This is a genomic window from Tissierella praeacuta DSM 18095 (assembly GCF_900128955.1).
Lineage (GTDB): Bacteria > Bacillota > Clostridia > Tissierellales > Tissierellaceae > Tissierella > Tissierella praeacuta.
On record NZ_FQTY01000001.1, the window covers coordinates 346,029 to 403,699 of the forward strand.

Here is a 57,671-nt window from a genome sequence, read left to right on the forward strand (position 1 = left end):
TATTGTAAATCCATTTTTAGATAAAATATCCTTTATCATCATTCTCATAAAAGACGCATCATCTACTAATAAAATTCCATTTGCCATTTGAATAAACCTCCTATTAAAAAATATTAGATAATTTTTCTACTTGAACTTTCAATTTCTGTTACCCTAACACCAAAGTTGTCATCTATAACTACAACTTCCCCCTTAGCAATATATCTACCGTTAGCATAGATATTCAAAGCCTCGCCTACAAGCTTATCTAATTCTACAACAGTTCCTTGCCCAAATTCTAGTATTTCACTAATCTTTTTATGGGTTCTACCTAATTCTACTGTTATTTCAACTGGAATATCTCCTACTAAGTCTATTGAACCACTATGTGAAGAAGTAAAAGATGTGTCAAAACTTTGGAATTCTGGCTTCTTAACAACAATCTTATCCTCTTTTATATTGCTAATATCATTATAATTCATATTCTCAGTTCTAGCAATATCATTTGCTGGTGTTTGGGGTATATTGTAAACCTCTTCTTTTATTTTATTTACTGGTGTTTCAATATATTGTTCTATAACATTATTTGGTTCAACAGAAACTCTACTGTTTACAGGTGTTTCTTCTTGAGTATCAGGTGAACCCATTAATTTTTCAACCATAGATTTTCCAAATTCTAATGGAACTAATTGCATAATATTACTATCGATTAAATCCCCTATTACCATTTTAAATGATATTTTAATAATGGGAGAAGAGGAGTTTAATAAATCAATTTTGTTTTTTCCTTCAGCAAAAGTTATTTCCAAAGATTTTGGAGGTTCAATATCTATTTTCCTCATAAGCATCTCAGATAAAGAGGTTGAAGATGAACCCATCATCTGATTCATTGCCTCACTAACTGCACTTAAATCAAGCTCTGTTAATTCCCTATCTGTATCAAAACTGTCTTTCCCCATCATAAGATCAGTAATTATCTTAGCATCATCTGTATTAAGTATTAAAATATTTGAACCTTCTAAACCTTCCTTATAGCTAACATCAATTGCTACAAGAGGTAATTTATAATCATCTGCTAATTCATCAACAGTAGTTAATTTTACTCTAGGAGTAGTAATATTTACTTTTCTATTTAATAATGTAGATAAAGTTGTAGCAGCTGTCCCCATGCTTATATTTCCAATTTCCCCTAAAGCATCTATTTCAATATCTGACAATAATTCTTCATTATCATCTTCAAAAAAATCATGTGTAACTTTGTCGGCTGAACTCCCTGATAATAGAGCATCTATTTCCTCTTGAGATAACATATCACTTGTCATTTATTATTTCACCTTCCTTTAGAACTTCAACTATCTTAATAGCCATTTTTTTATTGATTACGCCTATTTCACCTTTAAATTTTACATTGCTTCCAATCCTAATTGGAGCCATATTACTTTCACTATTCTCTAATTTAATCACATCTCCAACTTGTAAATTCAATATATCCCTTATGGAAACTTTTGTAGTTCCTAACTCCGCTACTAAAGGAACTATAGTTTGTAACATTCGCTCCTTTATGGCTTTTAGTTCCTCATTAGAATGTTCTTTTGTAGATGTTGTAAACCAAAATTTTGTATTTAATTTATCTAATATTGGTTCTAACAATATATATGGAATACAAACATTCATCATTCCCTCAATAGGTCCTATTTCTATATTCATAGTTATTAAGGCAATAGTTTCGTTAGGTGGAACTATTTGTGCAAATTGAGGATTGGTTTCAATTTTTTCCAATGTTGGCTTTAACTCAATAACATTACTCCATGCCTCTTTGATGTCTCCCGCTATTTTTTGCATCATATTTTTTAAAAGAGATAGTTCAATTTCTGTAAAGGCTCTTATTTCCTGCTTATCATTTCCATCTCCACCTAATAATCTATCTATTATTGTATAAATAATATTTGGAGAAATATCTATTAGTATTTGTCCATTTAGTGGATTAAAGTCTATAATAGTCAAAAAAGCAGGATTAGATAATGCATTACTAAATTCACTATAAGCAAATTGATCTACCGTCAGTATATTTATTTTAGCCGGTGCCCTAAGATATCCGGTTAAAAAAGTTTGCATATGTCTTGCAAAGTTTTCATGTATAACTTCTAGTGTTCTTAACTGTTCTTTAGAAATTTTTTGGGGATTTCTAAAATCATATTTCTTTATTTTCTTGGAATTATCAACTTCCTGAATTTCCTCGACATCCACCTCACCAGAACTAAGCGCATTGAGAAGGGCATCAATTTCAGATTGTGACATTACTTCAGACAATAGAACCCCTCCTCTACTGAATTATAAAATCATTAAAATATATATTTATAATACTTTGATCATTAAATAATTCTACCATATTAGTTTTTATTTGATTTTGTAAATTGACTTGCCCTTCCTTTCCTCGCAACTCATCTTCTGTTAAATTTGCTATTATTTTATTAACTTCATCTCTAATTAAAAATTGTTTTTCTGTTAATTTAGTAAGACTTCTTTCATTGGTTGTTTCCAATGTAACTCTTATTTTTAAAATTCTCTTGCTTTCTTTAATATTGCAATAAAGGTCTTCTAATGTTATTGAATAAGTTTGAATTTCCTTTTCTCTTTTTTCTCCAGAACTATTTGAAAAGAAAAATATGCCTACAGCTATACCTGCGACTAATGCTAATAACAAAATAATGACTATTATTAAAGTGTTTTTTTTAGACATATTATCACTCCATTCTATTTTACTATGGCTCTAATTCTTCATAGGAATCTTTTAATATAACAATATCTACTCTTCTATTTTTTGCTTTGTTTTCAGGACTATCATTAGGTAATATTGGTCTATAGTAACTATATCCCGAAGAAGATACCCTATTCCCTTCTATGTTTTCAACTTCTACTAAATATCGTAATACATTAGTAGCTCTAGCAGAAGATAATTCCCAATTTGTTGGGAACTTCGACGATCTTATTATCTGATCCGAATCCGTATGACCTTCTACTTTAATTTGTCTATTTGAAAATTCTTCTCTATTGAGCATCTCTGCTACGGATTTTAAAATATCAAGGGATCCAGGTTTAATCTCTGCACTTCCAGAATCAAATAATACATTATCCATAAATCTAATAACTATTCCTCTCTCCTCAGGTTTTATCTCTAACCTCTCTCCTAATCCTAAAGTTTCAGCATATTCATCTAAATGTTCAATAAGACTTTTTAGGTCTGCCTCTATATCCATATAATCCTCTATAGTATTTATAGGGATATCAAGGGAGGTTCCTCCTTCTAAAACTCCTGATCCCCCTTGGAAACTAGCCATTATACTTCGAAATTTTTCAGCATCTACATTTGAAAAAGAAAATAAAAGAATAAAAAAGCACAGTAATAATGTAACTAAATCGCTATAAGTGGTTAACCATCCAGGTGAGCCTCCACCTGACTCTTCTTGTCTCCTACGCCTAGCCACTATGCTTCCTCCTTCCCAAATTCTTTTTTAATAGAAACTCTCATTTCCGGTGGAATAAAGGTCTTTAGCTTTTCTTCAATTATCCTAGGATTTTCTCCTGCTTGAATGGATAATAACCCTTCTATCATCAATTCTTTAACTAATACCTCTGACTTACTTCTAACTTTTAGTTTCTGAGCTAAAGGCAAAAATATAATATTAGCCAATGCAGAACCATAAAAAGTAGTTATCAAAGCTACAGACATATTTGGACCTATTGCCTTTGGATCATCCATTTTTTGAAGCATATTTATTAATCCTATTAAAGTACCTAACATACCAAAGGCTGGTGCAAATGCCCCCATAGCTTCTAAAGTCCCTTGTCCTTGCCCATGTCTTTCTTCCAAAAACATAAGCTCAGTTTCTAAAATGTTTCTAACAAGATCCGGGTCTGTCCCATCTACAATTAACATAATTCCTTTTTTTAAAAAGTCATCTTCTAGCTTAGAAGCATATTCCTCTAAAGAAAGTAACCCTTCTTTTCTAGCTACATTTGCCAGATTTATTATGTTTTCAATTATTTCATTAGGAGATGTGGACTTATGAGTAAATGCCTTTTGAAGAACCTTTCCTATTTTAGATATCTCCTTTAGGGGATATGCTAAAAAAGTAGCGGCTACTGTCCCTCCTAGTACAATAATAACTGATGGAAAGTCCCAATAATCTGACAAACTTCCTGATTGCAAAATTCCCCAGATTGTAAAACCTATTCCGAGAAATAAACCTAAAATTGTTGCAATATCCAATCCTTACACCTCGTTTCCATTATATCTTCTTTCGAACATATGTATTTTAGCTTTGTATTTTATTACTTTATCTATTATTTCATCAACAGAATCTGAAACTACAATTTTTTGTCCATTCGTTAGTGTAATAACAGTGTCTGGAGTGGCTTCTATGTAAAGTATAAGTTCACTATTTACTACAAATTCTTTATCATTTAACCTCTTTACCTTTATCATAATTATCCCACCTTTTTTTATTAAATAGGGTAGATAAATCTACCCTATTTAAATAGATTATCTCTTCATATTAACTAATTCTTGTAGCATTTCATCTGAAGTTGTTATAATTCTTGAATTCGCTTGAAACCCTCTTTGAGTAGTTATCATCTCAGTAAACTCAAGAGATATATCTACGTTGGACATTTCAAGATTTCCAGAACTTATAGCTCCAAATCCACTGGTACTTGCCTTGCCAAGTTGGGGTTCTCCAGAGTTTCTCGTATCCACAAAGAAATTTCCACCAAGTTTTTGAAGACCCATTGGATTGTCAAATTTAGCAACCATGATTTGCCCTAAAGCCTTTCTCTCACCATTAGTAAATACTCCTACAACAGTCCCTGTAGCATCTACAGAGAACCCTTCTAAGGTGCCAGAAGTATTACCATTTCGCTTATATGGTTTGATATCCATTTCATTTGCATATTGATGTATATTATTAATAGTCTCTGAGTCATCTGGGTCAAATAAAGTTATTTCACTAAATGTTCCAGAAGGTTTTATTTTCTGGGGAAGAGCAACCTTATCTTTATTTGTATCAAACTCAATCTTACTTAAATCCAATTTTGCTCCCTTAATTGTATTTCCAGTATCACCGATTGTAATTAATTTACCTTTATCATCAAACTCCAGTTTTAGTAAATTATTTGCAGCATCTATTGGATTATTGAAAGTTTCAGTATAGTTTCCTGTTGCTTGATCCGTTACTCTCTTTAAACTCATTTCCCATTTATGAACAGGAGGAGTAGCGGTAGTTACCTCTTTCTTCGTCATTTCAAATGTTATTTTATATGAGTTTCCAAGTGAATCAGTTACTACTGTATCTATAGAATGTCCTTTATCTATTTCAGTATTTGCATCTAAATTACCTTTAAAATAAATTTCTCGAGTTGCAGTAGGTGCTTTAGTTTCTGACTTGTTAATTTTTATATTAGTTACATCTGACATTATATTTCCATCAGGATCTGCCGCATATCCTAATACTTTAAACCCATCAGCAGTAACTAAATTTCCATCTCTATCTAAAGAAAAGTTTCCTGCTCTTGTATAATATCTATTATTAAAACTTGTATCATCTGATACTACAAAAAAGCCTTCCCCATCTATCATTAAATCAGTAGGATTATCTGTTCTTTGACCTGGTCCCTTAGTGTGAATTGTATTTATTGAACCTACTGCTGCACCCATACCTATTTGTTGGGGGTTTGTACCTCCCTTTCCACCTGTTGGTGCAGAAGCTCCTCTTGTCACTTGGCTAAATACTTCCTGAAAAGTAACTTGTCCTTTTTTAAACCCTACTGTATTTACATTGGCTATATTATTACCAATTGTATCCATCTTACCTTGATGTATTCTCAGACCTGATACGGCTGAGTACATTGATCTCATCATATTTCATTCCTCCATTTTCCTGGGCAGTCATAGACCATCTATCAGTCAGGTCTATATAACTTCCTACAAGGTCCAGTTATATTATTACTGCTCCATCAATATTAGTGAATATATTTTCTTTTAACTGCTCTTTATTAACAGTTGTAATTATTGTTTTTTTGTTAATATTAGCTATGAAAGCCTTATCATCCATTAAAATTAAAGCATCTTTTACTCCTTTGCTTTCTGCTTTACAAAAAGCTGATTTTAGCCTGTTAATTTCATCCATAGTTAAATTCATTTCTCTACTATTTAATCTTTCAGTTGCATGCTTTGAAAACTTAATTTCTTCATCTTTATTTTGAATTTTTTCCAATATTTGTCCAAAATCTTTGTTTAAATTTATTTGTTTTCTTCCTGTGGATTTAGATGAATTAATTAATTGATTTTCAAGTTGCCTAATATCTATTTTATTCATAAAAACAACTCCATGCTAATCTTTTATTGTATTTTTTTCTTTTCTATCTCATCTGTTTTTTCTTTTGATGATTCTTGTTCCTTATAAGTTTCCATTGCCTTTTTTATATTTATCATTTCCTTTAATATCTCAACATTTGCATCTATCTGATTTTGATTCATTAATTTTAACATTTCTTTTGTTTCGTTAGATTTATCAACAAATGTTTTATTTAAGTTCTGCATTTGTTCTAAGGAACTAAACTGAGCCAACTGTGCAATAAATTCTCTATCCTCTATTGGATTAAGAGGGTCTTGATTAGCTAATTGTGTAGTTAGTAATCTTAGAAAAGCATCCTTGTCTAAATCATTAGTTTTTTTATCTTCTGTCTTTTTATTTTTTTGGTCTTCAAATTTATAAATATATTCTTTATATTCCTTATCTACTTTCATTTGAGTCCTCCTCTCTAAGCAAATAAATTCAGTCCTTCTTCCAAAGTATTAATATTTGTCATGTTTTCTACAGTTTGTTCATCATATCCTGATACTGCTTTTCTATCTTGAGATTTTACTTTTATTCTTTTATTATTTTGTTTTAGATTAAATTGTCCAGAGTTATGCTTATCAAAATCACTATTGTTTCCTACGAAAACTTCAACGGTTTTAATTTCAAGTCCTGTATCCTTTATACCTTCCTTAAGTTGTATTAAATTTCCTTCAATAATCTCTTTAGCTCTTTGATTATCCACCATAATCTTAGCTATAACTGTTCCTTTGACTACTTCAATATTCATAGTCATTTCACCTAATATCTCTGGTTTTAACTTAATCCTCATCTCATTCTTATTATCTGATAAATTAAATTTGGCTTTTTCAACTATCTGCTGAATTACATCTTTATCTCTTACTGTATCTAAATCATCTAACTTAATCAGATTGTCCTTTTCGAATCTAATCTCATTTTTATTCATGGAAATAAAAGATTCTATACCTAATTCAGTATCTTTATCGGTTTCTTTTGTTTCATTAATATCAAGACTTTCCTTAGGTGATGATACCTCATGATTATTTTTTTGATCTAAATTAAATTCCATTTTCTCATCTAACTCTTTTATGTTCATTAAATCATTTTGATTCACCATGGTCATATCTACAATACTTTCTTCTTTACCTTCTTTTGAAAACAATTTAAAATTTGGTTCTATTTCATTCTTAGATAGTTTATTTTCCTCAATAATATTATTATTTACTGCATTTTCTTTATAGGGCAGTTGAAATTTATTAATTTCATCCATTTCCATATCTTCTTTTATTATAATATCTGAAACCTGATTTTCCATAATTACTTCTTCATTTTCAATTAAATTGTTTTCTAAGGTTTCTTCCAATTTAATCGGTTCTATATCCATTGGAGTTTCCAATTCTATTGCTTCATTGTTTATAGACTCATCTACTGTATTTATTAAATTACTGAAGAAAAAAGGTATATTTCCATATGCTAAAGAGTAATTTTCTTTATCGTCTTCTTCTATTTCCACATTTTGATTTACATCTTTATTATGTTCAGATATATCCTTATCCTTAGATGCAGTATTTTTACTTTCTTTAGACCTTGACATATTGTCAGAAGAAATTTTACTATTTGTTTTATTATTTACACTTTCTAAAGTAGATGAAAAATTTTTATTTTCTGAGGTTTCTTTTTTAATGTTTTGCTCAGTACTTGTCTTTAATGAATTTTTGAAATCAAAAACTATAGCTTCCACTTTGCTCACCTCCTTAATTAATATTTTTAGGCTTAGCTAAAAGCCTTGTAATTTGCGAAGCCTTATCTGGCTCCATAAAATCTAAAACCTTTGATAAGGTTTGATTTTTCATTTTGGACAATACATCAATTATAATAATCCTATCAGATAATTCATAAGTTTCTTCTGAATTAAGCTCAATTAGCGTTATAGTCTCATTATTTTTTATCATTTGTTCAGCAATCTTAGCTACTTTTTCTGGAGACATTTTTTCATATACAATAACTAAATTTTTTATCTTACTTCCATACTCATTTATAAACTCCATAGCCTTGCTTATATCGCCAGTAATATTAGTATCAGATTTCGTCAATTCTTCTTCACGCATTATTGACGCAAATAATTCTTCTATAAAAGCCTCATCCTTTATATTTGACAATATCTCTGCTGATTTTATAACAGATAAATTCTTATATATAATCCCTAATTTATATAATGTATAATTATCAGTATTTCCTATTGCATTTATTGTAATATCTATTGGCTTTGTTTCAAATACCTTAGCTACATCTATTAAAGTATTCACTTCATTTGTTTTTTCATAAATAATTCCTTCTACTAAGGTTTTTTTATCTTCTTTAAAAGTATCTAATATATAGTTTCTTATATCATTATCTACATAATAAAGTATTTCTCCTAATTTATCTTTATTTATTTGAGATATTATTTTCAAAAATTCTCGATCTGAAAACTTTTTTTCTATTTCCAATAAAGATTTTAAAACATCTTGCTTCTCAAACCTAGCTACTTCTGATAATAGCCTTTCTTGTTCCTCTTTTTGTGCATCATCATATATAGAAAATAATAAATCCTTCCTTAGTTCCATATTTCGAATTTTAAGTACTATTTCCTCTGTTTTAGGTACGGAAATTGAATTCATACCTCTAACAATATCTATATAAAGTTTTTCATCATCTTTCTTTATTATATACATTTTATCAGCAGCTATATTTGGATCAAGATTTATAAAATAATTTGATAAATAACTTATCTTTTGATTTTTTTCTACTTCTGTAGGATAATGTTTAAAATGTTCTCCTATAAAACCAGGCATTTTTGATAATAGTTTATTAGTATTGTTTTTAAATTGCTTATTACTATTATAAATAATACTAACAATAAACAAAGGAACTACAACTAAACTAATAAAAACTATACCTATTATCCTAAATCTCTTATTTTTTTTATCCTTTTGTATTATATTTTTCTCATTTTGTACTGTAGTTGTTTCCATAGATCTGCCCCCTATTTTTGGGTAGTACTATTAAATGTAACTATTCCATCAATAATTTTTTCCTCATTTTTTTTAGCTTCACAAAGAAATTCATTATAATCATTTTCTTTTAACTTCTCAAATACCTTTTTTTCTCTTACTGCAAAAAGCAATTCTTCTTTTGTTTTTTCAAGTTCTTCTTTAATATCAGAAATTACATTTTCTTGTTTTTTTATGTTAAAAGATATGTCTTGTAAATAATTGTTATATAATTTTAAATTTCCGATACTAGTATTTCTGGTGGATTCATTTTTTTTAATAAGTAAGTTTTCTTTATGGATATGATAATTCAGTAACTTTTCTTCTTCTTGATTAAGTCTTCTATTAACATCTCCATATTCAGCTTTTTTTAAATTTTCCACATTTTCTTTGTAATTTAAAACCTTTTCCAGCCTAAAACTATAACCCATCAATTAAAATTACCCCCATTGTTACTTATTTTATTTCACTGATAATTTCATTCATAGCATATAAAGTTTCCTCAAAAGTTGAAACCTTATATGTTTCTTGTTTTAAAAATCCTTCTATATCCTCCATTAAATCAATGGCAGTATCAATCTTTTTATTTGATCCTCTTTTATAAGCACCAATATTTATTAAATCTTCTGCCTCCTTATATACTGCCATAATATCTTTTATAGTATTGGCAGCCTTTAAATGTTCTTTACTTGATATATTGGGCATGACTCTACTAATACTAGCAAGAACATCTATGGCTGGATAATGATTAGCATTTGCTAGCTTTCTAGATAAAACAATATGTCCATCTAATATACCTCTTACAGTATCAGTTACAGGTTCAGTTAAATCATCTCCATCTACTAATACAGTATAAAGCCCTGTAATAGTTCCCTTATCGGATGCCCCTGTCCTCTCTAATAGTCTTGGCATAGTTGCAAAAACAGAAGGTGTATATCCTCTAGTTACAGGAGGCTCTCCTATAGCTAGTCCAATTTCACGTTGTGCCATAGCAAACCTTGTTAAGGAGTCCATTAACAGCATTACGTTTAACCCCTTATCTCTAAAATATTCAGCAATAGCCGTAGTCACCATAGCTCCTTTAACTCTTATTAAAGCAGGTTGATCTGAAGTTACAACAACTAATACTGATTTTTTTAATCCTTCTTCTCCTAAATCATTTTGGATAAATTCATTAACCTCTCTTCCACGTTCTCCTATTAATCCTATAACATTTATATCAGCTGTACTATTTCGTGAAATCATACCCATTAAAGTACTTTTCCCTACTCCTGATCCTGCAAATATACCAACCCTTTGTCCTTTACCACATGTTAACAAACCATCAATAGCTCTTACACCTATAGATAAAGGGTCTTTTATTACTTTTCTGTCCAATGGACTTGGGGGAGTATTGGATACAGGATAATATTTATTTGACTTAATTGGTCCTAAGCCATCAATAGGATTTCCTAATCCATCTAGAACCCTTCCTACTAATTCTTCACCTACATTTACTCTAAGACTTTTACCACTTCCCACAACTACACTTCCACTTGCAATCCCCTCCATTTCTCCAAGGGGCATAAGAAGTATCTTATCCTCCTTAAATCCAACGACTTCTGATAAAATCGGATTATTACTTCCATAGGGATATATATAACATAATTCACCAATAGTAGCCATAGGTCCATTAGATTCAATAGTTAGACCAGTAACTTCAGTTATTTTACCAGTATACTTCATAAACCTTTTTTCTTTTACAGCAGAAATATATTTTTTTATATTAATTGTATTTTCCATATAATCACTCATTATTCAATATAGTTGTCAATAGTTCCCTAACTTCAGCTAGCTGATTTTTAAGACTTACATCAATATTTCCCTTTGAAGTTTCCAAAATACAATCACCTTTTTCTAAAGAAATATCATATTTAATATCTAACTCGGAAATCATACTAGCTTTTGCCAATATTTCATTTCTAGCCATTTCCAATATGTTGAAATCTTCTTTAGAAGTGATAATAGTTAATTTATCTGTTAAGTCTAAATTATTAATTCCATTTAAAACCAAAGAAATCATCAGCTCACTATCTTCTTCATTTTTTTTGTTTATTAATTTTTCATAAATACTTATGACTAACTCTATAATATCTTCCTCTAACTCTTTTAATAGACTTTCTTTCTTATATATATACCCATTTTTTATCTCAACTGCTTCATTTATTAAAGCATCGGACTTGACTTTTCCTTCATTATAACCTGTTTCATAGCCTTCCCTATATCCTAGTTCATATCCTTCATTATAACCTGTTTTTTTGGCTTCTTCTAATATCTCCTCTGTTCTAGCATAGGCCATATCTATCATGGTTTCTTTTTGTTCTTCAGCATCTTCTATGATTTTTAAAGATTTCTTTTTAGCATCTTCTATGATTTTTTCATATTCATTTTGTCCCTTAATCTTTGCTTCTTCAATAATTGATTCTATAATACTTTCATCCACATATGTTTTTTCATCATCTAAGTCATTTGTTGGCTCTATAATTTCTGTTTCTATTACTCTAAAGGATTTTATAACATTAGACAATTATTTCATCTCCTCCTCTAGGAGTGATTATTTCTCCATCTTCCTCTAGTTTTCTAATAATATTAACTATATTTTGTTGTGCATCCTCTATATCTCTTATACGAACAGGTCCCATAAATTCTATATCTTCTTTTATCATTTCAACTAATCGTTTTGACATATTGGTAAATATAAGATTCTTAACTTCTTCACTAGCACTCTTAAGAGCAATAGCCCATTGAGAATTATCAATTTCTCTAATAATTCTTTGAATACTTCTATTATCTAGTGTAATAATATCTTCAAATACAAACATACGTCTTCTAATCTCTTCACTTAATTCTACATCTCTAACATCTAAATCTTCCATTATATGCTTTTCTGTACCTCTATCAACAGAATTAAGAATATCAACAACTGCTTGAATTCCGCCAGTAGTTGTATAATCTTGAGCTAAAATATTTGAGAATTTGCTCTCTAATATAGCTTCTATTTCTCTTACTACTTCTGGAGACGTCCTATCCATTATTGCTATTCTTCTCATTACGTCTGCTTGCTTATCTTCTGATAAAGATGATAATATCTGACCTGCCTGTGTAGGCCCTAAGTAAGATAGTATCAATGCAATGGTTTGCGGGTGTTCATTTTGTATATAGTTTAAAAGCTGATTGGGATCAGCCTTCCTTACAAACTCAAATGGTCTTACATGTAAAGAAGATGTTAATTTATTAATTATATCAAGAGCTTTATCAGAACCTAATGCTCTTTCTAGGACATCCTTAGCATAATTAATTCCACCTTCTGAAATATATTCCTGAGCTAAGCATATTTGATAAAATTCTTCAATAACCATTTGTTTTTCTTCTGGAGAAACCATCCTCATATTTGCAATTTGTAAAGTTAATTCCTCTATCTCCTCTTCATTTAAATGTTTAAATATCTCAGCAGATTTTTGAGGACCTAATGCTATAAGTAATATTGCTACTTTTTCTTTTCCACTGAATTGCCTTTTAGACATATTAACTCGCTCCTATTCATTTAACCAATTTCTAAGTAGTTGAGCAACTGATTCTGGCTTCTTTTCAATAAATTTATCAATCTGAGCCTTCATTTTTGATTCTTCTGCTTCAAAGTCAAGGTCTGCAACTTCCAATTCTATTGCAGATTTTTCTTCTAAGATTCTTTCTAATTCATCAGCCGCAGATTTCTTATTCTTTGTTCTGATATAAATAATTGTAATTATACCTATTATTATTAATATTAATAAACCCATACCTACATATAACCATTTATTCGGTGTACTTTGAGCTGCATTACTATCTACAACTTGTTTATTAAATCCTACAGCTTTTACTTGAACTTGCTTTGTATCTAAACCAGTTGCTGCAAATATCAAATCTGAAAATTCTTTTTCCCTTTCAGGAGTCATTTCACCATCTACTAAAGCATCTTTATTTATAAGTACTGCTACAGTAACGCTTTCCACTTGACCTGGCATTTTTTTAATTTCTTTATTTATTTCATTTAACTCATTATTTATTATTCGACTTACTTTATCATATCTACTTGACCCATTATCTATTGTAGCATAATCTTCTACATTGGTATCAGTTCCTGGAACTCCACCTACTCCCCCACCTACCATATGTTCCTCTACTTCCTCTAAAGAACGAATTAATCCTTCTTCATTTCCTTCAATAGGAGGAGCAAACTCTACAATAGTTGTATTTTCTATATCCATATTAATCTTAACACTTGACATTACATCAACATTTTCTGGTCCCACTATATTTTCTAAAAACTTTTTTATACTCTCATTTATCTTACTTTCCAGATCATGTTTCACTGCAAATTGATCAATAGAAAAAACATCCTCTTGATTTCCTTCTTCTAAAAGTTTACCTTCTTCGTCAACTAATTTAACATTTTCTGGAGACATATTAATAGAACCTGCTACCAAATGTTTTATTGCTTTTATCTTTTCATCTGATAATGGTCTACCGTCAGATTTTTCTATAAAAACAGAAGCTGTTGTCTTATTATCATCATCATTATTTAGTACAAAATTAGTAGTTTCCTTTTCATCTATATATACTTGAGCACCACGTATACCATCAATTTCAGATATGGTAGATGCCAGTTCACTTTGTAAAGCCATTTTCATCCTTTGCTTTTTATCATAGTCTGTCATAGTCCAACTACTATCATTAAAAGCATCCATATATGTATATCCATCTTTAGGAAGACCATATGTAGCTAATTCAATTTTAATACGATTTTTATTTTCCTGTGGAACTAAAATACTTTTTTGATCTTCTCCAGTTTTCCAAGGCACAGCCATCTCATCTAATTTAGATGTTATTTGTCCCATATCTTTTAAACTTAGATTCCCATATAAAACATCATATTTTGTACGTGTTAATGTAAGAATAAGTGCAATTACAGCAAAAATAACAAATAAACTAATAAGCACCAGTCCGATTTTTTTCTTCTTATCTATTCCCTTCCAATATTCAGTTAGTTGTAATCTTACCTTATGTATTGATTCCTGCACAGTCGCACCTCTTCCCTATGAATTACTAAATTTGAATTCTCATGATTTCTCTATAAGCCTCTACGACTTTATTTCTTATGCTCATAGTAATTTGCAAAGCAACATTTGCCTTTTCAGTAGCTATTGACACATCGTGGAGATTATCAACTTGTCCAAGCACCAACATCTGTTTATACTCATCACTTTCCAATTGCAATTGATTTACTTGATTCAGAGCTTTTGTTAATAAGTCTCCAAAATTATTTTTATCATTACTTTCTACAATTTTAGTAGAATTCTTATCAAAATTTAATACCTTTTCATAACCATTAATTTTATTTATATTCATGATTTTTACCTCCTACCAATTTCTAACGCCTTCATAAGCATTGACTTAGATGCATTCATAGCAGTTATATTAGCATCATATGATCGGTGAGCACTAATTAAATCAACCATCTCTTTTATTGTATCAACATTTGGCATTTTTACATAACCATTTTCATCAGCATCTGGATGACCTGGCTCATATACAAGTCTAAATGGTGAATCATCTTCAACTATTTTACTAATCTTAACACCTTTTTCTTCTGTTTTATTCATATGTTTATTTAAGTATTTTGAAAAAGAATCAGATTTATTCTCTTCAAAAACAACCATTTGTCTTCTATATGGCATTCCTCCTGTACTCCTAGTAGTATTTACATTAGCCATATTCTTAGTAATTATATCAATTCTAGTTTTCTCTGCTGTTAATGCAGTAGCCGATGTATTTATTGAATTAAAAATACTCATTATTACTTACTCCCTTCAGTGATAACATTTTTTATTTTTTCAAATTCTCCAATTACTTGCTTAGTTAAAGCATCATACATAATAGTATTTTTAGCTAAATCTGCTGTTTCAGTATCAATATTTACATTATTACCATCTAATCTATAGGATGTAGATTTGTCTTCCATAACAATAGGACTAAAACTACTTGTCCTATGATTAATATGATTTACATGAGTCTTGGTTAAACTAATCCTATTGTTCTCAATTGATTGTTTTAATTGATCTTCAAATGTGACAAACTTTCTCTTATAATTAGGAGTGTTATCATTTGCAATATTATTGTTTATTGCCTTATGTCTTTCCCAAGTTCCATCTAAAGCCTTTTTATAAAAATCAATATTATCATAAATACGATTTATCATTAAATCACTCCTCGTTTCTCTTTATATTAATATAGTATTTGAAAATATATTTATTAATACATTTTACTACATAAACCATTAAAATATCTAATAACCTGATAAAACTCTTCTACTTTATATTACATATTTTAACATCCTAATGCAAGTATAAATTCCCATCTATTACTTAATTCGCCCTAAAGTCCTATAAAAAAAAGAATAGTATAATACTATTCTTTTAATTCTTTTAATTTTAAGACTATTCTTTTGGTTTTAGAAGTTCTTCTGTTAACTTATCATTTAAAATTCTAATATGGGTTCCTTTCATTCCCAAAGATCTAGATTCTATAACACCTGCACTCTCAAATTTTCTAAGTGCATTTACTATAACGGATCTTGTTATACCGACCCTATCTGCAATTTTACTTGCAACAAGCAAACCTTCATTGCCATCTAATTCACTGAAAATATGCTCCATTGCTTCTAATTCAGAATAAGAAAGAGTGCCTATAGCCATTTGAACAATAGATTTTTTTCTTGCCTCTTCTTCTATTTCCTCAGACTTAGCTCTAAGTATCTCCATGCCAACTATAGTTGCACTATATTCTGCTAGTACAAGGTCTTCCTCTGTAAATTCCTTCCCAAAACGAGCCAACACCAAGGTTCCTAATCTTCTTCCACCACTATTTATCGGTATAATAGTTGCAATCTTGTCTGGGTAAGGGCATTCTGAAACTTGATCAAAAACACAGTCTGTAATTTCTCTTAAATTTTCATTTGTTTCACTATATCTTAATAATTCCTCGTTATATTTTTTTGGAAATCTCTTTTCCTTAACTATTTCGGCTTGAATTATATCACAATCAAATCCAGTAGATAATTCATATCCTAATACTTTCCCACTGGTGCTGGCTATATAAACATTTGCTTCCAGCATATCACTTAATATTTCACTTAAATCCGAAAAAGAAACGGGCTTTGACCCATATCCTTGTAATGTTTTATTTAATTTTCTAGTTCTTTGCAATAAACTTTCCATAACTATTTCCTCCTTATTTGAATAAATTCAATTTATTATCTATAAGATTTTAAATCGATTATTTTTACATTTAACTACATATACAATTTTACTACAAAAAAATAATATTGTACAGAAAATTTTAATTATTTATACTTTTTTGACATTCGTATACCCACATTCTTTATCCATACATTTAACTATGATTTCTTTCTTATTTCTCTTTTCTACCATTATGCCTCCACATTGAGGACATTTCTCCTCTACTGGTTCATCCCATGAAACAAAATTGCATTCAGGATAATTGCTACATCCATAAAAAACTCTACCTTTTTTCGATTTCCTTTTTACAATATTCCCATTACATTGAGGACATTTAACATTTAATTCATCTACAATAGCCTTAGTATTTTTACACTCTGGGTATCCTGGACAAGCTAAAAATTTTCCAAATCTTCCATGTTTAATTACCATGTTTCTTCCACATTTTTCACAAATTTCATCTGAAACTTCATCTTTTATTTCAATTTCTTTAATCTCTTCTTCAGCTTTTTTTAGAAATAGCTCAAAATCCTTATAGAAATTCTCAACAACCTTAACCCAATGTAACTCTCCCTCTGCAATCTCATCTAAACTTTCTTCCAATTCAGCAGTAAATTCTTCATTTACAATATCCTTAAAATATTCTATCAATAAGTCATTAACTAAAACTCCTAATTCAGTAGGCATAAATGACTTTTTATCAAGGACAACATATTCCCTTGCTAGTATAGTTGAAATCGTAGGTGAAAATGTACTTGGTCTTCCAATTCCCAATTCCTCTAAGGTTTTTATTAAAGATGCCTCTGTATACCTAGGAGGAGGTTGAGTAAAATGCTGATTTGGAATAATATCATTTAGAATTAATTTATCATCTATATTTAATAAGGGAATCCCTATATCTTTTTCTTCTTCATCAATAGTAGTATAAACTTTTAAGAAACCATCAAAAATTAATTTTGAGCCACTAGATTTAAATAAAATATTATTACTTTCTATTGTTACAGAGATAGTGTTATAAATAGCAGGAGTCATTTGAGAACCTACAAATCTTTCCCAAATCATCTTATATAACTTAAATTGATCTTGGGTTAAAGAATCCTTAATCAAATTTGGGATTTTGGTAATACTAGTAGGTCTAATACCTTCATGAGCATCTTGGGAATCCTTTTTAGATTTATTATTATAATCTCTTCCTCCGTCTGTATATTTTTCTCCATAATTATCTTTAATAAATAAATTAGCCATTTCAATAGCTTCTTTGGAAATTCTTGTAGAGTCAGTTCTCATATAGGTAATTAAACCTACTGAGCCTTCTCCCTTAATATCAATACCTTCATACAATTGTTGAGCTATAATCATTGTTTTTTTAGTTGTAAAACCCAATTTTTTTGAAGCATCTTGTTGTAGTGTACTTGTAGTATATGGGGGATAAGGGTTTCTCTTTTTTGTTCCTTTTTTAACATTCTTTACAACAAAATTATCCTTATTAATTTTACCCAATATATTGTCCACATCTAATTTATTTTTTAATTCAACCTTTTTTTCTTTTCCATTTATATTTTCCCCATAGAAACTAGCTTCAAATTTTTCTTTATCTTTCTCTAAATTTACCTTTATACTCCAATATTCTGCTGGTATGAATTTTTGAATTTCATTTTCTCTATCACAAATTAATTTAACAACAACAGATTGTACCCTACCAGCACTTAAACCTTTTCTTATTTTTCTCCATAATAATGGACTGATTTTATAGCCAACAAGTCTATCTAATATTCTCCTAGCTTGCTGTGCATCAACTAAATTTAAGTCTATAGCCCTAGGCTTTTTAATAGCACTGGTTATGGATTCTTTAGTTATTTCATTAAACTCAACTCTTACTTTTTGATTTTCTTCTATTCCTAAAATGTGAGCTAGATGCCAAGAAATTGCCTCCCCTTCTCTATCGGGGTCAGTAGCAAGAAATATTTTATTTGACTTTTTTGCTTCATCTTTCAAATCCTTAATAACTGGTCCTTTACCCCTTATTGTAATATATTTAGGTTCAAATTGTTTCTCAATATCAATTCCTAAACTACTCTTTGGCAAATCTCTTATATGTCCTATAGAAGCTACAACTTTATAATTTCTTCCTAAAAATCTTTCAATAGTTTTTGCTTTAGCTGGGGACTCAACTATTACCAAATTTTTTTGCAATATTTACACCTCCACTAAATAAATCTAACAAATGGTAAATATTCTACCAGATAATTCTTTAATAGAACCTTTTAACTCCAATATGGTTAATACACTATTTAAAGTAATTATATCTATATTAGTCTTATATGCAATAACATCTGAATGCAAAGGTTCTTGTTCTAAAAGTTTAATTATTTTAATTTCTGTTTCACTATAATTTGAATAGTCCATACTTTTTCTTTTATTTAACATTATTCCTTCCTTTAGTTCATAAACTTCTTCAATTATATCATCAATTTCTAAAAGCGGCTTTGCTCCATCTTTTATTAGTTTATTTGTTCCAGCACTAAATATACTATTGATATTACCAGGTAAAGCAAAAATATCTTTACCTTGCTCTAAAGCATAATGAGCAGTAATTAATGAACCCGACTTTTCTTGGGCTTCAATTACTATAACTCCTTTAGATAATCCTGATATTATCCTATTTCTCTGTGGAAAGTTAAAAGCTAAGGGAGGGGTACCCAAAGGAAATTCTGAAATTATAGCACCATTTTCTTCTACTTCCTTATATAGTTGTAGATTTTTCTTTGGATAAATAGTATCAATTCCATTACCCAAAACTCCTATAGTTCTCCCACCATTTTCTAAAGCAGTTTTATGTGCAATTGTATCTATACCAGAGGCTAATCCACTAATAATTGTTACTCCTAAATCTACTAGGTCCTTGGCGAATTTTTCACAAGCCCATTTTCCATATGTGGTTGCCTTTCTGGAGCCAACTATAGCTATTGCAATACTATCTTCCTCTTGTAAACTTCCCTTCATATAAAGTACTTTTGGACTATTTTCAATATATTTCAATCCATTAGGATAATTTTCATCATATACGGTTATAACACAAGAATTCTCTTTTTTTATCTTAGTAAATAATTTATTTATATATTCTTCATTTCGATTTAATATAAGTTTTTCTTTTACTGAACCATTTAAAGTTTTTATGGATTTAATTTGGCTACTATGGCATTGCCATAATTTTTTTAAATCATGAAAATACTCATTGATTTTTTCTATATTACTATTTCCTATTCCCAGACTACTTAACCAAATTAGAATATCTCTTTCAGTAATATCCAATTTTATCTCCCCCAATACTTACTATCTAAAGTCCTGTATCTAATGGATTCTAAAATATGTTTATCCTGAATAATTTCTTCTCCATCTAAATCTGCAATGGTTCTTGATACTTTTAGTAGTTTATTATAAGTTCTACCACTAAATTTATATTTCTCAAAAGCCTGGTTCATAATTTTTTCAGAACCAGCTGTAAGTTTACAATATTTTTTTATATCTCTATTTGATATTTGTGAATTAGTAAATATTTTTTGACTTTTATAACGATTAAGTTGAATATTCCTTGCATTTTTTACCCTTTCCCTAATAACGGAAGATTTTTCCTCATCATTATTCCCTTTCAAATCATTATATTCTACAGGTAACACTTCAATATGAATATCTATTCTATCCAATAAGGGATTACTTATTTTGCCTAAATATCTATCAATATTCCCCTGTGTACAAGTACACTCATGTAATGGATCACCATAAAATCCACATGGACAAGGGTTCATACTAGCTATTAACATAAACTTTGCTGGATAAGATAAACTTGCATTCGCCCTAGCAATAGTAACGATTCCATCTTCCAATGGTTGTCTCAATACTTCCAACACATTTTTAGAGAATTCAGGAAGCTCATCTAGAAATAGAACACCATTATTAGCTAAAGAAATTTCTCCTGGTTTTGGAACACTGCCTCCACCAATTAAAGATGTAGCTGATGCTGTATGATGCGGTGACCTAAATGGGCGTTCCTTTATCAGAGAATTAGTTTTTAGCAATCCTGAAATACTATAAATTTTAGTAACTTCTATAGCCTCCTCAAAGGATAGTTTTGGTAGTATAGTAGGTAATCTCATTGCAGCCATGGTTTTTCCAGCCCCAGGAGGCCCTATAATAAGGATGTTATGAGAACCTGCTGCTGCTACCTCTAAGGCTCTTTTAAGGCTAGCTTGCCCTTTTATATCTGCAAAATCTAAATCATATTCATACTCATTATCAGCTGTATTTATATCCCCTATATATGGATCTATATCTAATTGACCATTTAAAAAATCAACTACATCTTTTAAGCTTCTTACAGGTATTATTTCCATATCTTCTATAACAGAACACTCATCTTTATTGTCATATGGAACTATACATCTTGAAACATTTAGTTCTCTCATGGAAATGACCATTGGCAATGCTCCTTGAATAGGATTTATCTTGCCTTCTAAGGAAAGTTCTCCAATAAAAATTGTATCCTTAATGTTTTTTTCTAATAAAATACCAGATGACTTTAAAATACCTATGGCAATTGCCAAGTCCATCTGAGAACCTTCTTTTTTTAAGTTAGCTGGTGCTAAATTTACAGTAATTCTACTAAGAGGAAATTCATATCCACTGTTTTTAATTGCTGCTCTTACTCTCTCTTTTGATTCTTTTATAGAAGTCCCAGCAAGTCCAACTATATTAAATACCGGCAATCCCCTAGATAAATCAGTTTCAACTTCAATAATATTTCCATTTAACCCCTCTAATACACAAGTATTAATTCTTGAGTACATAATAGACCTCTTTTCTATATATGATTTACCTTCACCCTTTATTAATCCTTTACCCTATTACCTGGGTAATAGTGAAGATTCCCAATTTTCCAATCATTATCAACAAAAAGAATTTTCTATATGGTTTATTTTAATATCTGGTGTCAAATACACTTCTATTATGTCGTATCTTATTTGATAATCTATTAAATTCTTTTGCATTATATATAATTTTGAACAGGAGATAATTTTCTGTTGTTTCTTTCTATTAACTGCCTCATAGGCATATCCAAAATTCATACTTGTCCTTGTTTTAACTTCATTGAAAACCAATATATTCTTATCTATGGCAATTATATCTATTTCTCCAATCTTATTTCTATAATTTAGGTCTAAAATCCTATACCCTTTTGAAATAAGATATTCTTTGGCAAGTATCTCACCTTTCCTACCTTTTTGTATATTAGTCGCCATAACTTTTTCCTCTTTCTTTATCCAAATTATAGATATAAAAAATTATTTCTGCAACTGCACTATATAGTTCCTCAGGTATTTGTTCATTAATCTCTAATCCCATAAGATTTTCTACCAACTCTTCATCCTTATATACAACAATATCTTCTTCTAATCCTTTTTCCACTATTTTATCTGCAATAACTCCTTTTCCCTTTGCTACAACCTTGGGAGCTATCTCTTTAGTATCATAAGATAAAGCCACAGCTTTATTTATATTCTTTTTAAATAATCCTTTTTCTTTTTCCATTATTACACCTTCAAATCTAAAATATAAATTGGATTTGGATTAGAAACTATGGTATCTATTATCCGAATACTATTATCTAATATAAAATCAATTCTGTCTAGACTATAACCTATTAATGAAATTTTTTCAATCAATTGTTTTTCTGTTGATTTAAATAATTCTAAATCTTCATTTCTTATATTCATTTTTATTTGTAAAACATTAGATGAAAGTTGACAGGAAACTTTTATGTTTCCAAGATTATATGTTTCCACATTTATATAAATATTAGTTTTTCCATTATAATTTTTCTTTTTTCTATCTTCTTTTATTAAAGTTAATACTCCATCAAGTTCTTTTTCCATATGTTTAATTGGAAAAAAAACAAATGATAAGTTTTTATTCATATCTTTTAAAAAATCTATTTTATTGGTGAAATTTTTAACATCTTCTGCCAACTTTAAATCCTTTGTATTTTCAAAGTTAGAAATATTCTTTTGTAATTCAAGGATTTTAGTATCTTTATCAGATATTATATATTTTGTTTCATTATTTTCTAATTGAATTCCATTTATGCTCTTTGGACTATCTTTATTTATCCTTTTATCTATTAATTTTAAATCCTTTACAAATTCAATAGGATTTTCATTAAGCTCACGTAAATTTTTTATATTATTAAGTGAAGGTTTAATATTATGCTTTAAAAAAAAACTAATTATCTTAATATCTTCTTCAAAATCAACATTGTCTCCATTTACTACAAATTCTTCAATTAAAGAAGCTATATTTTCATGCTCTTTATCATCAGCTTTGCTAATAACTAGTAAAGACTTTATGTCCACTTTATCTGGAGAGGTATTATCCTCAACTATATTTTCTTCAGTTATTAATTCTCTATTGGGGTTTGAATCTATTTTAATAGGTGTTTTTTCCTGAATATTCTCTATTTTCTCTAATATTAAATCTTTCTTCATAGGAGATGAATTATTTATTAAAACAACTTTATCTTCATTTGTCAAATTAGATAGTTGGAATAATTTTTCTAAAGTCTTTATTCCATCTGTAATATTTTCCTCAGTTATGGGTGCATTATATCTCATTAAATTTTCTACAAGTTTCATTGATATCTTATTCTCTTTTATATTCATATTTTTAAGCAAATTGGAAATAGGGTTATTTTCCTTAGGAATGGATAATTGAAGTTTTTCTTTAATTATTGGCTTTAAAACAATCTCATTATCATCAACAGATTTCACTAGAAAGGAGATCTCATCGTCAATATTCATTTTCATATCGGTTTCTAACTTGGCCTGTATGGTTCTTTTTCCATCAATTTCAATAAAGATTAAATCATCAATTAATTCTAAAACTTTCCCTTTAAAAGTATATCCTTCTGAAAGTATATCTTCCTTATTATTTAATATAAAATTATTTAATAAAAGATTTTCAATTCTCAATGAGCTCACCCTTTATTTATTTTAATATTTTTTTTAAAAATGACCTTCTATGTATAGATGATGGGCCTAATGTTTTTATATTTTCTATATGTTCTTTTGTTCCATATCCTTTATGCTTTTTTAAATTATATCCCTCAAATTCTCTATCCCATTCTAAGCATAATCTATCTCTAAATACCTTAGCAATAATAGATGCACATCCTATACCGTAAGATCTATCGTCCCCCTTTATAATAGATTCTTGTGGTATTTCTAAATCTATGTTCTCTGCATCAACTAATAAAAAATCAGGATAAACTTTGTTCCCATCTCCGTCTTGTAGATTTTCTACTGCTATTTTCATAGCTAACCTAGTAGCTTCTTTAATATTAATTTTATCTATAATACTAGAACTCACTCTACCTATGCCATATGCTATGCAATGAGATAATATTTGATCATACAATATTTCTCGTTTTTTCTCTGATAGCTTTTTTGAATCTCTTACCCCTTCAACTAATGAAGTTTTAGGCATTATTATTGCACAAGCAACTACATCTCCTGCTAGACATCCTCTGCCAACTTCATCTATACAGGCAATATTATTAAACCCTGATTTCCAAATACTATTTTCAATTTCTAACACAATAACATCTCCTATTCATTGGGAAATTCAAGGGTTATTTTCCCGATTACTCCTTTTCTAAATTCATCTAAAATAATATTACTAACTTTAGTATAATCTATTTCTCCACCTTTAAGTATGCATCCTCTTCTCTTAGCAATTTCCTCCATTATATTTAAATATGATTTACCCTCTATTTCTATATTATAACGATTATTTAAAAAATTTGGAAAATAATTTGCAAGTTTCTCTATTAATTTAAGAGCTAGAGTTTCTATATCTAATATTTCATCTTTTATAGCTCCTGTAAAAGCGAGATTCAATCCAACTTCTGGGTCTTCAAACTTTGGCCATAAAATACCAGGTGTATCTAATAATTCTAAATTTCCTTTTGTTTTAATCCATTGATTAGATTTTGTAACACCTGGTTTATTTCCAGTTTTAGCACCCTTTCTTCCAGAAAGAGAATTAATCAAGGTAGATTTACCTACATTAGGTATTCCTAAAATCATAGCTCTAATAGGTCTGTTTATTACGCCACGCTTTTCGTAGGCTTTTCTTTTTTCATCTGTAAGAGCATAAGAAATATCTAATAATTTATCTATACCCTTTCCAGTTAATGCTTCTAAAGAAATGGAAGAAATGTTTTTTTTCAAAAAATACTCCTGCCATATTTTGTTCCCATTACTACTTGCTAAATCTGATTTATTTAGGATAATTACCCTCGGTTTATCTCCTACTATTAAATCTATAACAGGATTTTGACTGCTAATAGGTATTCTAGCATCAATTAGCTCAAAAACAATATCGACCATCTTTAATGATTTCTGTATAGATTCTTTTGTCTTCTTCATATGCCCTGGATACCAGTTGATATTCATACTTTCACCACCTAAACAAAATTGGGACTATAAAGTCCCAATAAATTAGTAAAATCTCTTCTCTTTAACTTTAGCAGCTTTACCTTGTCTATCTCTTAGATAATAAAGTTTAGCTCTTCTTACTTTACCCTTTCTAGTAACAACTAATTTCTCAATTCTTGGAGAATGAATAGGGAAAGTTCTTTCTACACCTACACCATAAGATAATCTTCTTACTGTAAATGTTTCTCTAGCTCCGCCACCTTGAATTTTAATTACTGTACCTTCATATACTTGTATTCTTTCACGAGTTCCTTCAACAACTTTGTAATGAACTTGAACAGTATCTCCTACATTAAACTTTGGCAAATCATTTCTTAATTGTTCATCTTCTAACATTTTAATTATATCCATTTGTATAGACCTCCCTTCTCCTTAGATGTTCTTACCTTAGTGGCAGAGGACCATCCCTAATTCCATACGCTAGGTATTATAGCATATGTATAATTCAATTACAACTAGTTTATAATTGTAAATTATCTTTTATTTTTGACAGAATAATCAATTCTTCTTCTGATAGAGTTTTCTGTTTAAGTAAATCAGGTCTTTTTAGCAAAGTAGCTTTTAAAGACTCTTCTTTTCTCCAAGTTTCTATTTTACCATGGTTACCAGATAATAATATATCAGGTACTGAATAGCCATTAAATTCCCTTGGTCTCGTATATTGAGGATATTCCAATAATCCATTATAATGGGATTCATCTGTAAAAGACTCATCAGAACGAAGTACACCTGGTAATAGTCTTACAATAGCATCAATAATTATCATTGCGGGTATTTCTCCACCTGTTAGTACAAAATCACCAATGGATATTTCTTCGTCTATATAATGTTCGATGATTCTATTATCTATCCCTTCATAATGCCCACATAATAAAATTAGATGTTCTTCCTTAGATAATTCATTTGCCAACTCTTGATTAAACTTCTTTCCTTGAGGTGATAAATAAATTACTCTAGAATTTTTATCTCTCACACTTTTGATAGCACGGAAGATTGGTTCTGGTTTCATAACCATGCCCCTTCCTCCTCCAAAAGGATAGTCATCTACCTTCTTATGCTTATTCTGGGAAAATTCTCTAATATTTATACTATTTATTGACACTTTATTTTCTTCACAAGCTCTTCCTATTATGCTCCAGCTAAGTAATGGTGAAAAAAACTCTGGAAATAATGACAGAATATCTATTTTCATTCTATCATCCCTTCAATAGGGTCAATAACTATTCTCTTCTCAGAAATATTAACATCTATAACAAATTGTTTTACAGCTGGAATAAGATACTCCTTACCTTTCCCCATGTCTTTAACTACATAGATATCATTGCTAGGTCCTTGTAAAACATCTGATATGATACCAATTAACTTATATTTAGTATCAAAAACTTGAGAGCCTAGTAAATCATAAATAAAAAAATGGTTTTCAGGTAAAACAACCTTCCCCTCTTCATCAACATAAATAAAGGTATCCTTGAAATGAATTATTTGATTTATATCATTAAACTCTTTAAACTTTAATATAGCTAAACTCTTATGATATTTAACTTTTTCTAATTCTACTTTGATTTTATTATCACCGATATATGCGGTTTTTAAATAATCAAATCGTTCAAGGTTATCAGTCATTGGATAAACCTTTACTTCTCCCTTAATTCCATGGGTACTAATTATCTTTCCAATTATTGTATAGTCCATTTTTCCACCTATCTTTATTATTTAAAGGGATTAGGTCCTCTAATCCCTTACTGAATAATTTCAACAACAACTCTTTTATTATCCTTAATAGCTGCTGCTTTAACTACAGTTCTTATGGCCTTTGCAATTCTACCTTGCTTTCCTATTACTTTACCCATATCATCAGGGTGAACCTTAAGTTCAATAATAATAGACTGACTTCCCTCTATCTCATTTACTACTACATCATCTGGATTCTCTACAAGAGATTTTGCAATAAATTCTACTAACTCTCCCATTTCTAGCACCTCCTAGATACTCCCTAAGAATTATTCTGTTTCCTTCTCATATAGACCATTTTGTTTAAATAATCTATCTACAGTATCAGTTGGTTTTGCTCCATTCTTCATCCAGTTAATTGCTTTTTCATTATCTATTTTAACTGTTTTTGGTTCAGTTAATGGATTATAATAGCCAATTTCCTCGATAAATCTTCCATCTCTTGAATTACGAGAATCAGCAACAACTATTCTATAGAAAGGACTTTTTTTAGCTCCCATTCTTCTTAATCTAATTTTAACAGCCACTATTTTCACCTCCTTACAAATATAACTATCTATTTAGAAAAAGGGGAATCCAAATTTCCCTTTTTTCTTCATTGTCTTTTCCATATCTGTAAATTTTTTCATCATTTTTTTAGTTTCTTTAAACTGTTTTAATATCTTATTTACATCTTGGACTGTAGTCCCACTGCCTTGAGCAATTCTTTTTCTTCTACTACTATCTATTATATCAGGATTATCTTTTTCTTTTTTAGTCATAGATTGTATTATAGCTTTAATTTTATTAATATCTTTTTCACTTACATCTAAACCTTTTAAAGCCTTAGAATTCATCCCAGGTATCATTCCCAGTAATTCATCAATTGGACCTAAATTCTTCATTTGATCTAATTGATCTAAAAAGTCATCAAAAGTAAACTGAGCTGTTCTAATCTTTTTTTCTAATTCCAATGCCTTTTCTGCATCTATACTAGATTGAGCTTTCTCAATTAAACTTAAGACATCTCCCATACCTAAAATTCTTGAAGCCATTCTATCTGGATGAAAGGGCTCTAATTGATCTAATTTTTCGCCCATTCCCACAAATTTTATAGGTTTATCTGTTACAGCCCTTATGGATAAGGCTGCACCACCTCTAGCATCTCCATCTAACTTTGTCAATACAACTCCAGATATTCCCAATCTCTCATCAAATGATGATGCCACATTAACTGCATCTTGTCCTGTCATAGCATCTAATACCAGTAACACTTCATTGGGGTTAACTGCCTCATGTATGTCTTCAATTTCTTGCATCAAATCTTCATCTATATGCAATCTTCCAGCTGTATCTACGATTATTACATCATTTCCATGTTTTTTTCCATGTTCCACTGCCGCCTTAGCAATATCTACTGGATTATGTTTATTTCCCATGGAAAATACGGGAACATCAGCTTTTGCCCCTACTACTTCTAGCTGTTTAATAGCTGCAGGTCTATATATATCACAAGCAACTAATAGAGGTCTTTTATTTTGCTTTTTAAGATTAAAAGCTAGTTTACCAGTAGTAGTAGTCTTACCAGCACCTTGTAATCCACACATAAGTATTATAGTGGGTGGGGATGAAGCAAAATTTATCTTAGTCTCTCTATCTCCCATTAATTTAGTCAATTCTTCATTAACTATCTTAATTACCTGTTGTCCTGGAGTTAAACTTTGCATAACTTCATTGCCAACAGCTCTCTCTTTAACATTCTTTATAAAATCTTTGACAACTTTAAAGTTTACATCTGCCTCTAAAAGTGCAAGCCTTACCTCTCTCATGGCTAAATCTACATCTTTTTCTGAAAGCTTTCCCTTGCCTTTTAACTTTCCCAAAGCATTTTGAAGTTTTTCAGATAAACTCTCAAACACCATCAGTCTATTACCTCCTCCCAACTATCTTTTAATATCTCTAAACTTATATTCTCAATTAATTCTGCTTTTTCTATAACTTCATCATATCCATTCTCTATACTCAACTTCTTTATATCTTTTGAACACTTCAATATATTCTTGATAATCTTATGGTTTTCATTAAATTTTGCTACCAATCCAAGGGTGTCTTCATACCTATAGAGATTTTCTTCTGCCCTCTTTAGGGTATCATAAACGCCCTGTCTAGTGATGTTTAATTCTTCACCTATTTCACCTAAAGATAGGTCTTGAAGATAAAACAATTCAATAATATTATACTGTCTCTTACTAAGTAACTTTCCATAGAAATCAAATAGAATACCTATTTGAACTAATTTCTCAACCATTATATCACCAACCCAATAATACTGTCAAGCTTTTTCCTTGATAGCATTATATTATATCATTATATTGAATTTGTCAACGGGTAAATCTATATACGTTGGCTGGCCTTCCCTTTCCAAATGAGGATTCTTTACCTGTTACTTCCAATATACCAACTTCAAATAGATCTTTAAGTATTCTTCTAGTATTTCTTGGAGTTACATCTAATTCTTTTGCTACTTGATCAGCAGTAAAATAATCCCAATCATTGATTTGAATCAGAGCTTTAAGTTTTTGATAAGTACCTATACTGACATTAGCTTTACTTAATAAACTATTAAGCTCATCATCATTCTCGTATAAATTATATAAAAGTTCAGATTCATATCCCAGATTCTCTACTATTTGTCCTTTTTCATCTATTAATACTATTTTATTTCTATTATCCGAATAACTTAAAGCTTTAATAGCATTGTTCTGAGACATATATACAGTAGTACCTATACCTATGCCAACTACTGTCTTAGAATTTATCTTTACAGATATCTTATCTACAATATTTTTTAACTCATCTATTCTTTTTTTGACTATACCTATAGATGCAAATATCTCATATCTTCCCTTACCCTTATTCACCATATATCCACCAATACTTTTACAATATTGTAAGATATCCATACTTATACTCAGTTCCATTGCAATATCATCATATATATTACTATCTTGTTTAGGCCTAGACTCCAAGATATCTATAATAATCATGGCTATTTGTTTGTCTTTATAATAATTTTTCTTATATTGCTCTATTAAATAGTCAATAGCCGATTTAATCTCTGTCTTAGTAGCCTTTACACCTACAGTTGGAATATTCATCTCTTTTAACCTATTGTAGACATATGGCAAAGTTGTTATTATAAATTTAGCTCCGCTATTATAGTTCTCTATATGAAAATCTAATATATTATCTTCATCTACTGGAATGTCATAAATATTTTTAATAAATATATCATCAGAATAGCCAACCTCATTTATAATGACATCTAGATCTCCTGCAAATTTAATATAGTCTATACTAATTTTACTATCCTTATACTTTAATTCATTTATGAGGGATAGTATAGCTATAGCTATGCCTGCCTCTGATGTTTCAATAAATGTAACATTATCCCTTTCTCCAAGATAATATATTGCTACTGAATAGGGCAGAGGACCTGACAGTAACCAATAGTCACAGAATTTATATCTCGCCTCTAATATGCCCCCTATTTCTTCTAATCGGTTAAATGTATAATGTTCAAATACTAGATACTCTATATTTACTTTATCAATGGCTTCTTTAATCCTATCTGTACTCCATTTAGGAGCAATAACCCCTATTCTATTCATAGTTTCACCTCATAATAATTATACACTATATGGAGATACTAGCAATAATAATATCTCAAGTGGCTCAATAGAAAACTACTAAAACATATTATATGTTTTAGTAGTTTGTTTGAACTTTAATTATATTATATTTTCCCCAATGCTCTCAATATAAATTCTGCCATTAAAGCTGAGCCTACAAGTGTACCTGTTAATACTAATAAACTGACCACTATTCCCTTCCAACCAATTTTTTTAAATGCTTCCCAGTCTTTACCTACAGCAATACCTGCAAATGCCAATGATGGCGTTGCTGTAGCTATAAAAGGTATATCTTCCACGCTTTTTAAAATCATATTATTAATAGGCAAAAAATCTGGTATTGACAATACTATCCCAATAATAGCAACCCAACCTACTGCTGGAAATTTTATAGGAATAACCTTCGCCAATATATATCCTACAACAGATATTGCCGTCAATATTAAAACTCCCTTAAATAATATAATGATGTTAGTCTTGTATCCAATGTTTATTCCTACTACCATTATGAATCCTACTAAAAGGAGTACGGCAAATGTCTTTATCATTTCTCTACTAAATATACTCATCTAGTTTACCTCCCCATTTTTAGAGTCTACAAACTTATATAACCTTTCTGTTATAGGCAGTAATACAAGAATTGACATTAGTAATCCTGTAGCTGTTGTCAAAACTTGGCTAGCTCCAGCATAGGCTATTATATCATTGGCTCTTTCAGGGAAAACATTGGCTAAAGCTCCACTGGCAGCTGCCATCATACTTCCACTACCTACCCCACATGCCATTGCCCATGACTCAACATGTATAAATGGAATCAAAGTAAATATAGGCATAACTAATCCATAAAACAAAGTACCTAACAACGTTCCTACAACATATATAGTCATAACTCCCCTTCCTTCTGGTGAATCAATTCCAAATTTTTCTGCCACTAGAGAAACATTTGCCTCTCTCCCAATAGAATGTGTCAGTCCCACTAACTCCCTTTTCATTCCCAATTTATATCCTACTGGCAAGGCAATTAAAATTGATCCTATATGCCCTAGCTCCTGTAAAGCTAATGCTAATCCCATACTTAAAACTTCTGACAGAGATGGTCCTATCATGGTACCTAATTTTGCTATTAGAGGAAGAATTGCAATGACAATTAAATTTCCCGCTTCTTCAGATTGTTTTTGATCAGTTATTTTAACAAAATAACTGATCATACCTAATATCATGCTAAACAGCATAGGAAATAATGCTATTACAATCTTTGAACTTAATGCGATATTTTTTACTCCTATTAATTCACTAATTACAGTTATTATAAAGCCTATTATCATTAACTTAAAATCAATAAACCTTACTTTTGTATTGCGACTTTCCTTTTCCATATCTTCACCCCTAATTATTTATTAAAGAATCATACATGGATGCATAAAACCAAGTAGCATTAATTAGAACCTTTTCATCAAAATCAAATGTTGTACTATGATGCCCACCATCCACATTAGTTCCATGCACTACATAAATAGATTTGCCCCCTCTTTTCTTTACATCATTAGCCATAATTACAAAATCTTCAGATGCATTCATTTTTAACTTTGACTTGATATTCTTAATGCCTTTTACTTCTTTGACTGCTTCTATACCTTTTTCTATTAAATACTCATCATTTTCCCCTCCCTCCACATTTGTAACTATCTTATAATTAAATTTCAAATCATACATCTTTGCAGCTCCATATATGATATCCTCAGCTCTATTCTGTAAATATCTATTGATCTCTTTAGTTTCTGCTCTAGTTTCTAGATAAAATTTACAGTAATCAGGAATTGTATTATAACCTGTACCTCCTAATATCTTTCCTACATTTATTCTCGTTGAACCTTTGCCATGTCTAGCAATGGCATTTAGATGAGTAATAGCAGCACAGGCACCTAAAATTGCATTTTTACCTTGTTCCGGTCTACCAGTAGAATGTGTAGCCACTCCATAATATTCAACTTCGCCTCTTGTAACAGCTAATATATTCTCTACATCAAAGGCAATACTGCCCAATTCAAAAAGATTTGCCCCAATATGACCTCCAATTAAAAAATCTACATCCTCTAGGATTCCTTTTGCTACCATAGCTTCTGCTCCAGATAGTTTTTCTTCATCTGGCTGGAATATTAATTTAATCTTGCCTTTTATCTTTTTTCTATTCTCCGAAAAATATTTTCCCAACAATAGACCTATAGCAGTATGAGCATCGTGTCCACATGCATGGGAATATCCTTCAAATTTAGAATAGTATTCTTCTCTTACAGCCTTTCTATCTTCACTCAAATCTTCATTTATTTCTAGGGCATCTATATCGAATCTGTAAGCAATAGTTGGACCTGGTATATCACCCTCTATAACTCCAACTACTCCAGTAAGACCTCCTTTGCTCTTTATAATATATCTTTCATCAATTCCATTTTCTATTGCCAAATTATAATTATAATCTAATATTTCCCTGTCAGGTAAAAACAGCCTTCTTTCAGGATCTATTACATCTTCTCCTTGATATATCTTATATCCTAATGCTTCAAGTTCCATTGCTATTTTCCCTGTTGAATAAAATTCACTCCAACTTGACTGTGGATGTCTATGAAAATCTCTTCTCCACATTTTTACAAGTTCGTAGTTCCCTTCATCTTCAAAATAATTTTTCATATACTTTCCCCCTTTATGGTAGTGTTTAGGAATTATTCCTTATATATTAACATAAAATTCTCAAAATATCAATTTCTTTTTGAAATTTATATGATATAAGTTTTTGTACGATTATTTATTGCATAACAAAAAAAGTTGGATAAATTATATCCAACTTAAACAACTTTTTTTATATTATATTACTGTATAATTGCATCTATAAAATCATCTGGATTAAAAGGTTGAAGATCATTGATGCCCTCTCCTACTCCAACTAATTTTACAGGCAATCCCAACTCAGCTTGCAAAGCTATAACAACTCCACCTTTTGCTGTTCCATCTAGTTTAGTAAGGGCTACTCCAGTTATATTGGCAACTTCTTTAAATACCTTTGCCTGATTTATAGCATTTTGACCTGTAGTAGCATCTAATACTAATAATACCTCCTTAGTAGCATCACCATATTCTCTTTCTACAATTCTAAATATTTTATTTAATTCATTCATCAAATTAGATTTATTATGAAGCCTACCAGCAGTATCACATATTAATATATCTGTTTTTCTAGCCTTAGCTGCATGTATACCATCATAAATAACTGCTGCAGGATCTGCACCTTCAATATGAGATATAACTTCAACTCCTGCTCTATTACCCCATTCTTCTAATTGCTCAATAGCAGCAGCTCTAAAAGTATCACCAGCAGCTATTAAAATCTTTTTTCCTTGATTTTTAAAATTATTAGATAATTTTCCTATTGTAGTAGTCTTACCAACTCCATTTACACCTACTACTAATATCAATGCAGGAGAAGGCTCTACCTTCAACTCATTATCTGATACAGACTCTAGCATAAGTTTTTTGATTTCATCCTTAAGAAGTTCCTTTACCTTTTCTGGTTCTGATACTTTTTCTTCTTTAACCCTATCTCTCAATCTATCTATTAACTTCATAGTAGTATTTACCCCTACATCAGCAGTAACTAATACTTCTTCTAGATCATCAAAAAGCTCCTCATCTATTTTCTTATATGATTTTAAAATTCCATCAATTTTATTAGAAATATCGTTTCTAGTCTTAGTTAATCCCCCCATAAGTTTCTCGAAGAAGTTAGGTTTCTTTTTAGTTCTCTCTTCTTCTATCTTTGTTTCTTCAACTAAGGCGCCTTCATTTTTCTCTATTCCCTTATTTAAAGATAATTCTTCTACTTCTTTTTCAACTTCTTCAGTTTCTTCAGTCTCTAACTCTTCTTCCATTAACTCAGTTTCTAGATTATCTAATTCTTCTTGAGTTTCCTCTACCTTTTCTTGAACTTCTTCTACTTGATCTTCTTTTTCCAACTCAACTATTTGTTCTTCGACTTCATCTTCAATTAATTTCTCAATTTGATTTTCAGTTAATTCTTCCTTATTTTCTATAATCTTTTCTTCTTGAACTTCTTTTTCATTTTTTTTACCGAATTTTTTAAACCATTTTAACATTTCTTTCCTCCTAACTTGCTATTTCATCAATATTATCTTTTAATTTAACCGATATTAGCTTAGATATTCCTTCCTCCTCCATTGAAACCCCATATAAAACATCTGCTATTTCCATAGTTGTTTTTCTATGGGTAATAAGAACAAACTGAGTATTATCAGATATTGTTTTTAAATAGTTAGTATATCTACTAATATTGGCTTCATCAAGAGCTGCATCAATTTCATCTAATATACAAAATGGTGATGGTTTCAATTTTAATATTGCAAATAATAGAGCTACAGCTGTTAGTGACTTTTCACCACCTGATAACAAGGTCAAACTTTGAAGTTTCTTTCCTGGTGGCTGAGCTTTAATTTCAATTCCAGAATTTAAAATATCCTCATTATTCTCTATGACTAACTCTGCTTGTCCTCCATCAAATAGAATCTTAAAGATTTCCTTAAAATTATCATTTATATTTTTAAAATTTAAAAGAAATTGACTTTCCATTGTGTCCTCTATATCCTTAATAACTTCTTTTAGGTTCTCTTTTGCATTTATTAAATCTTTTTGTTGTTTTAAAATAAAATCTAATCTTTCTTTTAAATTCTTATGTTCCTCTATAGAGCTTAAATTAACTGTACCTAGTTCCTTTATCTCCACTTTTAACTTTCTCGCTTCAACTATTGCTTCTTGAATATTTTTTATTTCTATTTCATATTTTAGCGCATCCTCGTAACTTAATTCATAATCATCAGCTAACTTTTTATGATAATTTTCAAGTTGAACAGAAACTCTAGCTAACTTAACCTCATTAGAATTTATATCTCTTTCAATATCCATAATTAATTTATTAATTTCTTTTAATTGTTCTTGTTCAGAATAAAAGCTTTCCATAAATTTATTTTTATCAGATATTAACTTATCTAATTGATTTTTGGTATCGCTTTCCGTAATATTTAAAGCTTTTATTTCCTCATCTAAAATAGCTTTAGTATTTATTATTTCTTCTATCTTATTTTCATTGAATAGTATTAATTCATCTTTTTCCTTAAGCAAATTATTAATTTCTTCAATCTCCATTTGATTTTTAGCTAGATTTTCATGAAAATTATTTATCTTACTATCAATTGAATTAAGATTTATTTTTATATCCGTAAGAATTTTTACTTTATTTTCTCTAATTAATTTTTCTTCATTATATTTAGATGTTAGATTTTTAATTTTTTCTTTCTGATTTATACTATCTTCATCTAATTTTGATAATATCTCTATCAATTCTTTCTTTTTATCTTCATAGTTATTTATTTCAATATCTAAGCTACTTATTTCTTTCTTTGATTTTTTTATTAATTCTTCTAACCTAGTTGCTTCATTCATATATTTTTCTTTCTGGTTATTTGTATTTATTATTGAATATTCCGTATCCTTAATTGTTTTCTCTAATTCAACCATCCTTACTCTAATATCTTTTTGATCATCTAAAAGTATATTTCTCTCTTCTTCTAATCTTTCATATATTTCATTTAATTTCTTTATATCTTCTGTCAATCTCTCTATTTTACTTTTTCTGCTGATTATACTTATACCACTGGTATTATAACTTCCTCCAGTCATAGAACCACCTGGGTTTAATACTTCTCCTTCTAAAGTAACAATTCTATAGGCATGATTATATTTGGTTGCAAACTTAATACCATAATCAATATTCTCAATTACTATAGTTCTTCCAAGTAAAAATTTAAAAATATTTTCATATTTCTTATTAAATTCAATTAACTCAAACCCTAGACCATGAATTTTAAACTCTTTTCTATCTTGAAGATTTATGTTTAATGTATTGCCTTTTATAACATTAAGTGGTAAAAACGTTACTCTTCCAAGCTTATTACGTTTTAAATATTCTATTATATTTTTAGCATCTTCCTCTGTTCTAGTAACTATATTTTGGGAATTAGAACCTAAACTAATATCAATAGCCCTTTCAAATTTTTCATCTACATTTATAAGCTCTGCTACTACGCCCATAAGCCCTTCTTGTAGTTTCACTTCTCCTTTAGCTGCTTTTAATAAAGACTTGACTCCTTTATAATATCCTTCATAATCTTCTTCCATATTTTTAAGTATTCTAAAACTAGATAATTTAGATTGAATTTCCATATTGCTAGTATTTATTTTTTTATTAATTATATCCAAGGCATTCATATTATCAGATTCCATTTTCTTTGTTTTCTCTAGTTTGTTTTCTAAATCCAATAATCTTTGTTTTAATTGATTTTCTACATTAAATAATTCATCATACTTATCTTTATTTATTTTCTTTTCAATATCCATAGTACCTATTTCTTTATTTAACTGAGATATTCTCTTTTCAATATTTTCATTAAAAGAAATAATGCTATTTAACTCTGACCTTTTATCTGATGATTTATTATAAATTTTAATTATATTATTTTTTTCGTCTTCAATATATCTTTCTCTCTCTTCTAATACTTCAAGTTCTTTTGTTAATTCCAATGTTTTTTCATTATATTCCTCTAACAATTTGTTGTATTCTTCTTGATATATTTCCTTATCTTTTGCTAAATTAATATTAGCTATTTGAATATCTTTTAATCTTGAATTTAAATTGTTTTTTTCTTCTTTTAATCTTTCTAAATCCTTATTATAAAATTTATTTTTTTCACCAATTATGGAAAGTTGATTTTGATTTTTATCTAATTCATTTACTATTTCTAAATTCTTATTTCTACATATTTCAATTTTTGATTCTAAAGTATCTATACTTTCTTTAAGCAAATTAAATTTATCTTCAATTAACTGCCTTTTATCTGTTTTTTTAAGAAATTCATCTTTTAAAATAGAGTTTTTTGTATTTATCTCTTCTATTTGAATATTGATTTTCTTTATATCTTTTATAAATATATTAACTTCCAATTCTTTTAATCGATTATATAATTCAGTAAAACAATTGGCTTTATAAGCTTGAGCTTCTAAGGTTTCTAATTGATTAGATAATTCAAATATTAAATCCTTAATCCTTATTATATTGGCTTCTGTTTTTTCTAGTTTTCTTTCAGCTTCTTCTTTTTTTGATTTATATTTTACTATTCCTGCAGCTTCTTCAAAAATACTTCTTCTATCTTCAGGTCTATTACTCAATATTTCCTCTATACGACCTTGTCCAATAATTGAATAACCATCTTTGCCTACTCCTGTATCCATAAATAGTTCTCTAACATCCTTCAATCTACAAGAGTTTTTATTTATATAATATTCTGATTCCCCAGATCTAAACATTCTTCTTGTAACTGCTACTTCAGTATAATCAAGTGGTATCTCACCATTCTTATTATCAAATGTAATTGTAACTTCAGAGTAACCTAATGCCTTTCTCTTACTGGTTCCAGCAAATATTACATCTTCCATCTTGCTGCCCCTAAGATTTTTTACACTTTGTTCTCCTAAAACCCATCTTATGGCATCAGAAATATTGCTTTTACCACTGCCATTTGGACCTACAATGGCTATAATACCATCTTTAATTTCAATTTCTGTCTTATCAGCAAAAGATTTAAACCCTTGTATTTCCACTTTCTTCAATCGCAAGTAAAACACCTCTTCTTATAATTAAAGGTTTCCAATCATAAGGAAACCTTTTATTAATCTAAATAATTGAATTATCCTTTAAATAGGATATCATTAATAATTTCATATTTATTTTATCATAAAATTCATCAATTGTAATGCCTATATGATTTATATCTATTTCTTTTGTATATATTTTTATCCTATTAAATCCATATCTATCAATAAAATATTTAATATTACTTGACTTCTGACCAGAAATAGGAGATATATTTTTGCTATTTGAATCTATAATTAAATTCTTATTATTAGTATCCATATTATTTATATTAAAATAATATTCCAGCAACAGTCTAAATATATTTGACTCTACAATCTGTCTAAATGCCGGATGAAAAGGTCCTGCAACTACATCTTTACCTAATTGTATATTCTCAGTAGGTTGTAACCCAATTCTAATAACATCAATATTATTTATACTATATAACATAAGAAGTATAGAACATAAAGCTATCGATTCCTCAAATGTTATTGGAAAATAATCACCAGTTAAAAACTGTTTTTCTAAATAAGTATCTTTTATTACCAAAGTTGGATATATTCTTACACAATATGGAGATAACCGAATAAATTTTTTACATGTATCTATTGCTTTCTCCCCAGTATCTCCTGGAAGACCTATCATCATTTGTAACCCAAGATTAAATCCAAATTCCTTTATTAGCTCTGCAGCCTTATATACATCCTCTGATGTATGACCTCTGCCACTTTTATATAAAACAAAATCATCTAAAGATTGTACTCCTAATTCAATAGTATCTACTGAATAATCTTTTAGATTTTTTAATATATTTTCATCTATAGAATCAGGTCTAGTTGATAACCTAATACCATCTATTCTTCCACTTATCTTATACTCATGAGGAATAGCTAAAAGTTCTTTCTGAATATTTATATCTATTGCAGTAAAACTTCCGCCATAAAATGCAACTTCTATAGTAGAATCTGATTTAAAAGTCATTAGATGCTCTTCAATAATATTTTTTACATCAATTGATGTTACATTGGTAGATAATCCAGTAATTTTCTTCTGATTACAAAAAACGCAATCGTGAGGACAGCCATAATGAGGAACAAATATTGGAATTATATAATGTCTACTCATGATGCTCATCCATTATAAGCAAAGCCTCTTTGGCAGCCATTTGTTCTGCTTCTTTTTTATTTCGTCCCGTACCTGTTCCAACGATTTTATCATCAATCATTACATCCATATAAAATATTTTATTATGATCTGGTCCTTCTTCCTTTATGACTCTATACTCTATTTTAGCTCTAGTTATTTTTTGAAGACTTTCTTGCAATTCCGTTTTATAATCAATAAATAAAGCCCCTTTAGCTACAGCATATACTATATCTGCCTCAAAGTTCTCAAGTAATAGTTTATTTACAACTTGAAAGTCACTATCCATATAAAGAGCACCCACTAAAGCTTCAATGGCATCAGCTAAAATAGAATCCCTATCTCTCCCTCCAGTAGCTTCCTCACCTTTTCCTAATAATAGATAATCACCTAAATTAATTTTTCTGGCGGCAAAGGCCAAGGAAGATTCACAGACTACCTTTGCTCTAATTTTAGTTAATTCTCCTTCAGGATAATATGGATACTTTTTATATAAATATTGACTTACTATTAAGCTTAGAATAGTATCACCTAAAAACTCAAGCCTTTCATTATTATCAGTAATTTTCATTTTGTTTTCATTTGCATAAGAGCTATGAGTTAATGCGGTTTTCAATAATTTTATATCTTTGAATTTGTAATTTAAATTTTCTTCTAAAGGTTCTAGCCACTTAAATTCTTTAGTCTTTCCTTTCATAATAATACCTCCATCAATAACAACTAGGGCATTTATGCCCTACCTGTTATTCTTCTAATGCATTTGTAATATATTCAACAGCATCTCCAACAGTTTTTATACTATCCATGTCTTCATCTTCCATTTCAAGTCCAAATTCATCTTCTAATGCCATTATTAGTTCCACTAAATCTAAGGAATCCGCATTTAGAGTATCCTTAAAGGAAGTATCCTTAGTGATTTCATCCTCATCAATGTTAAATTGTGTTGCAATTATTGTTTTTATTTTTTTATAAATCATCATTATCTCCTCCAAAAATTAATTATTTATTATCTAGTACATGCATATTATCTTCAATTATTTTTATTACATCTTTTTCTATGAATTTTATTAATTGGTTTATTGCATTTTTTATAGCAAAAGCATCAGAGCTACCATGTGCCTTTACCATAGGTTTTCTTATTCCTAATAAAGGTGCACCGCCCTGCTCTCTATAATCCATCATAGCCTTTATATTTCTCAACTCAGGTTTAAGTAAGGCTGCACCAACCTTAGTCCTAGAATTTTTTATGAATTCTTCCTTTAATATTGAAAAAATAGAAATTGCCATCCCCTCTGTTAATTTCAAAGCTACATTGCCAACGAATCCATCAGATACAATAATATCTACTGTACCACTAGGTAATTCTCTAGCCTCTATATTACCTTTAAAATTTAACTGGGATTTTTTAAGTATTTCATAGGTTTCCTTAGATAGTAAATTTCCCTTTCCTTCCTCTGAACCTATATTTATAAGTCCTATAGTGGGAGATTTGACACCCATAGCTTTTTCCATATAAACAGAAGCCATTAAAGCAAATTGATATAAATACTCAGGCTTACAATCCACATTAGCACCTGCATCTAAAAGTAATGAAAAGCCCTTTATAGTAGGGTATATAACTGTTAATGCTGCTCTATCTATCCCCTCTATCCTTTTAACAATAAAAATTCCAGATGCTAATAAAGCCCCTGTACTGCCAGCTGATATAAATCCATCACCTATGCCATCTGATAAAGCTTTGGCACCAACTACCATAGAGGAATCTTTCTTTCTTCTAATTGCCATAGCTGGATCATCCTCATTGGTTATTATATCATTAGCAACTAAGATTTCAACCTTATCCTTCGGATAGCTATATTTTTTTAATTCATTTTGTATTATGTCCTCTTTTCCCACCAATATAACATTAACACCATATTCATTTACGGCATCAATAGTTCCTTTAACCATTTCAATAGGTCCTTTATCTCCACCCATAGCATCAATAATAATCTTCATAATTACCCTCCAATGCCGTGTATTTTAAGACTACTGATATTTAATATATATTAGACTAAAATAAAATGCAATATTAAATTAAAAAAAGATAGTGAGTATCACTATCTTTTTTTATTATTCTACTGCAATAACTTCCCTGTTTTTGTAATATCCACATGATCTACAAACTCTATGTGGTTGTTTTGGCTCATGACATTGTGGACACTCAACAACTGTAGCTTTGTTTAGTCTGTAAGAAGAAGCTCTTCTCTTATCTCTTCTAGCTTTAGAAGTTTTTCGTTTTGGTACAGCCATTTAAAACACCTCCTTAATTCTTCGGAAAAAAATTCTTTAGTTTTTCAAATCTTGGATCAATATTTTCTTGAATACAATTGCATTTTGTATTATTTAAATCTACTCCACATGTAAGACATAACCCTTTGCAATCATCGCTACATAAGGATTTCATAGGTAAAGAAAGAATTACCTGGCTTAAAATATGCTCTCTAATATCTAAATTACCATCCTCATAGTAGAACAATTCATCATAACCTTCATCTTCCTTATTAATTTCTTCCTTACCCTTTACAAGTTTTCCAGATAAAATAGTTTTTACTTTATTAGTAGTAGATTTCAAGCATCTATGACAGTTTTCTATATAGGTATAAAATATTCTAATATCTACTGTCTTCTCCCCATCTACTTTAAATATCTCACCTTCATATCTTACAGGCTCAACTATTTTAATGTCTCTTCCACTTAAATCCAAACTATCTATTTTTAGTTCCCCTTCAAAATGTAAAGATTCATTACTTCCATCAAGAAAACTTGATAAGTCAATTATCATATTTTTCACCTCTTAGACTAACAAAGATAATTATATAAAGGAGGCATCAATTTGTCAAGAATAATATTATTTAGACACTAATTCTAATGTATCTCTAGCTATCATTAATTCTTCATTTGTAGGAATAACAAGTATATTAACTGAATTTGAATCTTTATTAAGTTTAGCTTCTTCGCCTCTTACATTATTTAACTCTGTATCAATATTGATTCCTAAACATTCTAATCCTTCACAAACCTTTTCTCTAATAGAACCTGAGTTTTCACCAATACCTGCTGTAAATACTAAAGCATCTACTCTACACATAGTAGCAACATAAGCTCCTACATATTTTTTAACTCTGTTAACAAAAACATCTAAAGCAAGCTTTGCTCTTTCGTTACCTTCATTCGCTGCTATTTCTAAATCTCTAAAATCACTACTTATTCCTGAAATACCTAATACACCTGATTGTTTATTTAACATATTATTTACTTCTTCAAAGCTCATATTTTCCTTATCCATAATAAATGGAATTATAGCTGGATCTATATCTCCTGATCTAGTTCCCATTGCTAATCCCTCTAATGGAGTAAAGCCCATACTTGTATCCACAGATTTTCCACCTTGTACTGCACATACACTAGAACCATTTCCTAGGTGACAAGTAACAATATTTAAGTCTTTAATATCCTTACCTAATATTTCAGCTGCTCTTAAAGATACGTATTTATGGGAAGTACCATGGAATCCGTATCTTCTAATTTTATATTTTTCATAATACTCATAAGGTATAGGATAAATATAATTATCAGCTTCCATTGTTTGGTGGAAAGCAGTGTCAAATACTGCAACCATTGGTGTATTTGGCATTAATTCTTTACAAGCTTCTATTCCAGTAATGTTTGGCGGATTATGTAAAGGTGCCAACTCTATACATTCATCAAGAACTTTCATAACCTCATCATCTATTATAACAGATGAAGCAAATGTTTCTCCACCATGTACAACTCTATGTCCTACTGCTCCAATTTCATCCATGGACTTTATTGCTCCATGATTTTCATCAATTAAAGCATTAAGAACTAGACCTAATGCAACTTTATGATTAGCCATAGGCTCTTCAATTATTACTCTCTCTTTACCTGTAGTATCATGTTTTATTTTAGAACCTTCGATTCCTATTCTCTCTACAAGTCCTTTACACAGAACTTCTTCTCCATTCATATCTATTAACTGATATTTTAGAGAAGAACTTCCACAGTTAATTACAAGAATTTTCATATTTTATTCCTCCTAATTAATTAATTGTTCTTTTGTCTATAATTCATAATATTACATTTGTGTTAAAAAATCAACATGATATAATTAAAGAAAATATATTTTGGAGGTTACTATGACAGTTGTTGGGTTTATTACTGAATATAATCCATTTCATTATGGACATAAATATCATTTAGAGCAATCTATGAAAAAATCTAAGGGAGATTATTCTATTGCTATAATGAGTGGTTCATTTTTACAGAGAGGTGAACCATCTTTTATAGATAAGTGGTCAAAGGCTAAAATGGCAATAGATAATGGTGTAGATTTAGTATTAGAACTACCCTTTATATTTGCATCCCAATCTGCAGAATTATTTGCTTATGGAGGAGTAAAGTTAATGGATAGTCTAAACATTGTAGACTTCCTAGCATTTGGGACTGAAATAGGAGAATTAGAACCCTTAGAAAGAATATCATCTATACTATCAGAAGAACCTAATTTCTACAAAGAAAAATTAAAATATTATTTGTCTTTGGGACTATCCTATTCCATATCACGAAGCAACGCAATTAGAGAATATATTAATATTATTTTGCCAAATAATCAATATGACTATGAAAAAATACTTGCTCAATCTAATAATATATTAGGAATAGAGTATTTAAAAGCATTAAATAAAATTAAATCTAAAATAACCCCTATTGCCATAAAGCGTTCTGGCAGCCATTACAATGATTTACATTTATCCAATGGTTTTGCTAGTGCAACGGCAATAAGGAATTTAATTAAAAATAAAGACTTAAATCATATTAAAGATTTAGTTCCTATTGAAACATATTATTGTCTAGAAGAATATCTTAATAAATATAAGGACTTTAACTATATAGAAAATTATAATCAAATTTTTTTGTATTTAATTCGAACAATAGAGAAAAACAAGTTACAATCTTTAATAGATATTGAAAATGGTCTTGAAAATAGGATGATTGCTCAAGGCTCTAAAAATAATAATATTAAAAAAATAATAGATAACATTATAACAAAAAGATATCCAAGAACACGCATACAAAGACTATTTATTCATCTATTAAATCAACTTGATAAAAACACTTTCAAAGAACTTTATAATTGTTACCCTTCATATATTAGAGTCTTAGGTTCTAATAAAAAAGGTTTAATTTTATTAAATAAAATCAAGGAAAACTCTTCTTTACCTATTATAACAAAATTTGCTGATTATAAACATTTTAAATCTGAAGCCTTAGAAAAAATTCTTATATTTGATAAAAGAGCTACAGATATATTCTTTCTTGGATTAAATTCATCCAATGCTTTGGCAAATATGGATTATTATAATTCTCCTTATATTAAATAATACATCATATTGTCCTCCTATAATTCATAAAATTGTTTATAGGGGGTGCAAATATGATAAAGAAAAAAAAGAATAAAAAATTTAATATGAATTTAATATTTTTAGTAATAATTATTATGGCATTAACAGGAATAATAGCTAATCCTAAACTTTCTCTAAACAGTGCTATTGCTGGTATAAATACATGGTTTAATATAATACTTCCTTCTCTACTACCTTTTTTTATTATATCTGAGATCCTTATAGGGTTGGGATTTGTTGATTTCATAGGAAAACTATTGGAACCATTAATGAAACCATTGTTTAACATACCAGGTGAAGGTGCATTTCCTCTAACTATGTCTTTATTATCTGGTTACCCCGTTGGTACTAAGATAACATCTAGATTAAGAGAAGAAAAATTAATAACAAAGAATGAAGGTAATAGACTAATATGCTTTACAAGTACATCTGGACCTCTTTTTATGTTAGGTGCAGTCAGTATAGGAATGTTAAACGACTCTAAAATTTCACCATTAATTATTATTCCCCATTACTTATCTGTATTAGTATTGGGATTGTTTTTTAGATTTTATAATTCAAGTAATACTCCATTAATCAAAAGACAAAAAAGAAATATATTTCAAGAAATACAAGACTCCTATATTACATGGTCAAAAACAAAAAAATCCATAGGTTCTTTAATAGCAAAATCTGTTAAAGAAAGTATGGATACTATAATACTAATAGGAGGTTTAATAATATTCTACTCCGTATTAGTTGAAGTATTGTTTAGTATGAAGTTTTTCAATACAATTCTATATTATATAAGCAACTTATTAAATTTAGATTCACAGCTAATTAAGGGTACCATTATAGGATTTTTTGAAATGACTATAGGTTGTAAAAACATTTCTCTTTCAAATATAAGTTTTATTAATAAAATACTAGTAATTAACTTTTTAATTGGATGGGGTGGACTTTCAGTTCATAGTCAAGCCCTTAGTTTTATTAATAGCACAGACTTAAATAGCAAATTATATATTATATCAAAATTTTTTCATGGAATATTATCTTCTATCTTTGGATATATAATATATTTACTAAAGTATCAAGACTATGTACAAACAACCTTTTATAATTCAATACCTTTTAATATTCAATACAGCTTTTCTAATTGGGTTTTCCTATTAACTAGCTCTACTAGACTTGCTTTAACTTTGAGTATATATGTTTTTTTTCTATCAATATTAGTTTCTATTATATATGAAATATTTAAAAGGCTCAATTTGAGCCTCTAAGTTCTTTTCTATTTTCATTTAATAATTGAATTAATTCTTTCAAGTTTTCTTGGGTTTCCTCTAATAAGCTATCAGCATATTCCATGGCACCAATTCTAATTTCCTTAGCATTGGACTGAGCTTTATTAATTATTTCTTCTGCCCTAGCATTTGCCTTTTTAGTAATTTCCTCTTGATCAACTAATTCTTCTAATCTATATTCAGCCTCTTTTAAAACTGTATCTGCATCTTTCTGAGCTTCTGCTAAAATCCTCTGTCTTTCGTCTTTAATCCAAGCCGCTTGCTTGATTTCATCTGGTAATTTAATTCTAATTTCTTTTAATATTTCTAAAACTTCAAATTTGTCTATCATAACTTTCCCTGAGAATGGTAAACTTGTCCCTGCTTCTACAATATCCTCTATTTCATCAATTAATCTTAAAACTTCCATATGTACTATATTCCTCCTTTAAATTTATTCTTTAAAGCTTGTTCAACAACTTTGGGAACAAAACAAGAAATATTTCCACCAAACATAGCTACTTCTTTAACAATGCTTGAACTTAAATATGCATATTTGCTACTAGATACCATAAAAAGTGTTTCAATTTCAGTATTTATTTTTTTATTAACTAAAGCCATCTGCATTTCATATTCAAAATCTGAAACAGCTCTAAGTCCCCTAATCATAGTTGTACAATTTCTTTTTATTGCATAATCAGTGAGAAGTCCAGAAAAAAAATCTATTTCCACATTAGGAAATTCTTTTGTAACCCCTTTTAATAATTCAATTCTTTCTTCTAAAGAAAAAACACTTTTCTTAGATGGGTTATTTAATACAGCTACTATTAGATGTTCCACCTTTTTAGAAGTTCTTTCTATAATATCTAAATGACCATATGTAACTGGATCAAAGCTCCCTGGATATATTGCTCTCATAAAATTTCCTCCTTAAGTCTTTCTCTTATAAAACGATAAGGATTTACTGCCATATCTTCTAAAATCCGATTTAATAAATCCAAATAAATTATCTTCTAAATCTAATTCCTTTTCATGTTCAACCACTATAATACCGTCTTTAGTCAAAATATCTCCTATATCTATGGCTTTTAGAAGTTCATTAATTAATCCTTCTTGACGAAAAGGAGGATCTAAATAGATATAATTAAATGCTAATTTTTTTGCACTAAATTTTCTCATGGCTACTAAAATATCCGATTTAATTACAATACCTTGTTCTAAAAATCTTGTATGCTCTAAATTTTCATTTATAATATTTATGCTCTCTATAGAATTATCTATAAAATAGCAGGTTTTAGCTCCTCTACTTAAAAATTCTATGCCTATAGAGCCAGAACCTCCAAATGCATCTAATATAATGCTGTTTTCATCTATATGATTTAATATATTAAATAAGGCTTCCTTGGTTCTGTCCTCAGTTGGTCTAACTTTCATTCCTTTAGGCACCTTTAATTTATGTCCTTTTCTAGAACCTGATATAACTCTCAAGTATTTACCTCCTCACTTACACAATTATTTTATCATATATTAAGGATTTTGAAACAAAAATTAATTAAAAGTTAAATATTCTTCAGAATTTGAGAACATTTTTTGTATCTGATTTTTTAATTCTCTATATTTTTCCTTTGATAAATTAGGGTCTTGATTTATAATATTTATACCTTCCTTTTGAGCCAGCTTTAAAATCTCCATATCTGTAAACAAATTAGCTACCTTCAACTCAGGTAATCCATGTTGTCTAGTTCCAAAAAATTCTCCTGGCCCTCTTAATTCCAAATCTTTTTCTGAAATCTTAAACCCATCAGTAGAATTTTGTAATATTCTCATTCTCTCCCTAGCTATTTTACTATTACTTTCATTTATCAATATACAATAAGACTGATGCTCTCCTCTTCCTACTCTTCCTCTTAATTGATGTAATTGAGCTAACCCAAACCTTTCTGCATTATAAATAACCATAATATTAGAATTTGGTACATTTACACCTACTTCTATAACTGTAGTTGAAACTAATATATCAATTTTATGCTCCTTAAATTCTTCCATAACTAAATCCTTTTCTTTAGGTTTCATTTTACCGTGTAATAGCCCAAGCTTAAAATCCTTAAATATATTATCTTTGAAATTTATATATAACTCTTCCGCCGCATTTAATGTTAAGTTTTCATTTTCCTCTATTAAAGGGCATACTATATATGCCTGTCTCCCTTCTAAAATTTGTTTACTAATAAATTTATTAACTCTTTCTATCATTTCAGGTCCAACAGCATATGTTTCGATTTCCTTTCTGCCTGGCGGAAGTTCATCAATAATAGAAATATCTAAATCTCCATATAAAATAAGAGCCAAGGTTCTAGGAATAGGAGTTGCAGTCATTACAATAATATCAGGATTATTTCCTTTTTGAGATAAAATAGCCCTCTGTTTTACACCAAATCTATGTTGTTCGTCTGTAATAGCAAGTCCTAGATTTTTAAATTCTACATTATCCTGAATTATAGCATGAGTTCCTACTAGTATGTCTATATTTCCTTCTTTTAAACCCAATAATATTTCTTCTTTTGCCTTTGGAGAAATACTTCCAATTAATAATTCTATTGTAATATTATGTCCTGAAAAAAAACTCCTTAAAGACTCAAAATGCTGACTAGCTAGTATTTCTGTAGGAGCCATCATTACAGCCTGATAACCAGATAATATGGCCTTAAGCATAGAAAGAACTGCCACTACAGTTTTACCTGAGCCTACATCTCCTTGTACCAATCTATTCATTTGAGTATCTCTTTCCATATCTGCTTCAATTTCTTTAAAAACATTAATTTGTGAATTGGTAAGTTTAAAAGGTAGTTTTTCAATAAAATCATATATTTCTTTAGTTTTGTTAAATCTAATCCCCTTATTATTGCTAAAGTTTTTATTTTTAATAATCAAAAGTCCCATCTGCAGAATTAACAATTCTTGAAAAGAAAGTCTTTTCTTAGCCTTTTCTAATAAAATATTATTTTTAGGAAAGTGAATATTTCTAATAGCATCTTTTATTCCAATTAACTCATATTTATCCATTATATCTTTTGGTAAAAATTCTATAATTTTATCTATATATTCATTAATAGAATAATCAACAATCTTCATTATTTCATTATTAGTTAATCCCTCAGTTAGAGAATATATAGGAGTTATTCTTCCTACTTTATCCCTATCATTAGTTTTTTCAAAAACAGGACTAATTATTTGAATTTCCATTCCAACTTTATTAATTTTTCCATTTACTATTATTGTTTCACCAATTCTAAATTTATCTTTTAGATATTCTTGGTTAAACCATATTAAATTTGCATTGTAAGAACTATCCTTAACAGGGATTTTTATAATGGATAAATTCCTCCTGGGTCTTAATATATTAGCTCTACCTATTATCTCAACTTCTAAACTTACTTTTTCTCCTATTTGACATTCTCTCAATGTCTTAAATTTCGTTCTATCATCATAATCTCTAGGTATAAAATATATTAAATCTTCTATAGTATTTATATTTAACCTTCTTAGTTTAGAAGCCCTTTTAGGACCTACACCTTTTATATATTGAATATTTGCAGATAATGACTCCATTTATAATCACCCCTATAGTTAATAATACCAAAAAACCCTACCAAAAGGTAGGGTTTTATTCTACAGAAAATATATAGTAATATATAGGTTGACCGCCAAATACCAATTCTATATCAATATCTTCGTATAAGCTAGATAATTGATTTTCTAACTCCTTGGCTGAATCTTCATCTAAATCAGAACCATGTAAAATAGTAATTAGTGAAGTATCTTCGTCAATCATATTATCTAATAACTTTATAGCAACTTCATTTATATTTTTCCCATTTGCTACTATATCACCTTCAGAAATTCCAATGATATCATCCTTATATATCTTTGTACCATTTAATTCTGTATCCCTAACGGAATAAGTAACCTGACCTGTTTTAACATGTTTTATGGCATCTTTCATGCCTTCTATATTTTCCTCTAAAGATTTAAACTCATCAAAAGCCAGTAATGCAGCTATTCCTTGAGGTATAGTCTTTGAAGGAATAACTATTATATTCCTAGAACTAAGTTCTTTAGTCTGCTCTGCTGTTAAAATAATATTACTATTATTAGGAAGTATAAATACATTTTTACCTAATGTATTATCAATAGCATTAAGTATATCTTCTGTACTTGGATTCATAGTTTGCCCACCAGAAACCAATATATCTACATTAAGACCTTTAAAAACTTCATCAATTCCTTCTCCAATAGATATTGCAACAAAAGAATATTCCTTTTCCAAATTTTTATTTTCTTCATCATTAGACTTGGATAATTCCGATTTTAATAAAATTTCCTCATGTTGATATCTCATATTATCAATTTTTATATCTGTTAACTCCCCAATGCTAAGTGCTTTTTCAAGTACTACTCCTGGATTATTTGTATGGACATGAACCTTTATAAGCCCTTCTCCACCTACTACCATTAATGAATCTCCTTGTATTGATAGCTCATTTCTAAAGGAATCAATTTCTTTATAGTTGGTATTAATTATAAATTCTGTACAATAACCATATTTAATATCATCTGTATCTATATGTTCATGACGTTGATATTCTTTTGGTTCAACTTTTTTCTTTTCTTCAATCTTAATTTCAATATTTTCTATACCAGCTAAAGCATTGTATGCACCAGTTAAAACATAGATTAATCCTTTACCTCCTGCATCAACTACTCCAGCTTGTTTCAATACTGGAAGCATATCTGGAGTTCTACTGAGTGCTATTTCTCCATGGTTTATCACCTTTTTAAGAAAAACTAAAATGTCCTTTTCTTCTCTACTAATGGAAATTGCATATTCTCCACATTCTCTAGCCACCGTTAAAATAGTTCCTTCTGTTGGCTTCATAACAGCTTTATATGCCGTATCAGCAGCTTGCTTAAATGCCTCAGCAAGTATTTTGACATCAGCAACATCATTTCCATCTAAACCATTTGCAAACCCACGGAAAAGTTGTGATAAAATAACACCAGAGTTACCCCTAGCACCCATTAAAGAACCATGAGAGGTAGCTAATGCTATTTTAGAAACACTATTTTCGTCAAGGTTAAGTCCTTGTTTTATAGCAGAATTCACTGTCAAAGACATATTTGTACCTGTATCTCCATCAGGAACAGGAAAAACATTTAAGGAGTTTACCTCCTCTTTATTATCTTCTAGGAACTTTGCCGCACCTGCTAGAGCCTTTTTGAGCATCGCCCCATCTAGAATTTCAATTTTCAATTATAGTACCTCCTCAAACTACTTTTCAACTCTTATTCCTTGTACATGTACATTTATTTTGTCTATTTTTAGACCAGTTAAATTTTCAACATTAAACTTAACCCTTTCAATTATATTTTCTGCAACTACAGATATTCTTACTCCATATTCCAATATAACATGTAAATCAATAGTTAATTTATCATCTTTTGTATATACTTTAATGCCCTTAGATAAATAGTCCCATTTCAATAACTCAAATAAACCATCTGTAGCATTCTTAGAAGCCATACCTACTATACCGTAACTCTCCATGGCAGATATTCCTGCTAGGGTAGCTATTACATTATCATCTATACTAATCGCTCCATATTCAGTATTTGTTTTGGCTGGCATATATAATCGCCTCCTTATTTTCAATATACCATATTTTATATTTTACCCTAAATATTAAAATAGTTCAACTAAATCCTATTATTATAATAATAAAAGCCTATATCAATATTACAAGTTAACTTTTCTTCAAATTCATTTCCATCAAATTCTTTTTTTCAAAAAACTAAATTAAAACTTTTTTATTCATTACAAGATAATAATACATTTTGGTTGCATTTTTACTAATTATTATGTTAGAATATAATGTGTTATTATTGAAATTTAGAAAATATACTTTAAAAGTATTTTCAGTAGTAGATTAAGGAGGTGTTTTTCATGGCGAAAGTTTGTGAAGTATGTGGAAAGGGAAAAGTATTTGGTAATAAAGTTACTTTCTCAAATAAAAAGAGTTCAAGAAGTTGGTCACCTAATATTAGATCAGTTAGAGCGATAGTTAATGGTGGAACAAAAAAAATTAATGTATGTACTAGATGTTTAAGATCTGGATATGTTGAAAGAGCATTATAATTATGTAATAAAATAAGGCTTCCATGTGCAAAATGGTAAGCCTTATTTTATTTTTAGGATCAATGCCCCCATTATGAATAACCCTACTCCAATTAATATCAGAACTGCCTCCATAGGTATAAATTTTATAATTATCAGAAGTCCAATAATAGCTAAAGTTATACCTACTATTCTTTTTATCTTCCTTATATACCTATAGCAAAACCTCTTCATATTTAACACCCCTACAATACTTTATTATATTGTATTCGAAATACAAAGGAATGGTTACAAAAAGCTTAGAATTATAATTCTAAGCTTTAATCTTTTGAAATAAATACTAATGCTTTACCTCTATGAATTTTAATTATTCCAGTATTATCTACAATTTCATTACTAATTCCATAAGTAGAACCAAACTTAATAAATTCATTATCTAAATTATAGAAAAAGCCCTTTAAAGATATAACAATTCCATCTTCTACTATGGGTATAATGGAAACATAACTGTTTTTTAAACATGGCAGTTCCAAATAGTCATCTGTTAAGTAAATAATATTATTATCATCTACTATCTTTCCATTAATTCCTTTATCATATAAAGTATTTAATAAAAATATATTTGCCATAGTATGGTCTTGTCTAGTTCCAGTGACTCCTGTTAATATAATTTCTTTATATCCTCTATCAATTAAATATTTCATAGCAATTTCTGTATCTGTTTCATCTTTAATAGAAGGATATTTTTTTATAGGTATATTATTATATTTTATATAATCTAATGAAACTTGGCTAATAGAATCTAGATCTCCTATAACTAAATCTGGATTTCTATTGATTTTCATAAGATGGTTCATTCCGCCATCTGCACATATAATAAAATCTACTTCTTTAACTACTGACTCTAATCTATTATAATCTGTAATAGTACCACTAGATACAATTAGCCCTTTCATATACATCATCCTTTTTCTAATTTGCTTTTATAGATTTTTGTAATGGTTTCCATATTAAAGATAATATAATTGCAGAAATTATAAATTCAGGCACTAAATAACTTGCTTGATAACCTAAAGAATAAAGCCAAGGATTTTTATCTCCTGCATATTCTTTAAAAAAGATTACACCTGCAAGAAAATGACAGATAAATCTTCCACCTATGGCTAAAGCAGTTGATAAAGCAGTATTCAGATAATACCTTACCTTAGAATCATTACTATCCCAACTAGAAAATAGTCCTGCTAAACCTAATAGCCCAAAAGCCACAGGATATTCTAATATAGCTTGTATTGGTGAAAACACCCATCCACCTAATATGATTTTTAAAATTCCAAAAGTAGCACCTGCAATCACCCCTGCCCCAGCTCCCCAACGCATAGCAAATAATAGTATAGGTATCATACTACCTGCCGTTACAGAACCACCTTGAGGTGCTTCGTAAATCTTTATCTTACTTAGCACAATAGCTAAAGCCAACATGATACCTGCCTCTACAATCATCTTAGTACTCCATTTTTTCATAAAAAACTCCTCCTTTAAATTAAGAACCCCATCACCAACGTAGGTAATGGGTATTTAAAGGCTAATACACACTTCCCTACGCTAGCATTACCTAGTTCAGGTCTAAGGGTCGGGATAAATATCCTCTCTCAGCCAATTGGCTCCCCTAGTGTTAATTTTTTATTATTTAATTAATTCTATTATAACATAGATTTACTAATTTACAACATTTTAAATTCTTTAGTTCTGTGTTCTATATCTTCTGCTCCAAATATATCTGAACCAACCACCAATAACTCTGCTCCACAGTTTAATATTTCTTTAGCATTATTTAACTTTACTCCACCATCTACTTCAATTATAATATCTAAATTTCTTTCATCAATGATTTTTCTTAATCTTCTTATCTTATCTTTCATAGATTCAATAAAAGACTGTCCACCGAAACCAGGGTTAACTGTCATTATAAGGATTAAATCAACATCTCCTAAGATATACTCTATATTTTCTAAGGGTGTTGAAGGATTTAAAGATACTCCTGCCATAATACCATAGGATTTTATCTCTTGTATAGTTCTATGCAAATGAATAGTCGCCTCTTCATGAACAGTTATTATATCAGCACCTGCATCAACAAAATTTTTAATATATCTTTCAGGTTTATCTATCATTAAATGTACGTCAAAGGGAATTTCCGTAACCTTCCTTAGTCTTTTAATTACTGGAGGTCCAAAAGTAATATTAGGTACATATATACCATCCATCACATCTAAATGAAGATAATCGGCACCACCATTTTCTATTTTTTTTATTTCTTCTTTTAAGTTAGCAAAATCTGCTGAAAGTAATGAAGGCGCAATTTTAGCCATTTTAGTACCTCCTAATATTTTTTATTTCTTCAAGGAAAAGTAAATAATTTTCATATCTTTCTTTTCTTATATTTCCTTCTTCTACCTGTTTCTTTACTTCACAATTTGGTTCATTTTTATGTAGACAACTAATAAATCTACATTTATCTCCATATTTATATATCTCTCGGAAATAGTTTTTAAGTTCTATTTCTTGTTCAATAAAATCTATATTTAAAGAACTAAATCCAGGGGAATCGAGAACAAAAGTATTATCATGTAATTCTAAAAGTTCTATATGTCTAGTAGTATGTTTTCCTCTTTTAGTCTTGAAGCTTACATTACCAGTTTCCAATTTAAAATTTTCATTAACTGTATTCAACAGCGATGATTTCCCAGCACCTGAAGGTCCAGCAAAAACTGATATATTATTATTCAATAATTCTTTTAATTCATCAATACCCTCTCCTGTTACTATACTGGTATTAATAACTTTATACCCTATATTTTTATAAATACTTTTCAAATCCAATGCCTTTTCTTCTGCTAAATCAGATTTATTTATACAAATTACAATATCTAAGTTCTCATGTTCAGCCATTATAATAAACCTATCCAACAACCAAGGGTTAATATCTGGTCTTTTTATGCTCATGACTATTATGGCCTGAGTAATATTTGCTACTGGCGGTCTTAAAAGCTTAGATGTCCTAGGATATATTTCTTCAATATATCCAGTATTATCTTCATCACTTATTCTAATTCTCACCTTATCTCCTACAAGGGGAGTCAGTTTCTCTTCCCTAAAGACACCCCTTGCCCTACATTCTACTATATCTGATTTTGTTCTTACATAATAAAATCCACCAATACCTTTAACTATTATCCCATTTATCATAAAAACCCTCTATTCCTTTTTAGGTACTGCTTCTTTAAATTCATCATTATAGTATATTTCAAATACTGCACTTTTCTTTCCTTTAAATGTCTTATAAAATGGTTCTTCTGTAGCCTTATGTGTTCTATCATATACCACTTCACTTCTACCGTCTTGAATCTTTATTATTTTAATTCTTGTTTCTTCTGTATCAGGTGGAGGAGTTATTATAAAGGTTATTGATTCTTCTTTATCTCCAGTATTATTATTCTCTCCTTCATTATTATTTTCTTGACTTGGTCCACTACTTATATATAAATCAACTGCTGTATCACTTTCTAATTCAGTTCCTTGATTATAACTTTGCCAAGTAACTATATCTTTTCCTGCATTTTCACTTGGTTGAGGTATGACATCACCAACTTGAAGTCCTGCTTTAAGAATTTCAGATTTAGCTTTTTCAATATTTAATCCAGTTACCTTTGGCATGATTACAAGCTTTATTTCTTTGCCTTGACTTATTACCAAAGTTATTCTAGTTCCTGGTTCTACACTAGAGCCACTATCGGGAGTTTGACTAATAACTACATTTTCAGGTACTGTATCAGAATGTTGATAATCTGTTCTAATAAGTAAATCAGATTTTTCAGCCAGTTCTTTAGCTTTATCTAAATCTTCATCTACAAAATTAGGAACCTTTATTTGATTATCTCCTTCACTTATTGTAACTTTAATAGGATAACCTTCTTTTAATTTAGTATCTTCAGCCTCACTTTGAAAGATAACTTCTCCTGCTTTATATTCACTATTTTTCACTCTACTCTCCACTTCAAATTTTAATCCAAGGTCTTCAATTTTTTTTCTAGCTTCTTCTTCTTGCATTCCTACTATATTGGGAACAGTAATTAAGTCACCACTGGCAAAAAAACTTTTTAATTTATAGGCTCCTAACCAGATACTGGTTGCTAATAAAAACGCTAAAAAAATTCCTAAAAAAATGACTTTCCCACCGCTATCTTTTTTACTTGTTTTTTTTGTGATTTTTGATTTTTTATTGTCTTTCATAATTTCATCATCCTCTATATCAACTATTGGAATTATCTTAGTATGAGAATCATAGTTGTCCATATCTTCAAATCCAAAGTCAGTTGGATTCCCTTTTATCCTTCTTAAATCCTTTATTAATTCAGTAATATTTGCATATCTGTCGGCTTGCCTTTTTTGTACACATTTTAAGATAATATTTTCAAATCCAATTGGTATTTCACTATTAAATTCTCGGGGTGGTCTAATATCTTCCTGAACATGCTTCAAAGCAACAGTTATAGGGCTTTCACCTTCATAAGGAAGTTTACCTGTAAGCATTTCATACATAACTATACCAAGGGAATATATATCAGACTTCTCATCAGTATATCCCCCTCTAGCTTGTTCTGGGGAAAAATAATGAACTGAGCCTAATACATTAGATGTTGTTGTCATAGTTGAACTTGTAGCCGCCCTTGCGATACCAAAATCCGTAACCTTAACCCTATTATCATCTGTAATCATAATATTATGGGGTTTTATATCCCTATGAACTAAATGATTTTTATGGGCATGTTGTAATGCTTCTGCAATTCGGTATGAATATTCCAATGTATTTTCTATAGATAATTTACCATTTTCTTTTATAATTTCTTTTAATGTCTTTCCTTTTATATATTCCATTACAATATAATAAATTTGACTATCTTCATCATTTTCAACACCAACATCATAGATATTGACTATATTTGGATGTGAAAGGCTAGCAGCAGCTTGGGATTCTCTTCTAAACTTTCTAACAAATTCTTCATCATTTACAAATTCCTCTTTTAAAACCTTTACAGCTACAAATCTATCTAGAAGTTGACATTTTGCCTTATATACTAAGGCCATACCTCCGCCACCAATTTGCTCTATTATTTCATATCTTCCACCTAAAATCTTGCCTATCATTTTTTCACCTCATCTAATT

General features: G+C 29.4%; 65 protein-coding genes and 1 riboswitch (2 of these 66 cut by a window edge). Of the genes, 3 read left to right on the forward strand and 62 right to left on the reverse strand.

All coding sequences use genetic code 11. The annotated features are described in order from the left end of the window. The 49 genes from BUB33_RS01875 to BUB33_RS02115 all read right to left on the reverse strand — a co-directional run. A protein-coding gene (locus BUB33_RS01875) for a response regulator (protein WP_072972402.1) crosses the window boundary here: on the reverse strand, nucleotides 1-87 show its start. 276 nt of this gene lie to the left of the window's left edge; the window shows 87 of its 363 coding nt (coding positions 1-87); the start codon lies at nucleotides 85-87; its stop codon lies off the left edge, out of view. A gap of 26 nt (nucleotides 88-113) precedes the next feature. Further along, nucleotides 114-1,301 (reverse strand): flagellar motor switch phosphatase FliY, encoded by a 1,188-nt coding sequence (gene fliY / locus BUB33_RS01880; RefSeq protein WP_072972405.1) that lies wholly within the window; start codon nucleotides 1,299-1,301, stop codon nucleotides 114-116. Beyond that, on the reverse strand, nucleotides 1,291-2,289 hold the full coding sequence (gene fliM, locus BUB33_RS01885; RefSeq protein WP_072972408.1) for a flagellar motor switch protein FliM: 999 nt from the start codon (nucleotides 2,287-2,289) through the stop codon (nucleotides 1,291-1,293). The genes fliY and fliM overlap by 11 nt, the downstream gene beginning before the upstream one ends. A 13-nt stretch (nucleotides 2,290-2,302) precedes the next feature. Then, nucleotides 2,303-2,719: a flagellar basal body-associated FliL family protein gene (locus tag BUB33_RS01890; protein ID WP_072972411.1), complete on the reverse strand. Its 417-nt coding sequence runs from the start codon at nucleotides 2,717-2,719 to the stop codon at nucleotides 2,303-2,305. Nucleotides 2,720-2,741: 22 nt separating this feature from the next. Then, a complete protein-coding gene (locus BUB33_RS01895) occupies nucleotides 2,742-3,464 on the reverse strand; it encodes an OmpA/MotB family protein (protein WP_072972414.1) in 723 nt (240 codons plus the stop codon). Continuing rightward, on the reverse strand, nucleotides 3,464-4,249 hold the full coding sequence (locus BUB33_RS01900) for a motility protein A (RefSeq protein WP_072972417.1): 786 nt from the start codon (nucleotides 4,247-4,249) through the stop codon (nucleotides 3,464-3,466). Before BUB33_RS01900 ends, BUB33_RS01895 begins: the two co-directional genes overlap by 1 nt. 3 nt (nucleotides 4,250-4,252) lie before the next feature. Continuing rightward, nucleotides 4,253-4,465, reverse strand: coding sequence for a flagellar FlbD family protein (locus BUB33_RS01905; protein ID WP_072972420.1), 213 nt, complete (start codon nucleotides 4,463-4,465; stop codon nucleotides 4,253-4,255). Between the two features lie 57 nt (nucleotides 4,466-4,522). Beyond that, a complete protein-coding gene (locus tag BUB33_RS01910) occupies nucleotides 4,523-5,896 on the reverse strand; it encodes a flagellar hook protein FlgE (RefSeq protein ID WP_072972424.1) in 1,374 nt (457 codons plus the stop codon). Nucleotides 5,897-5,972: 76 nt separating this feature from the next. After that, nucleotides 5,973-6,353, reverse strand: coding sequence for a TIGR02530 family flagellar biosynthesis protein (locus BUB33_RS01915; protein WP_072972427.1), 381 nt, complete (start codon nucleotides 6,351-6,353; stop codon nucleotides 5,973-5,975). A 23-nt stretch (nucleotides 6,354-6,376) separates the two neighbouring features. Continuing rightward, entirely contained in the window at nucleotides 6,377-6,784 is a 408-nt protein-coding gene (locus tag BUB33_RS01920; protein WP_072972430.1) for a flagellar hook assembly protein FlgD, read from the reverse strand. Between the two features lie 14 nt (nucleotides 6,785-6,798). Continuing rightward, nucleotides 6,799-8,097 carry a flagellar hook-length control protein FliK gene (locus BUB33_RS01925; RefSeq protein WP_072972433.1) on the reverse strand — a complete coding sequence of 433 codons (1,299 nt, stop codon included), beginning with the start codon at nucleotides 8,095-8,097 and terminating at the stop codon, nucleotides 6,799-6,801. Between the two features lie 13 nt (nucleotides 8,098-8,110). Further along, nucleotides 8,111-9,370: a MotE family protein gene (locus BUB33_RS01930; protein ID WP_072972436.1), complete on the reverse strand. Its 1,260-nt coding sequence runs from the start codon at nucleotides 9,368-9,370 to the stop codon at nucleotides 8,111-8,113. A gap of 11 nt (nucleotides 9,371-9,381) precedes the next feature. Beyond that, nucleotides 9,382-9,819: a flagellar export protein FliJ gene (fliJ, locus tag BUB33_RS01935; RefSeq protein WP_159429148.1), complete on the reverse strand. Its 438-nt coding sequence runs from the start codon at nucleotides 9,817-9,819 to the stop codon at nucleotides 9,382-9,384. A 25-nt stretch (nucleotides 9,820-9,844) separates the two neighbouring features. After that, entirely contained in the window at nucleotides 9,845-11,170 is a 1,326-nt protein-coding gene (gene fliI, locus BUB33_RS01940; protein WP_072972442.1) for a flagellar protein export ATPase FliI, read from the reverse strand. A gap of 4 nt (nucleotides 11,171-11,174) precedes the next feature. Continuing rightward, nucleotides 11,175-11,954 (reverse strand): FliH/SctL family protein, encoded by a 780-nt coding sequence (locus BUB33_RS01945; protein ID WP_072972445.1) that lies wholly within the window; start codon nucleotides 11,952-11,954, stop codon nucleotides 11,175-11,177. Further along, nucleotides 11,947-12,951, reverse strand: coding sequence for a flagellar motor switch protein FliG (gene fliG / locus BUB33_RS01950; protein WP_072972448.1), 1,005 nt, complete (start codon nucleotides 12,949-12,951; stop codon nucleotides 11,947-11,949). Before fliG ends, BUB33_RS01945 begins: the two co-directional genes overlap by 8 nt. A 12-nt stretch (nucleotides 12,952-12,963) precedes the next feature. After that, a complete protein-coding gene (gene fliF / locus BUB33_RS01955; RefSeq protein ID WP_072972451.1) occupies nucleotides 12,964-14,487 on the reverse strand; it encodes a flagellar basal-body MS-ring/collar protein FliF in 1,524 nt (507 codons plus the stop codon). 25 nt (nucleotides 14,488-14,512) lie between these two features. Beyond that, entirely contained in the window at nucleotides 14,513-14,815 is a 303-nt protein-coding gene (gene fliE / locus BUB33_RS01960) for a flagellar hook-basal body complex protein FliE (protein ID WP_072972455.1), read from the reverse strand. A gap of 5 nt (nucleotides 14,816-14,820) precedes the next feature. Then, nucleotides 14,821-15,261, reverse strand: a complete 441-nt coding sequence (flgC, locus tag BUB33_RS01965; RefSeq protein ID WP_072972458.1) for a flagellar basal body rod protein FlgC — start codon at nucleotides 15,259-15,261, stop codon at nucleotides 14,821-14,823. 2 nt (nucleotides 15,262-15,263) lie between these two features. Next, entirely contained in the window at nucleotides 15,264-15,665 is a 402-nt protein-coding gene (gene flgB, locus BUB33_RS01970; protein WP_072972461.1) for a flagellar basal body rod protein FlgB, read from the reverse strand. 238 nt (nucleotides 15,666-15,903) lie between these two features. Next, nucleotides 15,904-16,683, reverse strand: coding sequence for a GTP-sensing pleiotropic transcriptional regulator CodY (codY, locus tag BUB33_RS01975; protein WP_072972464.1), 780 nt, complete (start codon nucleotides 16,681-16,683; stop codon nucleotides 15,904-15,906). A 129-nt stretch (nucleotides 16,684-16,812) separates the two neighbouring features. Beyond that, complete coding sequence (gene topA / locus BUB33_RS01980) at nucleotides 16,813-18,897, reverse strand: type I DNA topoisomerase (RefSeq protein WP_072972468.1); 2,085 nt, start codon at nucleotides 18,895-18,897, stop codon at nucleotides 16,813-16,815. Between the two features lie 24 nt (nucleotides 18,898-18,921). Then, nucleotides 18,922-20,016 carry a DNA-processing protein DprA gene (gene dprA, locus BUB33_RS01985; RefSeq protein ID WP_072972471.1) on the reverse strand — a complete coding sequence of 365 codons (1,095 nt, stop codon included), beginning with the start codon at nucleotides 20,014-20,016 and terminating at the stop codon, nucleotides 18,922-18,924. A 2-nt stretch (nucleotides 20,017-20,018) separates the two neighbouring features. Beyond that, nucleotides 20,019-21,548 (reverse strand): YifB family Mg chelatase-like AAA ATPase, encoded by a 1,530-nt coding sequence (locus BUB33_RS01990; RefSeq protein ID WP_072972475.1) that lies wholly within the window; start codon nucleotides 21,546-21,548, stop codon nucleotides 20,019-20,021. Between the two features lie 99 nt (nucleotides 21,549-21,647). After that, a complete protein-coding gene (locus BUB33_RS01995) occupies nucleotides 21,648-22,001 on the reverse strand; it encodes a YraN family protein (RefSeq protein WP_072972479.1) in 354 nt (117 codons plus the stop codon). Beyond that, on the reverse strand, nucleotides 21,991-22,290 hold the full coding sequence (locus tag BUB33_RS02000) for an EscU/YscU/HrcU family type III secretion system export apparatus switch protein (protein WP_072972483.1): 300 nt from the start codon (nucleotides 22,288-22,290) through the stop codon (nucleotides 21,991-21,993). Before BUB33_RS02000 ends, BUB33_RS01995 begins: the two co-directional genes overlap by 11 nt. 2 nt (nucleotides 22,291-22,292) lie before the next feature. Then, nucleotides 22,293-23,726, reverse strand: a complete 1,434-nt coding sequence (locus tag BUB33_RS02005) for a hypothetical protein (protein WP_072972486.1) — start codon at nucleotides 23,724-23,726, stop codon at nucleotides 22,293-22,295. Between the two features lie 16 nt (nucleotides 23,727-23,742). Continuing rightward, complete coding sequence (locus tag BUB33_RS02010; RefSeq protein ID WP_072972489.1) at nucleotides 23,743-24,351, reverse strand: ribonuclease HII; 609 nt, start codon at nucleotides 24,349-24,351, stop codon at nucleotides 23,743-23,745. An 11-nt stretch (nucleotides 24,352-24,362) separates the two neighbouring features. After that, a complete protein-coding gene (ylqF, locus tag BUB33_RS02015) occupies nucleotides 24,363-25,211 on the reverse strand; it encodes a ribosome biogenesis GTPase YlqF (protein ID WP_072972492.1) in 849 nt (282 codons plus the stop codon). A 45-nt stretch (nucleotides 25,212-25,256) separates the two neighbouring features. Beyond that, entirely contained in the window at nucleotides 25,257-25,604 is a 348-nt protein-coding gene (gene rplS / locus BUB33_RS02020) for a 50S ribosomal protein L19 (protein WP_072972495.1), read from the reverse strand. Nucleotides 25,605-25,713: 109 nt separating this feature from the next. Beyond that, entirely contained in the window at nucleotides 25,714-26,445 is a 732-nt protein-coding gene (gene trmD / locus BUB33_RS02025) for a tRNA (guanosine(37)-N1)-methyltransferase TrmD (RefSeq protein ID WP_072972498.1), read from the reverse strand. Continuing rightward, the gene (gene rimM / locus BUB33_RS02030; RefSeq protein WP_072972500.1) at nucleotides 26,442-26,945 is read right to left on the reverse strand and encodes a ribosome maturation factor RimM; all 504 of its coding nucleotides are present in this window, start codon (nucleotides 26,943-26,945) and stop codon (nucleotides 26,442-26,444) included. The genes trmD and rimM overlap by 4 nt, the downstream gene beginning before the upstream one ends. A gap of 47 nt (nucleotides 26,946-26,992) precedes the next feature. Further along, nucleotides 26,993-27,223 carry a KH domain-containing protein gene (locus tag BUB33_RS02035; protein ID WP_072972503.1) on the reverse strand — a complete coding sequence of 77 codons (231 nt, stop codon included), beginning with the start codon at nucleotides 27,221-27,223 and terminating at the stop codon, nucleotides 26,993-26,995. Between the two features lie 30 nt (nucleotides 27,224-27,253). Continuing rightward, nucleotides 27,254-27,511, reverse strand: coding sequence for a 30S ribosomal protein S16 (gene rpsP / locus BUB33_RS02040; RefSeq protein ID WP_072972508.1), 258 nt, complete (start codon nucleotides 27,509-27,511; stop codon nucleotides 27,254-27,256). A gap of 33 nt (nucleotides 27,512-27,544) precedes the next feature. Further along, complete coding sequence (gene ffh, locus BUB33_RS02045) at nucleotides 27,545-28,885, reverse strand: signal recognition particle protein (RefSeq protein WP_072972512.1); 1,341 nt, start codon at nucleotides 28,883-28,885, stop codon at nucleotides 27,545-27,547. Continuing rightward, nucleotides 28,885-29,271: a YlxM family DNA-binding protein gene (gene ylxM, locus BUB33_RS02050; protein ID WP_084725051.1), complete on the reverse strand. Its 387-nt coding sequence runs from the start codon at nucleotides 29,269-29,271 to the stop codon at nucleotides 28,885-28,887. The genes ffh and ylxM overlap by 1 nt, the downstream gene beginning before the upstream one ends. A 73-nt stretch (nucleotides 29,272-29,344) precedes the next feature. Next, nucleotides 29,345-30,634, reverse strand: a complete 1,290-nt coding sequence (locus tag BUB33_RS02055; RefSeq protein ID WP_072972519.1) for a helix-turn-helix domain-containing protein — start codon at nucleotides 30,632-30,634, stop codon at nucleotides 29,345-29,347. Nucleotides 30,635-30,759: 125 nt separating this feature from the next. Further along, nucleotides 30,760-31,224: a hypothetical protein gene (locus tag BUB33_RS02060; RefSeq protein WP_072972522.1), complete on the reverse strand. Its 465-nt coding sequence runs from the start codon at nucleotides 31,222-31,224 to the stop codon at nucleotides 30,760-30,762. Continuing rightward, nucleotides 31,225-32,031, reverse strand: a complete 807-nt coding sequence (locus BUB33_RS02065; RefSeq protein WP_072972526.1) for a DUF3100 domain-containing protein — start codon at nucleotides 32,029-32,031, stop codon at nucleotides 31,225-31,227. 10 nt (nucleotides 32,032-32,041) lie between these two features. Next, on the reverse strand, nucleotides 32,042-33,340 hold the full coding sequence (locus BUB33_RS02070; protein WP_072972529.1) for an amidohydrolase: 1,299 nt from the start codon (nucleotides 33,338-33,340) through the stop codon (nucleotides 32,042-32,044). Nucleotides 33,341-33,519: 179 nt separating this feature from the next. Next, on the reverse strand, nucleotides 33,520-34,800 hold the full coding sequence (gene ftsY / locus BUB33_RS02075; RefSeq protein ID WP_072972532.1) for a signal recognition particle-docking protein FtsY: 1,281 nt from the start codon (nucleotides 34,798-34,800) through the stop codon (nucleotides 33,520-33,522). A 10-nt stretch (nucleotides 34,801-34,810) separates the two neighbouring features. Then, nucleotides 34,811-38,383 carry a chromosome segregation protein SMC gene (smc, locus tag BUB33_RS02080; RefSeq protein WP_159429149.1) on the reverse strand — a complete coding sequence of 1,191 codons (3,573 nt, stop codon included), beginning with the start codon at nucleotides 38,381-38,383 and terminating at the stop codon, nucleotides 34,811-34,813. A gap of 64 nt (nucleotides 38,384-38,447) precedes the next feature. After that, a complete protein-coding gene (locus BUB33_RS02085) occupies nucleotides 38,448-39,533 on the reverse strand; it encodes an elongator complex protein 3 (RefSeq protein ID WP_072972541.1) in 1,086 nt (361 codons plus the stop codon). Next, nucleotides 39,526-40,248, reverse strand: a complete 723-nt coding sequence (gene rnc / locus BUB33_RS02090; RefSeq protein WP_072972544.1) for a ribonuclease III — start codon at nucleotides 40,246-40,248, stop codon at nucleotides 39,526-39,528. Before rnc ends, BUB33_RS02085 begins: the two co-directional genes overlap by 8 nt. A 46-nt stretch (nucleotides 40,249-40,294) precedes the next feature. Continuing rightward, nucleotides 40,295-40,528: an acyl carrier protein gene (gene acpP, locus BUB33_RS02095; protein ID WP_072972548.1), complete on the reverse strand. Its 234-nt coding sequence runs from the start codon at nucleotides 40,526-40,528 to the stop codon at nucleotides 40,295-40,297. A 22-nt stretch (nucleotides 40,529-40,550) separates the two neighbouring features. Continuing rightward, nucleotides 40,551-41,549 carry a phosphate acyltransferase PlsX gene (plsX, locus tag BUB33_RS02100; protein WP_072972550.1) on the reverse strand — a complete coding sequence of 333 codons (999 nt, stop codon included), beginning with the start codon at nucleotides 41,547-41,549 and terminating at the stop codon, nucleotides 40,551-40,553. A gap of 114 nt (nucleotides 41,550-41,663) precedes the next feature. Beyond that, nucleotides 41,664-41,843: a 50S ribosomal protein L32 gene (gene rpmF / locus BUB33_RS02105; protein ID WP_072972552.1), complete on the reverse strand. Its 180-nt coding sequence runs from the start codon at nucleotides 41,841-41,843 to the stop codon at nucleotides 41,664-41,666. 13 nt (nucleotides 41,844-41,856) lie between these two features. Further along, nucleotides 41,857-42,375, reverse strand: coding sequence for a YceD family protein (locus tag BUB33_RS02110; RefSeq protein ID WP_072972554.1), 519 nt, complete (start codon nucleotides 42,373-42,375; stop codon nucleotides 41,857-41,859). Between the two features lie 66 nt (nucleotides 42,376-42,441). Further along, complete coding sequence (locus BUB33_RS02115) at nucleotides 42,442-43,638, reverse strand: acetate/propionate family kinase (protein WP_072972556.1); 1,197 nt, start codon at nucleotides 43,636-43,638, stop codon at nucleotides 42,442-42,444. A gap of 112 nt (nucleotides 43,639-43,750) precedes the next feature. Between BUB33_RS02115 and BUB33_RS02120 the strand changes: the two genes are divergently transcribed. Together BUB33_RS02120 and ylbJ are read left to right on the forward strand one after the other, a co-directional pair. Then, nucleotides 43,751-44,995 (forward strand): nucleotidyltransferase, encoded by a 1,245-nt coding sequence (locus BUB33_RS02120; protein WP_072972559.1) that lies wholly within the window; start codon nucleotides 43,751-43,753, stop codon nucleotides 44,993-44,995. 53 nt (nucleotides 44,996-45,048) lie between these two features. Beyond that, nucleotides 45,049-46,275, forward strand: coding sequence for a sporulation integral membrane protein YlbJ (gene ylbJ, locus BUB33_RS02125; RefSeq protein WP_072972562.1), 1,227 nt, complete (start codon nucleotides 45,049-45,051; stop codon nucleotides 46,273-46,275). Here the strand turns inward: ylbJ and BUB33_RS02130 are convergent. From BUB33_RS02130 to BUB33_RS02155, 6 genes are read right to left on the reverse strand one after another with little or no spacing between them, the layout of a single operon-like run. Further along, a complete protein-coding gene (locus tag BUB33_RS02130; protein WP_072972565.1) occupies nucleotides 46,259-46,705 on the reverse strand; it encodes an ATPase in 447 nt (148 codons plus the stop codon). The two genes, ylbJ and BUB33_RS02130, sit on opposite strands and share 17 nt — an antisense overlap. Before the next feature lie 5 nt (nucleotides 46,706-46,710). Beyond that, nucleotides 46,711-47,193, reverse strand: a complete 483-nt coding sequence (gene coaD / locus BUB33_RS02135) for a pantetheine-phosphate adenylyltransferase (RefSeq protein ID WP_072972567.1) — start codon at nucleotides 47,191-47,193, stop codon at nucleotides 46,711-46,713. A 12-nt stretch (nucleotides 47,194-47,205) separates the two neighbouring features. Further along, on the reverse strand, nucleotides 47,206-47,763 hold the full coding sequence (rsmD, locus tag BUB33_RS02140; RefSeq protein ID WP_072972569.1) for a 16S rRNA (guanine(966)-N(2))-methyltransferase RsmD: 558 nt from the start codon (nucleotides 47,761-47,763) through the stop codon (nucleotides 47,206-47,208). A 60-nt stretch (nucleotides 47,764-47,823) separates the two neighbouring features. Continuing rightward, a complete protein-coding gene (recG, locus tag BUB33_RS02145; RefSeq protein WP_072972572.1) occupies nucleotides 47,824-49,884 on the reverse strand; it encodes an ATP-dependent DNA helicase RecG in 2,061 nt (686 codons plus the stop codon). 55 nt (nucleotides 49,885-49,939) lie between these two features. After that, the gene (locus BUB33_RS02150) at nucleotides 49,940-51,586 is read right to left on the reverse strand and encodes a DAK2 domain-containing protein (RefSeq protein ID WP_072972574.1); all 1,647 of its coding nucleotides are present in this window, start codon (nucleotides 51,584-51,586) and stop codon (nucleotides 49,940-49,942) included. A gap of 18 nt (nucleotides 51,587-51,604) precedes the next feature. Continuing rightward, on the reverse strand, nucleotides 51,605-51,961 hold the full coding sequence (locus BUB33_RS02155) for an Asp23/Gls24 family envelope stress response protein (RefSeq protein WP_072972576.1): 357 nt from the start codon (nucleotides 51,959-51,961) through the stop codon (nucleotides 51,605-51,607). 315 nt (nucleotides 51,962-52,276) lie between these two features. Between BUB33_RS02155 and rpmB the strand changes: the two genes are divergently transcribed. Continuing rightward, entirely contained in the window at nucleotides 52,277-52,468 is a 192-nt protein-coding gene (rpmB, locus tag BUB33_RS02160) for a 50S ribosomal protein L28 (protein ID WP_072972578.1), read from the forward strand. A gap of 42 nt (nucleotides 52,469-52,510) precedes the next feature. Here rpmB and BUB33_RS15955 read toward each other — a convergent pair whose 3' ends face one another. The 7 genes from BUB33_RS15955 to BUB33_RS02190 form a co-directional block, all read right to left on the reverse strand. Then, nucleotides 52,511-52,681, reverse strand: coding sequence for a hypothetical protein (locus BUB33_RS15955; RefSeq protein WP_159429150.1), 171 nt, complete (start codon nucleotides 52,679-52,681; stop codon nucleotides 52,511-52,513). Nucleotides 52,682-52,767: 86 nt separating this feature from the next. Continuing rightward, a complete protein-coding gene (locus BUB33_RS02165) occupies nucleotides 52,768-53,403 on the reverse strand; it encodes a thiamine diphosphokinase (protein ID WP_072972581.1) in 636 nt (211 codons plus the stop codon). A gap of 16 nt (nucleotides 53,404-53,419) precedes the next feature. After that, nucleotides 53,420-53,968, reverse strand: a complete 549-nt coding sequence (gene thiT, locus BUB33_RS02170) for an energy-coupled thiamine transporter ThiT (protein WP_072972584.1) — start codon at nucleotides 53,966-53,968, stop codon at nucleotides 53,420-53,422. Between the two features lie 56 nt (nucleotides 53,969-54,024). Next, nucleotides 54,025-54,125, reverse strand: a riboswitch (TPP riboswitch). A gap of 43 nt (nucleotides 54,126-54,168) precedes the next feature. Next, complete coding sequence (gene rpe, locus BUB33_RS02175; protein ID WP_072972586.1) at nucleotides 54,169-54,816, reverse strand: ribulose-phosphate 3-epimerase; 648 nt, start codon at nucleotides 54,814-54,816, stop codon at nucleotides 54,169-54,171. 1 nt (nucleotide 54,817) lies between these two features. Next, on the reverse strand, nucleotides 54,818-55,693 hold the full coding sequence (gene rsgA / locus BUB33_RS02180; protein WP_072972588.1) for a ribosome small subunit-dependent GTPase A: 876 nt from the start codon (nucleotides 55,691-55,693) through the stop codon (nucleotides 54,818-54,820). 9 nt (nucleotides 55,694-55,702) lie between these two features. Further along, nucleotides 55,703-57,652, reverse strand: coding sequence for a Stk1 family PASTA domain-containing Ser/Thr kinase (pknB, locus tag BUB33_RS02185; RefSeq protein ID WP_072972591.1), 1,950 nt, complete (start codon nucleotides 57,650-57,652; stop codon nucleotides 55,703-55,705). A gap of 13 nt (nucleotides 57,653-57,665) precedes the next feature. Continuing rightward, nucleotides 57,666-57,671 carry the final stretch of a Stp1/IreP family PP2C-type Ser/Thr phosphatase gene (locus BUB33_RS02190; protein WP_072972593.1) on the reverse strand. It continues 726 nt past the right edge of the window, so only the last 6 of its 732 coding nucleotides appear in the window; its start codon lies off the right edge, out of view — the gene reads right to left on this strand; the stop codon is at nucleotides 57,666-57,668.

What these genes read in the sequence shown, in the direction of transcription:
- rpmF (WP_072972552.1), bottom strand. Translation starts at nt 41,843, where the DNA reads ATGGCTGTACCAAAACGAAAAACTTCTAAAGCTAGAAGAGATAAGAGA.
- fliI (WP_072972442.1), bottom strand. Translation starts at nt 11,170, where the DNA reads ATGGAAAATACAATTAATATAAAAAAATATATTTCTGCTGTAAAAGAA.
- BUB33_RS02115 (WP_072972556.1), bottom strand. Translation starts at nt 43,638, where the DNA reads ATGAAAATTCTTGTAATTAACTGTGGAAGTTCTTCTCTAAAATATCAG.
- rpe (WP_072972586.1), bottom strand. Translation starts at nt 54,816, where the DNA reads ATGGCTAAAATTGCGCCTTCATTACTTTCAGCAGATTTTGCTAACTTA.
- recG (WP_072972572.1), bottom strand. Translation starts at nt 49,884, where the DNA reads ATGGAGTCATTATCTGCAAATATTCAATATATAAAAGGTGTAGGTCCT.
- BUB33_RS02055 (WP_072972519.1), bottom strand. Translation starts at nt 30,634, where the DNA reads ATGAATAGAATAGGGGTTATTGCTCCTAAATGGAGTACAGATAGGATT.
- BUB33_RS01920 (WP_072972430.1), bottom strand. Translation starts at nt 6,784, where the DNA reads ATGAAAGTAGATAAGGAATATAAAGAATATATTTATAAATTTGAAGAC.
- BUB33_RS01990 (WP_072972475.1), bottom strand. Translation starts at nt 21,548, where the DNA reads ATGTACTCAAGAATTAATACTTGTGTATTAGAGGGGTTAAATGGAAAT.
- BUB33_RS15955 (WP_159429150.1), bottom strand. Translation starts at nt 52,681, where the DNA reads ATGAAGAGGTTTTGCTATAGGTATATAAGGAAGATAAAAAGAATAGTA.
- ylbJ (WP_072972562.1), top strand. Translation starts at nt 45,049, where the DNA reads ATGATAAAGAAAAAAAAGAATAAAAAATTTAATATGAATTTAATATTT.
- fliG (WP_072972448.1), bottom strand. Translation starts at nt 12,951, where the DNA reads ATGTCTAAAAGGCAATTCAGTGGAAAAGAAAAAGTAGCAATATTACTT.
- trmD (WP_072972498.1), bottom strand. Translation starts at nt 26,445, where the DNA reads ATGAAAATAGATATTCTGTCATTATTTCCAGAGTTTTTTTCACCATTA.
- BUB33_RS02065 (WP_072972526.1), bottom strand. Translation starts at nt 32,031, where the DNA reads ATGGAAAAGGAAAGTCGCAATACAAAAGTAAGGTTTATTGATTTTAAG.
- BUB33_RS01995 (WP_072972479.1), bottom strand. Translation starts at nt 22,001, where the DNA reads ATGGCGACTAATATACAAAAAGGTAGGAAAGGTGAGATACTTGCCAAA.
- plsX (WP_072972550.1), bottom strand. Translation starts at nt 41,549, where the DNA reads ATGAAGATTATTATTGATGCTATGGGTGGAGATAAAGGACCTATTGAA.
- BUB33_RS02110 (WP_072972554.1), bottom strand. Translation starts at nt 42,375, where the DNA reads ATGATAATTGACTTATCAAGTTTTCTTGATGGAAGTAATGAATCTTTA.
- BUB33_RS02155 (WP_072972576.1), bottom strand. Translation starts at nt 51,961, where the DNA reads ATGCCAGCCAAAACAAATACTGAATATGGAGCGATTAGTATAGATGAT.
- flgC (WP_072972458.1), bottom strand. Translation starts at nt 15,261, where the DNA reads ATGAGTATTTTTAATTCAATAAATACATCGGCTACTGCATTAACAGCA.
- BUB33_RS02130 (WP_072972565.1), bottom strand. Translation starts at nt 46,705, where the DNA reads ATGGAAGTTTTAAGATTAATTGATGAAATAGAGGATATTGTAGAAGCA.
- ylxM (WP_084725051.1), bottom strand. Translation starts at nt 29,271, where the DNA reads ATGGTTGAGAAATTAGTTCAAATAGGTATTCTATTTGATTTCTATGGA.
- ftsY (WP_072972532.1), bottom strand. Translation starts at nt 34,800, where the DNA reads ATGTTAAAATGGTTTAAAAAATTCGGTAAAAAAAATGAAAAAGAAGTT.
- thiT (WP_072972584.1), bottom strand. Translation starts at nt 53,968, where the DNA reads ATGAAAAAATGGAGTACTAAGATGATTGTAGAGGCAGGTATCATGTTG.
- ylqF (WP_072972492.1), bottom strand. Translation starts at nt 25,211, where the DNA reads ATGAATATCAACTGGTATCCAGGGCATATGAAGAAGACAAAAGAATCT.
- coaD (WP_072972567.1), bottom strand. Translation starts at nt 47,193, where the DNA reads ATGAGAGCAATATATCCAGGGAGCTTTGATCCAGTTACATATGGTCAT.
- fliJ (WP_159429148.1), bottom strand. Translation starts at nt 9,819, where the DNA reads ATGGGTTATAGTTTTAGGCTGGAAAAGGTTTTAAATTACAAAGAAAAT.
- BUB33_RS01930 (WP_072972436.1), bottom strand. Translation starts at nt 9,370, where the DNA reads ATGGAAACAACTACAGTACAAAATGAGAAAAATATAATACAAAAGGAT.
- BUB33_RS02000 (WP_072972483.1), bottom strand. Translation starts at nt 22,290, where the DNA reads ATGGAAAAAGAAAAAGGATTATTTAAAAAGAATATAAATAAAGCTGTG.
- BUB33_RS02120 (WP_072972559.1), top strand. Translation starts at nt 43,751, where the DNA reads ATGACAGTTGTTGGGTTTATTACTGAATATAATCCATTTCATTATGGA.
- BUB33_RS01890 (WP_072972411.1), bottom strand. Translation starts at nt 2,719, where the DNA reads ATGTCTAAAAAAAACACTTTAATAATAGTCATTATTTTGTTATTAGCA.
- BUB33_RS02060 (WP_072972522.1), bottom strand. Translation starts at nt 31,224, where the DNA reads ATGAGTATATTTAGTAGAGAAATGATAAAGACATTTGCCGTACTCCTT.
- pknB (WP_072972591.1), bottom strand. Translation starts at nt 57,652, where the DNA reads ATGATAGGCAAGATTTTAGGTGGAAGATATGAAATAATAGAGCAAATT.
- flgB (WP_072972461.1), bottom strand. Translation starts at nt 15,665, where the DNA reads ATGATAAATCGTATTTATGATAATATTGATTTTTATAAAAAGGCTTTA.
- BUB33_RS01910 (WP_072972424.1), bottom strand. Translation starts at nt 5,896, where the DNA reads ATGATGAGATCAATGTACTCAGCCGTATCAGGTCTGAGAATACATCAA.
- codY (WP_072972464.1), bottom strand. Translation starts at nt 16,683, where the DNA reads ATGGAAAGTTTATTGCAAAGAACTAGAAAATTAAATAAAACATTACAA.
- BUB33_RS02035 (WP_072972503.1), bottom strand. Translation starts at nt 27,223, where the DNA reads ATGGGAGAGTTAGTAGAATTTATTGCAAAATCTCTTGTAGAGAATCCA.
- BUB33_RS01915 (WP_072972427.1), bottom strand. Translation starts at nt 6,353, where the DNA reads ATGAATAAAATAGATATTAGGCAACTTGAAAATCAATTAATTAATTCA.
- acpP (WP_072972548.1), bottom strand. Translation starts at nt 40,528, where the DNA reads ATGATTTATAAAAAAATAAAAACAATAATTGCAACACAATTTAACATT.
- ffh (WP_072972512.1), bottom strand. Translation starts at nt 28,885, where the DNA reads ATGGTGTTTGAGAGTTTATCTGAAAAACTTCAAAATGCTTTGGGAAAG.
- rplS (WP_072972495.1), bottom strand. Translation starts at nt 25,604, where the DNA reads ATGGATATAATTAAAATGTTAGAAGATGAACAATTAAGAAATGATTTG.
- BUB33_RS02070 (WP_072972529.1), bottom strand. Translation starts at nt 33,340, where the DNA reads ATGAAAAATTATTTTGAAGATGAAGGGAACTACGAACTTGTAAAAATG.
- rpmB (WP_072972578.1), top strand. Translation starts at nt 52,277, where the DNA reads ATGGCGAAAGTTTGTGAAGTATGTGGAAAGGGAAAAGTATTTGGTAAT.
- BUB33_RS02165 (WP_072972581.1), bottom strand. Translation starts at nt 53,403, where the DNA reads ATGAAAGGGCTAATTGTATCTAGTGGTACTATTACAGATTATAATAGA.
- rsgA (WP_072972588.1), bottom strand. Translation starts at nt 55,693, where the DNA reads ATGATAAATGGGATAATAGTTAAAGGTATTGGTGGATTTTATTATGTA.
- BUB33_RS02085 (WP_072972541.1), bottom strand. Translation starts at nt 39,533, where the DNA reads ATGAGTAGACATTATATAATTCCAATATTTGTTCCTCATTATGGCTGT.
- fliE (WP_072972455.1), bottom strand. Translation starts at nt 14,815, where the DNA reads ATGAATATAAATAAAATTAATGGTTATGAAAAGGTATTAAATTTTGAT.
- rimM (WP_072972500.1), bottom strand. Translation starts at nt 26,945, where the DNA reads ATGGACTATACAATAATTGGAAAGATAATTAGTACCCATGGAATTAAG.
- rnc (WP_072972544.1), bottom strand. Translation starts at nt 40,248, where the DNA reads ATGAAAGGAAAGACTAAAGAATTTAAGTGGCTAGAACCTTTAGAAGAA.
- fliY (WP_072972405.1), bottom strand. Translation starts at nt 1,301, where the DNA reads ATGACAAGTGATATGTTATCTCAAGAGGAAATAGATGCTCTATTATCA.
- BUB33_RS01905 (WP_072972420.1), bottom strand. Translation starts at nt 4,465, where the DNA reads ATGATAAAGGTAAAGAGGTTAAATGATAAAGAATTTGTAGTAAATAGT.